This is a genomic window from Blastococcus sp. SYSU DS0669 (assembly GCF_054050895.1).
Genome location: NZ_JBJHAE010000011.1, coordinates 57,672 through 115,206, shown reverse-complemented (window position 1 = coordinate 115,206; position 57,535 = coordinate 57,672). Strand labels below are relative to the sequence as shown.

Annotated in this window: 50 protein-coding genes and 3 tRNA genes (2 of these 53 only partly in view); 16 read left to right on the top strand and 37 right to left on the bottom strand. The window is 73.6% G+C overall.

Features of this window, described 5'->3' with window-relative positions:
• The 3 genes from ACI792_RS13005 to ACI792_RS12995 form a co-directional block, all read right to left on the bottom strand.
• Positions 1-6: the 5' portion of a hypothetical protein gene (locus ACI792_RS13005; protein WP_456602951.1), read on the bottom strand. Its footprint begins 348 nt before the window's first position; only the first 6 of its 354 coding nucleotides appear in the window; the start codon lies at positions 4-6; its stop codon lies beyond the left edge, outside the window.
• A 164-nt stretch (positions 7-170) separates the two neighbouring features.
• Complete coding sequence (locus ACI792_RS13000) at positions 171-1,772, bottom strand: hypothetical protein (RefSeq protein WP_456602950.1); 1,602 nt, start codon at positions 1,770-1,772, stop codon at positions 171-173.
• Positions 1,769-4,042, bottom strand: coding sequence for a hypothetical protein (locus tag ACI792_RS12995; protein ID WP_456602949.1), 2,274 nt, complete (start codon positions 4,040-4,042; stop codon positions 1,769-1,771). The genes ACI792_RS13000 and ACI792_RS12995 overlap by 4 nt, the downstream gene beginning before the upstream one ends.
• Here ACI792_RS12995 and ACI792_RS12990 point away from each other — a divergent pair.
• The gene (locus ACI792_RS12990; RefSeq protein WP_456602948.1) at positions 4,001-5,254 is read left to right on the top strand and encodes a hypothetical protein; all 1,254 of its coding nucleotides are present in this window, start codon (positions 4,001-4,003) and stop codon (positions 5,252-5,254) included. The genes ACI792_RS12995 and ACI792_RS12990 overlap by 42 nt on opposite strands.
• 27 nt (positions 5,255-5,281) lie before the next feature.
• Here the strand turns inward: ACI792_RS12990 and ACI792_RS12985 are convergent, their stop codons facing one another.
• Positions 5,282-5,671 carry a hypothetical protein gene (locus ACI792_RS12985; protein WP_456602947.1) on the bottom strand — a complete coding sequence of 130 codons (390 nt, stop codon included), beginning with the start codon at positions 5,669-5,671 and terminating at the stop codon, positions 5,282-5,284.
• Positions 5,672-5,811: 140 nt separating this feature from the next.
• Between ACI792_RS12985 and ACI792_RS12980 the strand changes: the two genes are divergently transcribed.
• Positions 5,812-6,093 (top strand): hypothetical protein, encoded by a 282-nt coding sequence (locus ACI792_RS12980; RefSeq protein WP_456602946.1) that lies wholly within the window; start codon positions 5,812-5,814, stop codon positions 6,091-6,093.
• 459 nt (positions 6,094-6,552) lie between these two features.
• Here the strand turns inward: ACI792_RS12980 and ACI792_RS12975 are convergent, their stop codons facing one another.
• The 9 genes from ACI792_RS12975 to ACI792_RS12935 all read right to left on the bottom strand — a co-directional run bounded on the left by ACI792_RS12975 (position 6,553) and on the right by ACI792_RS12935 (position 15,335).
• Entirely contained in the window at positions 6,553-7,974 is a 1,422-nt protein-coding gene (locus ACI792_RS12975) for a hypothetical protein (protein ID WP_456602945.1), read from the bottom strand.
• Between the two features lie 6 nt (positions 7,975-7,980).
• The gene (locus tag ACI792_RS12970; protein WP_456602944.1) at positions 7,981-10,155 is read right to left on the bottom strand and encodes a helicase HerA domain-containing protein; all 2,175 of its coding nucleotides are present in this window, start codon (positions 10,153-10,155) and stop codon (positions 7,981-7,983) included.
• Positions 10,152-11,102, bottom strand: a complete 951-nt coding sequence (locus ACI792_RS12965; protein ID WP_456602943.1) for a DNA adenine methylase — start codon at positions 11,100-11,102, stop codon at positions 10,152-10,154. Before ACI792_RS12965 ends, ACI792_RS12970 begins: the two co-directional genes overlap by 4 nt.
• A gap of 322 nt (positions 11,103-11,424) precedes the next feature.
• Entirely contained in the window at positions 11,425-12,726 is a 1,302-nt protein-coding gene (locus ACI792_RS12960) for a hypothetical protein (protein WP_456602942.1), read from the bottom strand.
• A 187-nt stretch (positions 12,727-12,913) separates the two neighbouring features.
• Positions 12,914-13,001 (bottom strand) — tRNA-Ser (locus ACI792_RS12955).
• Between the two features lie 10 nt (positions 13,002-13,011).
• Positions 13,012-13,482 carry a nucleoside deaminase gene (locus ACI792_RS12950; protein WP_456602941.1) on the bottom strand — a complete coding sequence of 157 codons (471 nt, stop codon included), beginning with the start codon at positions 13,480-13,482 and terminating at the stop codon, positions 13,012-13,014.
• A 34-nt stretch (positions 13,483-13,516) separates the two neighbouring features.
• Positions 13,517-14,176: an HAD-IA family hydrolase gene (locus tag ACI792_RS12945; protein ID WP_456602940.1), complete on the bottom strand. Its 660-nt coding sequence runs from the start codon at positions 14,174-14,176 to the stop codon at positions 13,517-13,519.
• Complete coding sequence (locus tag ACI792_RS12940) at positions 14,173-14,676, bottom strand: tRNA adenosine deaminase-associated protein (protein WP_456602939.1); 504 nt, start codon at positions 14,674-14,676, stop codon at positions 14,173-14,175. The genes ACI792_RS12945 and ACI792_RS12940 overlap by 4 nt, the downstream gene beginning before the upstream one ends.
• Positions 14,673-15,335 (bottom strand): O-methyltransferase, encoded by a 663-nt coding sequence (locus ACI792_RS12935; RefSeq protein WP_456602938.1) that lies wholly within the window; start codon positions 15,333-15,335, stop codon positions 14,673-14,675. The genes ACI792_RS12940 and ACI792_RS12935 overlap by 4 nt, the downstream gene beginning before the upstream one ends.
• Positions 15,336-15,384: 49 nt before the next feature.
• On the opposite strand from ACI792_RS12935, the gene ACI792_RS12930 reads away from it, so the two are divergent.
• Together ACI792_RS12930 and ACI792_RS12925 are read left to right on the top strand one after the other, a co-directional pair.
• On the top strand, positions 15,385-16,344 hold the full coding sequence (locus tag ACI792_RS12930) for a prephenate dehydrogenase (protein WP_456602937.1): 960 nt from the start codon (positions 15,385-15,387) through the stop codon (positions 16,342-16,344).
• A gap of 58 nt (positions 16,345-16,402) precedes the next feature.
• On the top strand, positions 16,403-16,636 hold the full coding sequence (locus tag ACI792_RS12925) for a DUF2630 family protein (protein WP_456580157.1): 234 nt from the start codon (positions 16,403-16,405) through the stop codon (positions 16,634-16,636).
• 274 nt (positions 16,637-16,910) lie between these two features.
• Here the strand turns inward: ACI792_RS12925 and ACI792_RS12920 are convergent, their stop codons facing one another.
• A complete protein-coding gene (locus ACI792_RS12920; RefSeq protein ID WP_456602936.1) occupies positions 16,911-18,131 on the bottom strand; it encodes a PucR family transcriptional regulator in 1,221 nt (406 codons plus the stop codon).
• Between the two features lie 381 nt (positions 18,132-18,512).
• Between ACI792_RS12920 and ACI792_RS12915 the strand changes: the two genes are divergently transcribed.
• The 7 genes from ACI792_RS12915 (at position 18,513) to ACI792_RS12885 (ending at position 26,698) form a co-directional block, all read left to right on the top strand.
• The gene (locus tag ACI792_RS12915) at positions 18,513-19,337 is read left to right on the top strand and encodes an ABC transporter ATP-binding protein (protein ID WP_456580155.1); all 825 of its coding nucleotides are present in this window, start codon (positions 18,513-18,515) and stop codon (positions 19,335-19,337) included.
• Positions 19,330-20,094 carry an ABC transporter ATP-binding protein gene (locus ACI792_RS12910; RefSeq protein ID WP_456580154.1) on the top strand — a complete coding sequence of 255 codons (765 nt, stop codon included), beginning with the start codon at positions 19,330-19,332 and terminating at the stop codon, positions 20,092-20,094. Before ACI792_RS12915 ends, ACI792_RS12910 begins: the two co-directional genes overlap by 8 nt.
• A 34-nt stretch (positions 20,095-20,128) precedes the next feature.
• Positions 20,129-21,013, top strand: coding sequence for a branched-chain amino acid ABC transporter permease (locus ACI792_RS12905; protein ID WP_456602935.1), 885 nt, complete (start codon positions 20,129-20,131; stop codon positions 21,011-21,013).
• Between the two features lie 2 nt (positions 21,014-21,015).
• A complete protein-coding gene (locus ACI792_RS12900) occupies positions 21,016-22,200 on the top strand; it encodes a branched-chain amino acid ABC transporter permease (protein ID WP_456580152.1) in 1,185 nt (394 codons plus the stop codon).
• A gap of 101 nt (positions 22,201-22,301) precedes the next feature.
• Complete coding sequence (locus tag ACI792_RS12895) at positions 22,302-23,657, top strand: ABC transporter substrate-binding protein (protein ID WP_456602934.1); 1,356 nt, start codon at positions 22,302-22,304, stop codon at positions 23,655-23,657.
• Between the two features lie 299 nt (positions 23,658-23,956).
• Positions 23,957-24,943 (top strand): UDP-glucuronic acid decarboxylase family protein, encoded by a 987-nt coding sequence (locus ACI792_RS12890; protein WP_456602933.1) that lies wholly within the window; start codon positions 23,957-23,959, stop codon positions 24,941-24,943.
• A 156-nt stretch (positions 24,944-25,099) separates the two neighbouring features.
• On the top strand, positions 25,100-26,698 hold the full coding sequence (locus ACI792_RS12885) for a VWA domain-containing protein (protein ID WP_456602932.1): 1,599 nt from the start codon (positions 25,100-25,102) through the stop codon (positions 26,696-26,698).
• A 66-nt stretch (positions 26,699-26,764) separates the two neighbouring features.
• Here the strand turns inward: ACI792_RS12885 and ACI792_RS12880 are convergent, their stop codons facing one another.
• From ACI792_RS12880 to ACI792_RS12805, 16 genes are all read right to left on the bottom strand, one after another.
• Positions 26,765-27,703 carry a glycosyltransferase family 9 protein gene (locus ACI792_RS12880; RefSeq protein ID WP_456602931.1) on the bottom strand — a complete coding sequence of 313 codons (939 nt, stop codon included), beginning with the start codon at positions 27,701-27,703 and terminating at the stop codon, positions 26,765-26,767.
• A complete protein-coding gene (gene rfaE2, locus ACI792_RS12875) occupies positions 27,700-29,064 on the bottom strand; it encodes a D-glycero-beta-D-manno-heptose 1-phosphate adenylyltransferase (RefSeq protein ID WP_456602930.1) in 1,365 nt (454 codons plus the stop codon). Before rfaE2 ends, ACI792_RS12880 begins: the two co-directional genes overlap by 4 nt.
• The gene (locus ACI792_RS12870) at positions 29,061-29,759 is read right to left on the bottom strand and encodes a D-sedoheptulose-7-phosphate isomerase (RefSeq protein ID WP_456602929.1); all 699 of its coding nucleotides are present in this window, start codon (positions 29,757-29,759) and stop codon (positions 29,061-29,063) included. The genes rfaE2 and ACI792_RS12870 overlap by 4 nt, the downstream gene beginning before the upstream one ends.
• Complete coding sequence (locus ACI792_RS12865) at positions 29,756-30,970, bottom strand: glycosyltransferase (protein ID WP_456602928.1); 1,215 nt, start codon at positions 30,968-30,970, stop codon at positions 29,756-29,758. Before ACI792_RS12865 ends, ACI792_RS12870 begins: the two co-directional genes overlap by 4 nt.
• A gap of 52 nt (positions 30,971-31,022) precedes the next feature.
• Positions 31,023-32,003, bottom strand: a complete 981-nt coding sequence (locus ACI792_RS12860; RefSeq protein ID WP_456602927.1) for a glycosyltransferase — start codon at positions 32,001-32,003, stop codon at positions 31,023-31,025.
• Positions 32,000-33,109 (bottom strand): glycosyltransferase family 9 protein, encoded by a 1,110-nt coding sequence (locus ACI792_RS12855; RefSeq protein WP_456602926.1) that lies wholly within the window; start codon positions 33,107-33,109, stop codon positions 32,000-32,002. The genes ACI792_RS12860 and ACI792_RS12855 overlap by 4 nt, the downstream gene beginning before the upstream one ends.
• Positions 33,106-34,632, bottom strand: coding sequence for an HAD-IIIA family hydrolase (locus ACI792_RS12850; RefSeq protein ID WP_456602925.1), 1,527 nt, complete (start codon positions 34,630-34,632; stop codon positions 33,106-33,108). The genes ACI792_RS12855 and ACI792_RS12850 overlap by 4 nt, the downstream gene beginning before the upstream one ends.
• A gap of 185 nt (positions 34,633-34,817) precedes the next feature.
• On the bottom strand, positions 34,818-35,495 hold the full coding sequence (locus ACI792_RS12845) for a 3-oxoacid CoA-transferase subunit B (RefSeq protein WP_456602924.1): 678 nt from the start codon (positions 35,493-35,495) through the stop codon (positions 34,818-34,820).
• On the bottom strand, positions 35,492-36,157 hold the full coding sequence (locus ACI792_RS12840; RefSeq protein WP_456602923.1) for a 3-oxoacid CoA-transferase subunit A: 666 nt from the start codon (positions 36,155-36,157) through the stop codon (positions 35,492-35,494). Before ACI792_RS12840 ends, ACI792_RS12845 begins: the two co-directional genes overlap by 4 nt.
• Positions 36,158-36,223: 66 nt before the next feature.
• Entirely contained in the window at positions 36,224-37,903 is a 1,680-nt protein-coding gene (locus tag ACI792_RS12835) for a tripartite tricarboxylate transporter permease (protein ID WP_456602922.1), read from the bottom strand.
• Between the two features lie 3 nt (positions 37,904-37,906).
• On the bottom strand, positions 37,907-38,359 hold the full coding sequence (locus ACI792_RS12830; RefSeq protein ID WP_456580138.1) for a tripartite tricarboxylate transporter TctB family protein: 453 nt from the start codon (positions 38,357-38,359) through the stop codon (positions 37,907-37,909).
• Between the two features lie 84 nt (positions 38,360-38,443).
• Complete coding sequence (locus ACI792_RS12825; RefSeq protein ID WP_456602921.1) at positions 38,444-39,451, bottom strand: Bug family tripartite tricarboxylate transporter substrate binding protein; 1,008 nt, start codon at positions 39,449-39,451, stop codon at positions 38,444-38,446.
• A gap of 42 nt (positions 39,452-39,493) precedes the next feature.
• Positions 39,494-40,495: a tripartite tricarboxylate transporter substrate binding protein gene (locus ACI792_RS12820; RefSeq protein WP_456602920.1), complete on the bottom strand. Its 1,002-nt coding sequence runs from the start codon at positions 40,493-40,495 to the stop codon at positions 39,494-39,496.
• Positions 40,496-40,626: 131 nt separating this feature from the next.
• A complete protein-coding gene (locus ACI792_RS12815) occupies positions 40,627-42,177 on the bottom strand; it encodes an acetolactate synthase large subunit (protein WP_456602919.1) in 1,551 nt (516 codons plus the stop codon).
• Between the two features lie 100 nt (positions 42,178-42,277).
• The gene (locus ACI792_RS12810) at positions 42,278-42,778 is read right to left on the bottom strand and encodes a MarR family winged helix-turn-helix transcriptional regulator (protein ID WP_456580134.1); all 501 of its coding nucleotides are present in this window, start codon (positions 42,776-42,778) and stop codon (positions 42,278-42,280) included.
• Positions 42,779-42,817: 39 nt separating this feature from the next.
• Positions 42,818-43,801, bottom strand: a complete 984-nt coding sequence (locus ACI792_RS12805; protein ID WP_456602918.1) for a hypothetical protein — start codon at positions 43,799-43,801, stop codon at positions 42,818-42,820.
• 333 nt (positions 43,802-44,134) lie between these two features.
• Between ACI792_RS12805 and ACI792_RS12800 the strand changes: the two genes are divergently transcribed.
• Positions 44,135-45,415 carry an alpha-hydroxy-acid oxidizing protein gene (locus ACI792_RS12800; RefSeq protein WP_456602917.1) on the top strand — a complete coding sequence of 427 codons (1,281 nt, stop codon included), beginning with the start codon at positions 44,135-44,137 and terminating at the stop codon, positions 45,413-45,415.
• 172 nt (positions 45,416-45,587) lie between these two features.
• Here ACI792_RS12800 and ACI792_RS12795 read toward each other — a convergent pair whose 3' ends face one another.
• From ACI792_RS12795 to ACI792_RS12770, 6 genes are all read right to left on the bottom strand, one after another.
• Complete coding sequence (locus ACI792_RS12795) at positions 45,588-48,173, bottom strand: transglycosylase domain-containing protein (protein WP_456602916.1); 2,586 nt, start codon at positions 48,171-48,173, stop codon at positions 45,588-45,590.
• A 208-nt stretch (positions 48,174-48,381) separates the two neighbouring features.
• Positions 48,382-50,619: an MMPL family transporter gene (locus ACI792_RS12790; protein WP_456602915.1), complete on the bottom strand. Its 2,238-nt coding sequence runs from the start codon at positions 50,617-50,619 to the stop codon at positions 48,382-48,384.
• Positions 50,620-51,046: 427 nt separating this feature from the next.
• Positions 51,047-52,351, bottom strand: a complete 1,305-nt coding sequence (locus ACI792_RS12785; protein ID WP_456602914.1) for a heparin lyase I family protein — start codon at positions 52,349-52,351, stop codon at positions 51,047-51,049.
• A gap of 418 nt (positions 52,352-52,769) precedes the next feature.
• Positions 52,770-52,842, bottom strand: a tRNA-Arg gene (locus ACI792_RS12780).
• A gap of 20 nt (positions 52,843-52,862) precedes the next feature.
• Positions 52,863-52,951: transfer RNA gene (locus ACI792_RS12775), tRNA-Ser, on the bottom strand.
• 125 nt (positions 52,952-53,076) lie between these two features.
• Entirely contained in the window at positions 53,077-54,276 is a 1,200-nt protein-coding gene (locus ACI792_RS12770) for an MFS transporter (protein ID WP_456602913.1), read from the bottom strand.
• Between the two features lie 104 nt (positions 54,277-54,380).
• Between ACI792_RS12770 and ACI792_RS12765 the strand changes: the two genes are divergently transcribed.
• Positions 54,381-54,911 (top strand): CGNR zinc finger domain-containing protein, encoded by a 531-nt coding sequence (locus ACI792_RS12765; RefSeq protein WP_456580128.1) that lies wholly within the window; start codon positions 54,381-54,383, stop codon positions 54,909-54,911.
• A 115-nt stretch (positions 54,912-55,026) separates the two neighbouring features.
• Entirely contained in the window at positions 55,027-55,557 is a 531-nt protein-coding gene (locus tag ACI792_RS12760; protein WP_456602912.1) for a phosphatase PAP2 family protein, read from the top strand.
• On the opposite strand, the gene ACI792_RS12755 is transcribed toward ACI792_RS12760, so the two are convergent.
• Positions 55,544-55,999, bottom strand: a complete 456-nt coding sequence (locus tag ACI792_RS12755; protein WP_456602911.1) for a hypothetical protein — start codon at positions 55,997-55,999, stop codon at positions 55,544-55,546. The two genes, ACI792_RS12760 and ACI792_RS12755, sit on opposite strands and share 14 nt — an antisense overlap.
• A 152-nt stretch (positions 56,000-56,151) precedes the next feature.
• Here ACI792_RS12755 and ACI792_RS12750 point away from each other — a divergent pair, with 152 nt between their 5' ends.
• Positions 56,152-56,736 carry a DoxX family protein gene (locus ACI792_RS12750; protein WP_456580124.1) on the top strand — a complete coding sequence of 195 codons (585 nt, stop codon included), beginning with the start codon at positions 56,152-56,154 and terminating at the stop codon, positions 56,734-56,736.
• Positions 56,733-57,535 carry the 5' portion of a PHP domain-containing protein gene (locus ACI792_RS12745; protein ID WP_456602959.1) on the top strand. The gene runs 247 nt beyond the window's last position, so only the first 803 of its 1,050 coding nucleotides appear in the window; it begins with the start codon at positions 56,733-56,735; the stop codon falls past the right edge of the window. Before ACI792_RS12750 ends, ACI792_RS12745 begins: the two co-directional genes overlap by 4 nt.

Genomic DNA, 57,535 nt, shown 5'->3' with positions numbered 1-57,535 from the left:
GGACATTCCGGCACCTCCAACGATGGCGACCCTTCCGGGCCGCGGCGGGCGATCCGCACGACCATCAGTGCCGGCGCAGCTCGCTGCGACATTCGCCCAGCGGACAACGCTCGTGCAGCAAGAAGCGCCCCCGACCATGAGGGGTCGGGGGCGCTCCTTGCTGCACGGAGCTACGCGGCCTCGGTGCCGTCGTCCAGGTACTCGTCGAAGTGGCTGAAGTCGATCTCGCGCCAGCCGTAGAACTCGGGGTCGGGCTGCAGCAGCGGGTCCTTGCTGCTGCCGGCTTCGGCGTTCCACTTGCGGGCCACACGCAGGTTGTACGCAGCGGTCACGATGGCCAGCATCAGTGCGGTGCGAGCGTGGCCAGCAACCTGGATCCACCCGCGGGTCACGTTCTCTGTGTTGCGGTTCTTGAGGTTCCCGAACACGCCCTCGATGTGGGTGCGGCGGGCGAAGGACCGGATCCACTCCACGCTTCCCCAGTAGTACCGCTGCCGGACCTTCGGTGTGACGGATCCGGGCAGGGTGACGGTGCGCTGCGTGCAGATCTGCGGCGCGCCGTCCGGGTCCGGCGGGTTCTCGATGGTGGGTACCTGACCTGCGGGCAGGTGCATGCTCAGGTCCTTGAGCGGGCAGCGCACCTGCCCTGCGGCGGCCGGGCACTCGTACCGCTCCTTGCCCTTGCGGTCGGGGCCGGCGACACGGCGGCAGGCGTACGCGCGGCGCGCCTCGATCCGGGTGACGAACTCGCGTGTCTGTCGCTCGGTCTCGGATTCCGGCTTGTCGTCATCCGCAGAGGGCAGGGTGTCGAGGTCCGTTCCGTCGGGGAGCTTGAGGTGCTGCGGCCGGGTGATGTCGACCAGTTCGTCAGGCAGACACGGGCAGTGCGGCGAACCGGCGACGACGCGCATGCCGTTGTAGTCGCGGACGCCGTGGTCGTTCTTGTGCAGATCGACGACCTGCTCGATGCCCAGCTCGCGGATGGGGAATGCCCACCGCTCGGGCAGCTTGTAGGACCAGGCGCGGTCGACGATCAACGTGTTGATCGGGTAGCCCTCGGCCAGCATGCACTTGATGAGCGGCAGGGTGCTGTCCGGCTCGTCGCTGGACGCGGGCCAGAGGACGCAGCGCTCGACGACGTGGGGATAGGGGGCGGTATCGCCGACCTTCTGCACGCGCGCGAACGCGTAGAGGTCGTAGCCGAAGAACATCTCCTTCTCGCCGTTCTTGGCCGTCTTGTACCCCCACTGGGCGTCCCGGTCGAGGCTGTCGTCGCCGGAGCGAGCCCAGGACCACAGGCCGGTGGCGTCCAGGGCATAGTCGCCGGTGGGGGCCAGGTCGATGGGCTTGGAGGCGTCGACCAGGCGGTCGATCACCGACTGCAGAAGCTGCCCGCGCTGCAGACGGAGACCTTCCTCCAGGTCCGGGTGTGACCCCGGCAGGAAGCCGAGCCGGTCGCCGATCTGGTTGAACATGTTCTCGATCGGACGACGTGTGATCGTGCGCTCGGTGCCGTGCTTGTCGCGGTAGCGGACGCCGAGTTCCCGCTGCATCTCCACGCTGATCCGCTGGGTCAGGACGCGGTGGATGTTCTCGTAGGTCATCGCCGGCGCGTGCCAGCAGGCGAGCAGCGTTCCGGTCAGCGCCGTCTCCACGGACAAGCGACTCGGTGTGCCCCGTCCGTCAGGGCTGAGCACGTTCGCCAGGTCCTGGCTGACATCGGCGCGACGAGCCCACTGGCGAGCGCGTCGGACTTCGCTGTTGCGGATCATCGAGTACCTCCTACGAGCTGGATGAGAGCGCCCGGCTGCGCCTGAAGCAGCCGGGTGGCGGTGTCGTCGTCGGGCAGGGGGGCGTACGGCAGCAGGTCGACCAGCGGCCGCGCGGAGCGCAGACCGGCGGCCTGCAGCAGCACCGCGAGGGGCACCGGGGCGGACAGCAGCGCCGCCAGCCAGGTGGTACGCAGCCGAGCCACCTCAATGGCGACCTCGCTGCCGTCGGCGGTGACGGCGTTCTCGAAGGCGACGGTGCTGACGTTGCTGCGCGTCGGCTTCTGACCGAGCAGAAGGCCGGTCTTGCCGCGCCGTTCGGCCAGGTGCAGCTGGACGGCCTCGTGCAGCAGGGGGGCGTACTCGGCGCGGATCACGACGGTGCGCGGCCGTGCACCACGCACCCGCACGCAGGTGGCATCAGTGCCGTCGGGCAGCTTCCGTACGAAGACGTCGCAGCCGCGGACCCAGCGCAGGTCGTGGCCGTCGAGGCCGCCGCCGTAGCCCAGCGCGACTACTGCCGACAGGGCACGGCGGCGTCCCCGGGTCGGCTGGTTGCGCGCCAGCCTCACATGCTGGGCCTGCTCGGCCCGCGTGTACGGCGGCCGCACCGGCCGGTAGGGCAGCTTGGCGGGAGCGGGGCCGGGGCGGGCGGCGACGAGGGCGGGTCGGATCTCCGACCGGCGAGTGGCACGGGTTCCCGGCCGCGCGTCCTGCTGCCCCTCATGCTCGTACTGCCGGAACGTGACCTCGTCCAGGACGAGTTCAGCGAGGGAGAGCGGGTCGCCACCGAACTGCGACGCCGTCCACGTCAGGTAGTGGGCGAGGTGGCTGCCGAGGACCTTCGCCTTGCTGGGCGTCTTGGGTGCTGCGGCGATCATGATCCTGCGCGCGAGGTCTTCTACCTGTCGCCACAGCCCGGCGTCGACGTGCTTGGGCGTGTAGTCGGCGATGGCGCCCTTCACGTCTGGGGACAGCTGCCGCCAGCCCTGGAGCTCGGTCAAGGGGGTGGCCAGCAGGAGCGGGTCCGCGGCCGCCTGCTGCTGCTGGTGAGCGGCCTTCGCGGCGCGCAGCAGAGCGGCTCGGCTCAGCCGCTGCGGCATCGTGCCCGCGGCGGGGGTCGTGGGTGTGCCGGGAGTGAGCATCGACAGCGCCTCCGGAGCCGCCGACGCGGGCACGTCCCGTAGCGCCCTGACGACGTCAGCCGACTCGGCGGCGACGGTGCTGCGGCCCCGCCTGATGGCATTCGCCGCGAGGACGGGTGACTCGGGCAGCAACGGCAGCAATGCGTCCAGTCGGATCCCGATCAGCGGCCGGAACGGCGTCACCGCCGCGCCGACCACGGACAGCGGGGTGTACGCGCGCTGGTGCGCGAGGAGCCACGCAGAGAGGGCCACCTCGTCGTCCAAACGGTCCCCGACGTCCGGCAGCAGCGGTTCGTGCCGGGCCAAGCCCTCGACGGCTCGCCGCAGCAGGGGGACCGCGTCGGTCAGCACGGCGACGGCGCGGTCACCGACCCGGACCACGCCGGCGGCCGCGTTGACGTCTGCGACGATCACCTGGCCGGCAACCACCCCGGGAAGCGGGATGCCGAGCTGCAGCGCAACCGCCGCTGCGGCCCGCCTGCCGGCCTCCCCCGGCGCCAGGCAGGAGGCCATAACCGCGGCCACGGGCCACAGGTCGACGGGCTTCTTCGCCGGCGGCCGATGGGCGTCGACCTCCCGGCTGTGCTCCGGCGGCCGTCCCGCAAGTCCGCGCATCATCCTTCGCAGGCAGGCCCCGCGGGTGGCGCGAGTCGACACGGACTTGCCCTCCCGCGCCAACTGCTCGCAGTGAGCTTTGATGGCCTCGTCGGTCAGCAGCGCGCGCAGATCCGGCGGCCTGGTGCGGTCCCAGTCGGTGGATCGCCGGAGGAACTGGCACAGGTAGGAGGCGAAGCCCTTGACCGACTCCGAACTGACGGGATTCGCCTTGAAGACGGCCTCTTCCACCCCCTGCCGGGCAAGGAGCCACTCGCGTCCGCTGAGGCAACTCGGGGTGTAGCTGGCAAACCGATCCCGCTTGGCGATCTCGGATCGACGCGGGTCTGCGCCGTCGCGGCCCGGAGTGGGTCTCGGGCGTTCGCCGGGGTTCTGACGTGGTGACATGCCGACCCCGACGCGCGCCCAACCGACCCACCAACCGATCCGTTCATCGCGCAGCGGCACGATGAACAGGGGGAAATAAGCGGGATGGTTGCCGGTGCCGGGTTCGCGTCCCGTCGGGGGCGCCACAGACGGCGTCCCCGACGGCTGCAGGCCAGAGGACAGCTCGTCCTACGAGGTATCCGCATTGCCGGCCGCCCGGACGCGTACCTGGCGCAGCCGCAACGGTTCGGGCAGAGAAGGAACCAGGCCTCCTGGGCACTGCCCGCGGACGAGATCTCGCGCCTTGCCTCGCCACGCTCCAAGCGCGCGAAAGAGCGGCTGGACGACCTCCTGTCCGACCTGCTGGCAGCAGCCACCCAGGACGGCTTCGCCTGGGGCGTCCTGACCGGCTTGAAGGACGCCGGCCTGACCCTTGAACGGGGGTGCGACCGCTTCGAACTGCCGTACACGTCCATGCAGCGTGTGGTGCACGGCGAATCGTGGATGACCGCGGACGACCACGCCGAACTGATGCAGCTGGGCCCCAACGACCAGACGACGAATGTGACATTCAAGCGCGTCACGGCAGTCCGCAATCGGTTCCTCGAAACACGCCGCAGGGCTAGATCAAGACGGCGAGACGACGGTCATCACTTCGAGCCGGGAAGGTTGCGTGTCGCCGGCGGCCGCGGGTGGCGCTTCTCGGACCAGGTGACCGTCCCCCGTGACGATGTCCTGGGTCGACCCCATGTCGTCCGCGCCGGCGGTGCTGTTGATCACCGCCTGCCGCCTCTACACCCCCGAATCGAGCGGGACCTGCACGGCTACGCGCAGCGTCACCCTCGACAGCTGTACGAGTCGTTGCTGCTTCGGCCTTCCGAGAACTCAGCAGCCCGCCAGGTAGCTGGCGACCGTGCCCGGCGCGATCTGCTTCGCCTCTACCGGGAGGCGCGTGAAGGGCTTCCCGCATCAGAAGAACCGGTCGTGAGTCTCCGGATCTGGTTGGGGGTCCCCTCTTCGTGGACCACCGTGCGAGCGGACGAAGACGGGGACTTGACGTGGGAGGCGGAGCCCAGCCGCCTGGTTGGTGTGGCCGTCGACGGCGTGTTCGGTCCGGAGGGGCTGGAGGCGAACGTGCAGTTGGAGACGGCCTGGCTCGCAACCGTGTTCGCCGAAGGTCTGGCGGACGTTGACGGTCGGCTCGTCCTCGGCGTGACCAGAAGGGAGGCCCCGAGCCGGCCGACGCACGTCGCGGTGCTGGGCATCGGGCGAGGCATCACCGACGACCTCGTTCCACAAGCGGTCGAGGTGGAGCTCCGCTGGGACGAACACGGCGTACCGCACCTGGCCCCGCGGTAGGGCTCAGTGCGGGAGTCGGCCCGGTCGCTACCGCGCGTGGCGCGCTGGGCCCCGGGAGCGCCGGCTCGTGACTCCTAGCCCGGTCGCCGGTTGTGCAGCGGGCTGCTGCACGGTCGCGCGGCCGGCGAGCTCGGCCAGCAGCGCCTCGAGGCTGCCGTGGTAGCCCGGCGCCCGGCAGCGGAACGCCGGCACGTCGACCGCGGCGAGGTCACCGGCGGCGAGCAGCACCGGCACCGCGACGTCGAGCAGGTGCGCGTCGCTGACCTCGTGAACCGATGGCCCACCCGCGACGAGCACCTGCCGCCAGCCGCAGGCCGGGCAGCACACCTGATCGGCCCCGGAGTCGTCGACGTCCCAGGTGTCGGTGTGCCCGCCGTAGGCGTCAGCGATGACCACGATGGCGTGGATGGCCGGCATCTGCGCGACCTCGGTCGCTCCGAGTACCGGATGCCGGCGCCACGTTGACGGCTCGCCCACACCCGCCAGCCAAGCAGCCGCCGACCCGCCCCAACAGGTCCACCGTCCCCGCGCGCGGCGCGGTTCGGGATGATGTGGACATGCCCGCAGCCGAAGGCAGTGCGGACCGTGCGCGCCAGGCCTTCGAGCACGCTGTGGCCCGCGAACACGACGCGATCGCCGTCCACGAACGGGCCGCGCACCTGCACGAGGAGCTCGCCGCGCAGCTGGACGAGGCGGCCACCGCCGAAGCAGAGCCGGAGCGCGCGGCGGACCTGACGGCGCGGGCCGCGGCAGAGCGCACGCGGGCCCAGGAGGCCCGCCAGCGGGCCGCCGGAGCACGCGACCGGCTGGCCGCGGAGGGGGTGTCGGAGGTCCCGTAGCGTGCCGTGCGGGCTTGGCCAGTCGTCCAACGGGCCGCTGGACAACTGCGGCTCGCCCGGCGTCGGAGGAGGGCGAGTTCCCAGCCCGTTGGGGAACTCGTCCCACAGGCTGCGGGACGATCACGCAACAAGCCGTTGCGTGATCGAGCGAGGCCGCGGCTACAGCACGCCGATGGAGATGCGCGCGGCCCGCGAGACCCACATCAAGGTGTCCACGCGCGGCCACAGCTCCCCATTGAGCGCGCCACAGCGTCGCCTGCCCGACGCCGGCCCGCCGGGGTGTGCACATCGGGCTGCGGCACGAGACCCTCGAACGCATCGCCGCGCAGAAGCCCCTCGCGGCCACCGGGGCGCCCGGCATGTCCAAACGACACCCCGGTGATCTGCTGACCACACACGGCGACCGAGGGCCCGGGTGCTGGCCGGGCCCCACGCGCGGTCGTGCCGGCCGCCAGAGCGTCAGCGAGGCGGCCAGCGGGGCGGCTCCGGTGGCATCGCCGAGGGCCGGATCCCGAGGGCCAACTGCGCGTGCGTGCGCAGCACCTCGCTGCCAATGCCGACCGGCAGGCTGGCGTAGTTGTGGGCCAGGGCCACCGGGATGACGGCGTCCTGGTAGAGGCGCGTCCCGACCGCGTCCAGGAAGTCCAGGGTCGACCGGAGGGTGGGGTAGGCCGACAGGTCCACCACGCCGCGGTCGTCGGTCACGGTGCCGCCCGAGAGCCGCGGCGCGGAGAGGACGTGAACCCGCCCGTCGCCGGTGCGGTACACGAACCGACGGCCGAAGTCGGTGTCCTTGCCGTAGGCGCTGGCCGGTCCCGGGACGACCCAGCGTCGCAAGTACCCATCGGGCAGCGAGAGCAGGGTGCCGGGCGGCAGCAGACCGAGGGTCGCCAGCTGCCGGGCGTGGTCGACGAGCGGGCCGGTCTTCTGCAGGCCGAGGATCGGAGGGCTCACCCAGCCCTTGCGCACCACAGAGGCGTGCACCGCCTGCAGGAACCTCTCCGCGTGCCGCTTCAGGTCAGCGGCCTCGCCGTTCACCGACAGCGGCCCGTCGAGGACGAAGGCCGTGTGCTGGTACTCGGTGCCCCCGGCGAAGCACCGGACGAACCACAGGAAGACGAGCACCTCGACGACGCCCATGAGTCGGCCCAGGGCGAGCAGGTTGCTGCCCTCGAGCGCCACCTCGTTGTGCAACTGCAGGACGTCGATCGGGTAGATCGGCTTCCGGCAGCCCGGGCAGGGCAGGGGATCGACGCCGACCATGTGCGGGCCACGGAGATCGCAGGACGGGCACTTCGGCACCGACAGCTCCGGGGCCGGCCTGTCGGGCGTGCCGGTCCAGACATGACGCAGCACGTCCAGCAGTGAGGCGAGGTCGTTCTCGCTGTCCCCCATGCGCGGGACCCGGAAGGTCGTGTCCACGGCTTCCCGGAAGGCCGACTTCTGGTCCTGCCCGTCCCGGTAGTTGATCACCGAGGTGGGAATGACGTTCTTCAGCACGTACCCCACCGAGGCCCGGCCGATCTCGCGGGGGTCCACGAACCGGTCGGCCGGTGGCGCGAGCATCCGGCGGAGATCGACGTGCGCGACGGCGACCTGCAGGTAGCCGACGCGGGCCGCGGGGAAGTCTGGGAGCACCTCGACCTCGGCCGGGCTGCCGTCCACAGCAACGGCCCGTGTTGTGGACCGGCCCCTGTCCGGCAGTTCGGCGCCGGTCGTGCGCAGGCCGATGACGTCGTCCTCGATGGCCTCGCGCGAGGCGGCGCGGTCGGGCATGTTCATGCCGCGCAGCGCAGCGGTGACGGCCGGATCGGCGACCAGCCCACGCATGTTCAGGCGGTCGGCGCGCTCCTGCCCGCCGGAGGGGGTGTCGTACGACACGTCGGTCTACCGCCAGCCGTCGAGGTCGCCGCCGAACAGGTCGTCGCGGTGCACCGGCGCTGCGGGGCCCAGCGCGTCGCCGGAGGGCAGCCCGGCCGGGACCACCTGCGCGGCCTCGGCCGTGGTACGGGCGGCGTCGATCATGGCCGCATCGAACTTGGCGATCTGCACCGGGACGATGTACCGGCCGCTCATCGTCTTCAGCCGGATAAAGCCGCGGTCCTCGCTCCCCCGGATGGCGTCGCCGAAGGACTCGAAGTCGTAGTACTTCGACAGCTCGTTGACCTCGTGCTTGCTGTTGAGGTGCGCGACGATCCAGTTGTAGGTGTTGCTCAGGACCTCGTCGGCCACGGAGCGCACCTCCTGGGTGGCGTACATGAGGCCGATCTTGAGCTTGCTCGCGGTCCGCGCGAGCAGCACGTACGGGTCCCGGTCCTGGCTGTTGAACTTCGACTTCTCGAAGAGGGTGTGGGCCTCCTCGATGACGATCTGCATCTTCGGGGGCGCCTCGTTGCGTCGGAACGCCTCACCCCCACGGTCGAGCACGTGAAGGATGATCCGCTCCGAAATCGCCTGGAGCACCGACTGCGTACCCCGGGACAGCTCAACGATGATGATCTTGCCCTCGACGAGCTCGTCGTAGATGTCGATGGCGAAGTTGCCCCGGGCGTTCGGGTTGTGGAACGGTGCGACCTCGCGCATTCGGGCGATGCCGGCCCGGTTGGTGCCCGACTCGAACACACCCATGACCGCCTGGGTGGCCTCGGCCCGCAGCCAGTACGCGATCGTGCCGTCCTGGGCAGAGGAGCCCTCGTCCTTGTGCTCCACCAGCCACTGGCAGACCTTGATGAGATCCTGGCTCGTTGGAATGCGGACCAGGCCCTTCACCTGCGTGCTCGAGATGATGCGGGCCCCGGTGTCGGCGACGATGCGTTCGGCGATGGGCGCCTTCATCTTCAGGTCGAAGGAGAAGCCCCGCGGGACGGCGAAACCGGCCTTAGCCAGCAGCGCGTAGAAGAACATGCGCGCGCGGTAGATGTGCTGCTTGGCGCTGTCGAACTCTCGCTCGTTCGCGTAGTCGCCCTGGTCGGGGTCGGCCAGCTCGGCGCTGACGAAGCGGGTGATGTACCGGACGTTGGTCGCGCCGGCGAGGAGGACATCCGCGATGAGCTGCCGGGCCGGCTCGAGCATCTCCGGGTCGAAGAAGTTTAGCTGCAGCGCCCGGCCGGACTCACCGGCCCGCAGGCCGTAGCGGTAGATGCTGACGTACTCGGCACCCAGGTCGGCCAGAGCGGTGCCGTCCTGCTGGTTGACGTTGGCGTACTCGCCCTGTGGGTCGAACAACAGTTGTCCGATGCGCTCCCCGTTCTCGCTCGCATGCCGGAACACCGCCGTGGTCAGGGTCTTCACGGTGTTGGACTTCCCGGTGCGCGTCATGCCGAAGATGGCGGTCTTCTGCTCGATGAAGTCGCCCACGCGGACGGCGACCGGCACCTCGTGCTCGTGGCGCAGCTTCGCGCGCCGGCGGGTGCTCGCGTACCGGACGTGGCCGATCGGCAGCAACTGCGGGGCGGAACTCCTCTCCGCCTCCGCTTCGGTGACCGACGGGTAAGAGGCGATGATCTCCAGGGCCGCCGCGGAGGGCTTGAACACGCGGTAGGACGTGGCGGCGTAGAGGTTGTCCAGGTCACTGCCGAAGGCGAGGTACTCGACGCCGTTTCCGGTGACGTCGGCGTAGAAGGTGCCCAGGATGCGGCACCGCAGGCCGCTGTACTGCATCCGGTCCCGGGTGAGGTTGTCGATCGGCACCGCGGACGACTCGAGAGTCACGGCTGCGGGGTCCGGCGCGGCGTCGCCCCAGACGGCCTCGTGGCGAGCCGCCGCCTCGCGGATCTCGGTGAGCTCGGTCTGGCGCGGGATCGGCGCGGTGCCCTCGACGCGCAGGAGCAGGACCTCGTCGTCGTCATCATCACCGGCCGGCACCCCGGCCTGCCGGACGGTCGCGAGCAGGAAGCAGAACTCGGGGATGCCGCCGGCCGCCCGCTTCCAGGCGTCGTTGGTGACGACGGTGGCGCCGCGGAAGTCGATGTCGAAGATGCGGCCGACGTCGACCCCGTCGAGCAGGTCGTTGAGGGGACTCGCTTCCGCCTGGGCCCGCGCGGATCCGATCGGCATGGTCATCGAGTTCGGGTTCCTCTCAGGTACCCGTCGGGGGCGACGGGGAGGTTCGTGACGACCAGCTCCTGGGTGCCCCGGCGGCTGCTGTGGGCGTTGTAGCGCAGGTCGATCAGGTGGACGCGGGCACCGTAGGCACCGGTACCGACAGAACCTGTTCCGCGCGTCACACGAGCTCCCGCCGCGGACGACAGCGCGAGCGGAGGCAGCGGGGTGAAGGCTGAGCGGTACAGCTGCTCGACCGCCGGGTGTGCGTCGTACGAGAGCAACCACGTGTCCGGCGAGTCGACGAGGTAGTCGCACAGCTTGAGGTGGTCCTTGTTCACGAAGGACCGGCGGTACAGCGTCGCGGCCTTGTCCCAGAACGGCGGGTCGAGGTACACGAGCGTGTTCTCGCGCCCGTACCGGGCGGTCGCCCAGGCGATCGTCTTCTCGTAGCTTCCGCGGCGCACGGCGGCGATGCGGCCGGACTTCGCGAGCGCACCGACCGCCTTCAGCCGCCGGATGATGGTCGGCTTCGTGAAACGGCAGTCGATCGGGTTCGGTCCGGTCTGGGCGCGGCCGCCGATGGGCCCGGACCTGCGATGCAAGATCCCGCTGAAGCTCGTGCGGTTGAGGAACAGCGCAGCGAGCGCCTTGTCCTTCTGCCGAGTTCCCGGGTTCGCCTTGAACCGGTCCCACGTCTCCAGGGTCACCGGGACCTGCTCGACCGCGTCGATCAACCAGGCCGTGTTGTCGCAGGCCACCTTCCAGAAGCTGTAGAGCAGGTCGTCACGCTCGCCGAGCACCACCCGCTCGACCAGGCCTGCGGCGGCGAGGTGCAGGCTCACCGACGCGCCGCCGGCGAACGGCTCGACGAAGGTCTCGATGGGCTCCGGCTGCGCGCGCAGCAGATCGGCGAAGAACGGCACCAGTTGCCGCTTCGCCCCGGGGTAGCGGAGCGGGCTGGACAACGTGACCCGGTGCAGCGGATCTCTGCGGACCCTGGGCGGTGCCCCGTCGGCCCGTGCCAGGCCGGCGGTCGCCGCGGCGCCGGTAGGGCCAGGGGCGGCGACGGTCGCCGGTCCATCCGCTGCCGATTCCCTGACCGTCGCCGGCTCACGGGAACTGATCGGGGCTGATGGCACAGGGGCAGTATCAGGGCCGGTGCCGACGAGACGAACGCGGAGCGGTGGTGTGTCGTCTCGCACGGGGAAACCGGCCGGGGCGGGGCGGCTGCTGGCGCCGGCGCTCATGCACGCCCGAAGCCGCCGGTCGGGGGGAGGATCCCGTGCGCTAGGCGGTGATCCGCGGCTCGGCGAACCCCGACCGCGAGTAGTGCACCAGCCACCCGGCAGAGGTGACGACCGTGGTCCTTCGACGCCGGTCCGACTCGTCGATGCTGCTGTCCACCAGGTTGGCCTGCTCCAGGTTGCGCACGTGCGGTCGCAGCGCTTGAGACGAGTCGTACCCGAAGAGCGTGAAGTCGCTGGGACTGGACTCACCGCCCAGCTCGATCAGCTTGTCGAACACCCGCCAGGCCACCGGGGTCAGGCTTCGTGCGGCCTCCTGCTGCTTCTCGGCCTGGCCCTTGAGCCAGGCCTCCAGGAGCGCGAGCTTCTCTTCCGGCTCGACCGGGAGCTCCCCCTCCTCCAGCAACCAGACGGCGAAGTCCTGGCACAGCTTCAGGGTGTTGCGCAGGTTGCCGTTCATGACCCGGTAGATCCGGTCGAAGCCGGTGCCGTCGACCGGCGGGTTGGCGCCCCGGCGCACCGCGTAGGCGTCGATGCGCGCCTGGATCAGCGAGGGCATCAGGCCGGAGGGCAGGGGGCTGAGCTCGATGGGCTCGGTCAGAACGCCCTGGAGCCTCTGCGACGAGACGGTGCTCCGCACGATCCCGCGCGCTCCGCAGAGGATCCAGCGCAGTCCGGGCATCCGGAACACCGTGTCGCGCACGGCCTCCAGCAGCTGCCGCGCCTTCACGCTCGTCTCCAGGAGCTCCAGGTTGTCGAGGACGCAGACGAAGCCGCCGCTCCTGGCGTCGGGGAAGGCGCCGCGCAGCCAGCTCCGGACTAGCTCGTAGACGCCCTGCTCGTTGAAGCCGGTGGACTCGTTCGGTGAGCGAGCCCCTCCGAGGGTGAACCCGGCGACCCCGCCCTGGCCCTCCCGGTACTCGGGCGCCGAGAGCCAGCGCCGCACGGCGCCGAGGTCGGGCAGCCGGCGGTCGGCGTACTCGAGCATGTCCTTGTTGTCGATGAAGGCCTGCAGCACCCGCAGAATGACCTGCCGCTCGAAGGTCTGCTGGCTGTCGTTCGGCGCGAGCTGCAGGGGGTCACGGAGCGGGATCAGCAGCTGCGTGGTCTCACGGCGCTTCCAGGACTCCAGCATCCGGTAGCCCGCGACGGCCGCCAGGCTGGTCTTCCCGACACCGTTGTCGCCCTCGACGGTCGGGTGGGTGTCGGTGTTCGCCACGCGGAGCATGAGCTGACGCAGCTCCCTGGTCCGGCCGACCAGCAGCTTCTCGCCCTCCTCGGTCGGCGGCACCGGCGTGGTCGCGTACGGGTTCTGGCGGAACCCGTACTCCATCCAGAGGTCCACGCGACTCCCCCGTTCCGGTCCTGGTTGGCGCCACACGAGGGTACGGGACCGCTCCTCCCGGGCCGGTCCGCCGCGGGAGGCGGGGACGCAGAGCCCGCCACGCTAGGTGCCCGGGACGAGAAAGGCCGGCTCCGGAAGGAGCCGGCCTTTCTGTCGATCGTTCGGGCTTCTTTCTGTCGAAGCCCCCTGGCGGTGGCGGTGGGATTTGAACCCACGGAGGCTTGCACCTCACACGCTTTCGAGGCGTGCTCCTTCGGCCGCTCGGACACGCCACCGCCGAAGAGACTACAGGCCCCGCTGACGGCGGAAGAAGGCACGTAGCAGCGCGCCGCACTCCTCGGCCCGCACCCCGCCGGTGACCTCGGGCCGGTGGTTGAGCCTGCGGTCGCGGACCACGTCCCACAGGGATCCGGCCGCCCCCGCCTTCGGGTCGTCGGCCCCGTAGACCACCCGCGCGACCCGCGACAGCACGCTGGCGCCGGCGCACATCGTGCACGGCTCCAGCGTGACCACCAGCGTGCAGCCCGCCAGCCGCCAGCCGTCGCCGTGCGCCCGCGCCGCCGCGCGCAGGGCGAGCACCTCCGCGTGGGCGGTCGGGTCGCCGAGCTTCTCCCGCTCGTTCGCCGCCTCGGCGAGGACCGCCCCGTCCGGCCCGAGGACGACGGCGCCGATCGGGGTGTCCCCCCACTCCTCCGCGGCGGCCGCGAGCTCCAGCGCCCGCCCCATCGCCGCGTCGAGCTCCTCCCCCGCGATCATGGCGCGGGAACCACTCGAACGGCCCCGTGCGTGGTCACGGCGCCATGGTCGCGGGGCCGTCCAGCGGGAAGCCGACGAGCTCGGAGAGCTCGGCCAGCGCGACGGCGGGGTCGACCACCTTGATCGTCGAGAAGCCGAGGGCGCGGGCGGGCTTGAGGTTGATGCCCAGGTCGTCGAGGTAGGCGCAGTCGGCCGCCTCCACGCGGCGCCCGACCGCCTCGGAGAGCCGGTCCAGCGCCCTCCGGTAGATCTCCGGCTCGGGCTTGCGGACACCCTCGACCGACGACTCGACGATCGCGTCGAACAGGCCGAGCAGGTCGCCCAGCCGGCCGGTGCGCTCCATCGGCGCGACGTTGTTCGACAGCAGTGCCAGGGGCAGCCCGGCCTCGCGCAGCCGGCGCACCGCCGCGACCATCGCGGGACGCAGCTCCCCCTGCAGGGCGGCGAGCACCCGCGCGGCCTCGACCCGGTGCCCCAGCGCCGCGGCCTCGGCCTCGAAGGCGGCGGAGAACCCGGCGACGTCGAGCTCGTTGCGCTCGTACCGCGCCCACGCGTTGGTGTCGGGGTCGGTCGAGTTGAGCTGCCGGATCAGCCCCTCGGGCAGCCCCGCTTCCCGCTCGTACGCGGCGAAGGCGGTCATCGGGCTCTCGGTGAGCACGCCGCCGAGGTCGAAGACCACCGCGGTGACGGTCACGGGGTCACCGCCGCGGCCAGCTCGTCGGCGAACCCCAGGCGGGCGGCGATCCGGGCGACCATCTCGTCGGCCCACAGGTCGTCAGCGGTCACGATCGGTCGCAGCTCCTCGGCCGGAAGCCCGTCGTCGGCGAAGAGGTCCAGGTCGCCGCCGGGCCAGCCGGTCTCGTCGTCGTCGAAGGCGCCGTCGGTGTCGACGCCGATGCCGTACCGCTCGACCACCTCGGCGGCGAGCACCCACTCCAGCATCGTCGCGTCGGAGATCAGCGCCCGCACCATGCCGCCGGGGCCGTGCCGCAGCGCGACGAAGTACAGCCGCGAGTCGACGACGAGCACGAACGGCGGGGGCCAGCCCGCGGTGCCCGGATCCCCGAGCGCCCGCTCCAGCACCGGCAGCTCGTCGCCGGCGTCGGCGGCCAGCAGCTCCACCCGCCAGCGGGAATCGGCCCGGCTCACCCGGACCGCGTAGCTGGCCGGCCCCTCCCCGGTGCCCGCGCTCATCGCTTGCGCAGCAGGGTCAGCCCGTCGGCGAGCGGCAGCAGGGCCGTCTCCCAGCGCGGGTCGGCGGCGAGCGCGGCGTTGAGCTCCGCCACCGCGCGGTCGGACTCGTCCGCGGGGTCGAGCACCCGACCCGACCGGAGCGTGTTGTCCAGCAGCACCACACCGTCGCCCCGCAGGCGTGGGTGCAGCTCCTCGACGTAGGCGGCGTAGCCGGTCTTGTCGGCGTCGACGAACGCCAGGTCGAAGGCCTCCTCGGCCGGCAGCGAGCGCAGCGTCGGCAGGGCGTCCCCCAGGCGCAGCTCGACCCGGTCGGCGACCCCGGCCCGCGCCCAGTACCGCCGCGCCACCGCCGTCCACTCCTCGTTGTTGTCCAGGCACAGCAGCGAGCCGTCCGCCGGCAACGCCCGGGCGATGCAGAGCGCGGAGAAGCCGGTGAACGTGCCGATCTCGATCGCCGTCCGGACGCCGAGGGCCGCGGTGAGCAGCCGCATCAGCACGCCCTGCTCCGGGGCGATCTGCAGGGTGGCCGGGGCCTCGCCCCGCGCGGCCATCTCCGCGGTCTCCCGGATCAGGTCGGCCATCACCTCGTCCACGGCGTCGGACGAGGCGCGGACGTAGTCGGCGAGCTCGGGGGTGAGCAGGAACGACCGGGGCGTCACGGCGCGTGGGGTGGCCGGAGCGGATGGATCGTCGTCATAGCCTCTGATCATGGCCGATACCGCCCGCCCCGGGGCCGTCCCCACCGGCGGGGCGCCGTCCTTCCCGGTCCCGACCATGCCCGCTCCCCCGGTCGGCGTGGTCGGGCTCGGCCAGCTGGGCGGGTCGCTGGCCGCCGCGCTGGCCGCCACCGGGCGCCCGGTCTCCGGCTGGGACGTCGACCCGGCGGCCCGGGACGCCGCGGCCGCGCGCGGGGTGCGGATCACCCGCGAGCTCTCCGGCGTCGTCGTCCTGGCCGTACCGCTGCCGGCGATGGCGACCGCGCTGGACGGGCTGGTGGTCGACCCCGACGCCACGGTGACCGACCTGGGCTCGGTGAAGGTGCCGGTGCTCGACGCGCTGGGCCCCGCACTCGGCCGGCGCTTCGTCGGCGGGCACCCCATGTGCGGCACGGAGCGGTCCGGCCACGGGGCGACGGACCCGGCGCTGTTCGCCGGGGCCCGCTGGGCCCTCTGCCTGGAGCCGGGCACCGAGCTGCCGCGGTGGCTGCGCGTCGCCGAGGTGGCGCTGGCCGTCGGCGCCGAGGTCGTACCGGTCACCGCCGCCGAGCACGACGACGCCGTGGCGGCGATCAGCCACGTTCCGCACCTGCTCGCCGCCGCCCTGGCCGCCGCGGCGGCCGAGGCCGGCCCCCTGGCGCTCGCGCTCGCCGCGGGGAGTTTCCGCGACGGCACGAGGGTCATCGGCAGCGACCCGGCGTTCGTGACCGCGATGGTGGAGGGCAACGCCGCCCCCACGTCCGCGGCGCTGGAGCGGGTTCGCGGGCAGCTGTCGCGCCCGTGGCCCGAACTGGTCGCCGCAGGTCACGCCGTCACCACCCGGGCGGCCGACCGGCGCACCGTCCGGGTTCCGCTGGACCGCGCCGCGCTGCTGGCCCTCGGCCGCGCCGGCGGCGCGGTGCACCGCCGGCTGGCCGCCTTCGTGGAGGGCTGGATCCCGGGGCAGGGCTGAGCGCCCCGGGGCACGCGGATCCCGTTTCGCGCCCGCCTCCCCGGGCACCGACCCGGTCATGGACGAGCAGGACATCTTGAAGCGCATCCACGCCCTCGTGGACGAGGAGCACTCGCTGCGCGAGAGCAGCGAGCACACCGACGAGACGCGGGCCCGCATGGGCAAGATCGAGGCCGACCTCGACCAGTGCTGGGACCTGCTGCGGCAGCGCCGCGCCAAGCGGCAGTACGACGAGGACCCCGACGAGGCACAGGTGCGCCCCGAGCAGCAGGTCGAGAGCTACCTCCAGTAGGGAGCCCCTTCCTCCACCGCCGAGCCGCTCGCGCCGGGTGGGCCGCGAGCCGGGACCGGGCGCTGCCCGAGGTCGCGCTCTGCCCCGCCGGAGTGGGCAGAGGGCGACTGCCCGCAGGTGGTCCCCCGTCCCTTGCTCCCTCCACCGCGGGCGATCGAGGCGCCGCTCAGCACAGGCCGACTGCGCCGGTCCCCACGGGACCAGCTGCGGTCGGTCGTTCGGGTGGGGGTGCGCCGGGGCCGCGGTGTCCGCCGCCCACCTCCGGCGGCGGCTGCTACGCGGAGCGGAGTGCCGGCTCGCCGTGCTCGGTGCTCAGCAGCGCCAGCTGCCAGAGCAGCCGCGACCGCGGGTCGGTCACCTTCCGGCCCGTCACCGACTCGATCCGCCGCAGCCGGTGCATCACGGTGTTCCGGTGGCAGTACAGGGCGTCCGCGGCCCGCGTCGGCGAGCCGTCGCTGGCGAGGAACGCCGCGAGCGTGTCCAGCAGCACCGCGCGCTCGTCCCCGGGCAGCTCCAGCAACCCGCCGAGGGACTGGCCCACCAGCCGGGACCTGATCTCGGGCGAGTTGCTCAGCAGCGCCTCGGGGAGCCGGTCGTCGATGCTCACCACGCGGCTCACCCCCGCCGGCAGCGTGCGGACCGCGGTCTCGGCCAGCCGGTACGCGGTGCCCACCGCGGGCGCACCCTCCACGACGTCGGACACCCCCACCGGGCCGTGCGCCGTTCCGCGCAGCAGCGCCAGCAGGTCGGCGGGGCGGGTGCCGCCGAGACCGACCAGCCCCACCTGCGCGTCACCGCGCACACCCCAGACCGAGCGCACGCCGCGCTTGAGCAGCGCCTCCCCCGGGGACCGCAGCGCCGGAACACCCTCGGGCCCCGGCAGCGCCACGACCGCCATGAGCCGGCCGTCCAGCGGTACGCCCAGGACCTCCGTGGCGGTGCGCACGAACGCCGGGTCGCTGCCCCGGCCGTCGAGCAGCCCGTCGATCGCCTGCTGGCGCGCCCGCTCGTCGACGCCCTCGAGGCGCCGCTGCTCTGTCCGGTAGCCCTCGGCCAGGGCGGCGCACTCGGCGTCGTTGGTCCGCCAGACCGACCCGGCGACCTCGAGCAGGAGGGTGTCGTGATGCGCGGTGCCATCGCGGGAGACCGCCAGCAGCGTCTCCCAGGTGACCTGGCCGCCCAACCGGTAGGCCCGGAGCACCGCCTCCAGCGGAAAGCCCTGGGCGGCCCGCCGCCGGCCCACCGCCCGGGCCGAGGCCAGGTGCGGGGTCCCGGTGCCCGACGCCGCAGCCATCAGGGAGTGCAGCCCGCCCTCCAGGTTCGACCGGGTGGAGTGCCGCAGGTCCTCCTCGGACTCCTCGACGAGCTGCCGGTAGGCGGGTTCGGTGCGGACGAGGACGTCGACCATGCGATCGGTCATCGCGTCGAGCTGCTCCAGCAGGCGGGGCGCCAGCTCCGCGAGCCTCGTCGCCACCTCCGGGCGGAACGGCTGCACGCGCTCACCCCCTCCTGACGCACCGCTGACAGCACAACCGGGCGCGCACGCGACTGTGCGCCGCGCCCATTGTGCGGGCGGGCGCAGGGCGACACGCGCCGCGGGGGCCAGTCGTGACCCAATCGAGGCCGGGATCGGCCGCCCTCGACGGGCTCGTCCAGGGGCTCCGATATCGACGTGGCAACGGGACGACTCACAGCACAACACGTTCTTGTGATCGCTGTGCGGTGCGCCCATTGTGACGGGTGACACGGCCGGGCAGGCTCAGCGGGACGTACTCGCGACCCGACCGTCACCACCCATGTCCGGGTGGTGCCGCACCGATGCAGAGGAGCAGTGGGCCCCTTGGCGCAGCCGACCGGCAGCCACCGAACACAGGAAATGACGCCCACCGCACGGCTCGAGATGACCGGGATCAACGTCGCCTTCGGCGGCGTGCTCGCCCTCACCGACGTCTCCGTGACCGTCGAGCCCGGGCAGGTGCACGGACTCATCGGCCCCAACGGCGCCGGCAAGACCACCCTGTTCAACGTCGCCTGCGGCCTCGTGCGCCCCACCTCGGGCCGCATCGTCTGGCGCGGCGAGGAGATGCGGCGGCTCAAGCCCAGCAAGCTCACCTCGCTCGGCATCGCCCGCACCCTGCAGGGCGTCGGCCTGTTCCCCGGCATGACGGTGCTGGAGAACGTCATGGTCGGGGCCCACCGCCACGCCCGGGCCGGTTTCGCCTCGGCACTCTTCGCCCTGCCGACGTCGGACAAGGACGAGCGGCTGCTGCGCGAGCGGGCCACCCGCGCGCTGGCCGAGCTCAACGCCGTCGAGTACGCCGGCCGCTACCCCGGCTCGCTGCCGTACCCGGTGCAGAAGCGGGTCGCGCTGGCGCGGGCCCTGGTCTCGGAGCCGGAGCTCCTGCTGCTCGACGAGCCCGCCAGCGGTCTGTCCGAGGACGAGATGAACGAGCTCGGCGAGCTGATCCGCTCCCTGGTCGGCCGGATGAGCGTGCTCCTGGTCGAGCACCACATGGACCTGGTCATGCGGGTCTGCGACCGGATCACCGTGCTCGACTCGGGCAAGCAGATCGCCGCCGGCACCCCGGCCGAGGTCCAGGCCGACCCCGCCGTCACCGAGGCCTACCTCGGTGACGCGGTCGACGCCGAGGCCGACGCCGCCGAGCTCACCCACGCCGAGGGAGGACGCCCCCATGCCTGAGACCCACGGCAGCACCGCCCTGTCGGCCACCGGCGGCACCGGCACCGCCACCCGCCTGCTCGAGGTCGAGGCCCTCACCTCCGCCTACGGCCCGGTCCGCGCCCTGGACGGCGTCAGCCTGGCCGCCGAGACCGGGCGGATCACCGCCGTCCTCGGTGCGAACGGCGCCGGCAAGACCACCCTGCTGCGCACCATCAGCGGCCTGGTCCGCCCCGTCTCCGGCCGGGTCGTCCTCGACGGCGAGGACATCACCAAGGCGCCGGTCGAGTCGATGGTCGCCAAGGGCATGGCGCACGTCCCCGAGGGCCGCGGCGTCATCGCCGAGCTGACCGTGGACGAGAACCTCCGCGTCGGCTCCCTGTTCCGCGGCAAGGTCGACAAGAGCGAGTTCGACCGCGTCTACGACCTCTTCCCGCGCATCGCCGAGCGCCGGAACAACGCCGCGCACACGCTCTCCGGCGGTGAGCGGCAGATGCTGGTCATCGGCCGCGCGCTGCTGGCCAAGCCCCGCATCCTCCTGCTCGACGAGCCCTCGCTGGGCCTGGCCCCGCGGATCGTCGCCCAGATCTTCGGGCTGCTCCGCCAGCTGGTCGACTCCGAAGGGCTCTCGGTGCTGCTCGTCGAGCAGAACGCCCGCAGCGCCCTGTCGGTGGCCGATGTCGGCGTCGTCCTCAACCTCGGCAAGGTGGTCGTCACCGACTCCGCCCGCACGCTGATGGCCGACGAGGACCTCCGGCACGCCTACCTCGGTTTCTGACCCTCCCCGCACAGCCAGGAAGGCTTCCTCCTCCGTGGACTACTTCGTCAACGTGACCCTGACCGGGTTGACCCAGGGCATGATCTACTCCGCCTTCGCCCTGGCCCTGGTCCTCATCTGGCGATCGACCCGCATCGTCAACTTCGCGCAGGGCTCGATGGCCGCGGCCACCACGTTCATCGCCCTCGCCCTGATCCAGGCCGGCCAGTCCTACTGGGTCGCCCTGATCGTCGCCCTCGCCTCCGGCTTCGTGCTCGGCGCGATCGTGGAGCGGGTCATCATCCGCCCGGTCGAGGGCGGCCCCGAGCTCAACGCCGTGATCGTGACCCTGGGTCTCTTCGTCGCCATCCAGGCCTCGATCGCGATCATCTTCGGCTCGTCGTTCCAGTCGTTCCCCACGCCGTTCGGCGTCCGGGGCCTGGAGATCGGCGACTCGACCATCCCGCTGACCCCCACGAGCCTCTACGTCATCGGCTCGGTGCTGGTGGTCATGGGCCTGCTGGTCGCGCTGTTCCGCTTCACCCGCATCGGCCTGGCCATGCGCGCCTCGGCGTTCAGCCAGGAGGTGGCCCGGCTCCTCGGCGTGAAGGTGGGCAGCATGCTCACCCTCGGCTGGGGTCTGGCCGCCGTCGTCGGCTCGCTGTCCGGGCTGCTCATCGCCGGTGGCACGTTCGTCTGGCCCGCCTACATGGACGCCCTGATCGTGTTCGGCTTCGTCGCCGCCATCATCGGCGGGCTCGACTCGCCGGTCGGCGCGATCGTCGGCGGGCTGATCCTCGGCCTGGCGCTGAGCTACGTGAGCGGCTACGCCCCGCGCGGCAGCGCCCTTGTCAACATCTCCGCACTGGTCATCCTCATCGTCGTCCTGCTCGTGCGACCCGGTGGCCTGTTCAGCAGCGCGACGGCTCGGAGGGCATGACGATGAGCGACCTGCAGAGCCCCGCTTCCACCGGCACCGCGGGCAAGGCGAGCAGCGACGCCCCGGTCAAGGCGACCGCCGGCGGGGACGCCCCCTCGGCGCCCGCGAAGGCCGGCCGTTCCTTCCTGCCGCAGTCCACGCTGCTGCGCCACCTGCTGGTGCTGGCGGGCTGCGCCGTGCTGGCGGTGGTGATCCTGGAGATCACCAGCCCGTTCCAGAACTCGCAGCTGGCGACGTTGACCTACTACGCCATCGCCGCCGGCGGCCTGACCGTGCTCACCGGCATGAACGGCCAGATCTCGCTCGGGCACGGTGCGCTCATGGCGGCCGGCGCCTACACGACGGCGTTGTTCCTCGACGCCGACGAGCCGCTGCCCCTGCCGGTGATCCTGCTGGCGTCCGTCGTCGTCGCCACGGCGATCGGCGCCCTCGTCGGGGTGGCCGCAGCCCGGCTGCACGGCCCGTACCTCGCCGGTGCGACGCTCGCCCTCGCGGTCGGGCTCCCCGGTCTGGCGATCTACTTCCACGACACCTTCGGCGGCGAGCAGGGCATGCGGGTGCGCGCCCCGCAGGCGCCGGAGTGGTTCGACGGCTTCATCGACGCCGTCTCGGGCAACTCGGCCTCGAGCACCAAGTGGCTCGCCTACGTCGGCGCCATCTGCCTGCTGATCACGTACTTCTTCCTGGCCAACCTGGTCCGCAGCCGCATCGGCCGCACCTGGCGGGCGGTGCGTGACCAGGAGGTCGCCGCCGAGCTGGCCGGCATCAACCTCGGCGCCTGGCGCGTGCTGGCCTTCGTCGTCAGCGCCGCGGCGGCCGGTCTCGCCGGTGGCGTGCTGGCCATCGTCGTCCGCCTCGCGGCCCCCAGCGGCTTCACCATCGTGCTCTCGCTGGCGCTGCTGACCGCGATCGTCATCGGTGGCCTGGGCAGCCTGCTCGGCGCCCTCCTCGGCTCGGCCCTGCTGGTCTTCCTGCCGCCGTTCGTCACGAACCTCGGTGGCGACCTCGGGCTCAGCCAGACCGAGGCCGCCCAGCTGGCCCCGTTCGTCTACGGCGTCGTGCTGATCGTCGTGATGATCTTCGTCCCGGCCGGCTTCGTGGGGACCATCCGCCTCCGCTGGATGACCCGCAAGGCCAAGCGGGCCATGGCCCGGGCCGGTGCCGACGGCGCGAGCAGCAGGGGGTGAGGGCGACCCCCTCCATCCGCCGCACGCGACACCTCCACCCGCACCACCAGCCCACACCGACTCCCGGGCACCGATGCCCGGGCCGCACCAGAGGAGCACTGTTGTCCAGATCCTCCCGACGTCTCATGACCACGATCGCCGCGGCGACCGTCCTGTCCACGCTCGCCGCCTGCGGCGGCAGTGACGACAGCGCCGGTGGCTCCGGTGGTGGCGGGGGCGGGGGCGAGAACGAGGCCTCCGACATCGGCGTCACCGAGACCTCGATCAAGCTCGGCGCCCACTACCCGCTGACCGGCGTGGCCGCCCCCGGCTACAGCGAGATCCCGACCGGCGTGCAGGCCTACTTCGAGTGCCTGAACCAGGAGGGCGGGATCTACGACCGGGAGATCGAGTTCATCTTCCGGGACGACGCCTACAACCCGACCCAGACCAGCCAGGTCACGAACGAGCTCGTCCTCGAGGACGAGATCTTCGCGATGATGAGCGGGCTCGGCACCCCCACCCACAGCGCGGTGATCGACTTCCTCAACGACGAGGGCGTCCCCGACCTGTTCGTCTCCTCCGGCTCACTCCTCTGGGGCGAGAACCCCGAGGAGTACCCGATGTCGTTCGGGTGGCAGACCGACTACATGAGCGAGGGCAAGATCATCGGTGAGTACATCGCCGAGAACTTCCCCGACGCGCAGGTCGGGCTCTTCCTCCAGGACGACGACTTCGGCGAGGACGGCGAGGCCGGCATCCGCCAGTACATCGACGACCAGATCGTCGCGGCCGAGCGCTACACCCCGGGCAACACCAACGTCGGCCCGCAGATCGCGGCGCTGCAGGCGGCCGGCGCCGACTTCGTCGTCGGCTTCAACGTGCCCAGCTACACCGCGCTGTCGCAGCTGACCGCGCTGCAGCTCGGCTACGACCCGCAGTGGTTCTACTCCAACGTGGGTTCGGACCCGACGCTGGTCGGCGGCCTGCTCAACCGCTTCAGCGAGGGCGCCGTCAGCGACGCCGCCCTGCTCGACGGCGCGCTGACCACCGGTTACCTGCCGACGGTCGACCAGGCCGACAACCCGTGGATCCAGGAGTTCCAGCGGATCTGGGACGAGTGCGGTGGCGAGGGCGAGCTGACCAACTACCGCGTCTACGGCATGGCGCAGGCCTACACCATGGCCCAGGCCCTGCAGGCCGCCGGCCAGAACCCGACGCGCGAGGGCCTGGTCGAGGCCGTCGAGACCGCCGGTGGCGAGTGGGAGGGGCCCGTGTTCGCGCCCTTCCGCTACTCCGAGGAGAGCCACATGGGCACCAGCGGCATGTCCATCGAGCGCATCGTGGGCAACGGCTCGGAGGTCGTCCAGGAGGTCCGCGTGACCGACATCGGTGACGCCCCGATCGAGGAGTTCGACGGCGAACCGGCCACCCCGCCGACGAACGCCATCCCCGACGAGGAGTCCGTGGTCGACTGACGAAGGACCACCCTTCCCCCGACGCCTCGCTAGCGCGGCGCGGGACCCTGGAGGGTGGCCGTTCCAGCACCTCACCGGCGGGCCGCCGGTCTCCTCCGGGAGACCGGCGGCCCGTCCGCTTCCGGGGGCCGTGCAGGCGCGCTGCCCGGCACCGGGAGGGCGTGTGAACGGTCCCGCAGAGCGGGGCGACGGGGGACACTTCGCCCTTGAAGTGTGTGCCGAGTTGATCTCGGGGTAGGACGCCCGCCGAGGTGCGTCCGCAGGTGTGCGCACCGGATGGAGCGCAGGAGGGCAGCGGCATGGTCGACGCACCGTCGTTCGAGGCACGGACCATCCAGCGGGCGGTGGTCACCGGAGGCGCCGGGTTCCTCGGCTCGCACCTGTGCGAGCAGCTGCTGGAGCGCGGGGTCGAGGTCGTCTGCCTGGACAACTTCCTCACCGGCGCCCCGGAGAACGTCTCCCACCTGATGGAGCACCCGGGCTTCCGGCTGGTCCGCTGCGACGTCACCGACTACGTCCACGTGCCCGGCCCGGTCGACCTCGTCCTGCACTTCGCCTCGCCGGCCAGCCCGATCGACTACCTGAAGATGCCGATCGAGACCCTCAAGGTCGGCAGCCTCGGCACCCTGCACACCCTCGGCCTGGCCCAGGAGAAGGGCGCGCGCTACGTGCTGGCGTCCACCTCGGAGGTCTACGGCGACCCGCTGCAGCACCCGCAGACCGAGGAGTACTGGGGCAACGTCAACCCGGTGGGCCCGCGCGGGGTCTACGACGAGGCGAAACGGTTCAGCGAGGCGCTGACCACCGCCTACCGGACGTCGAAGGGCACCGACACCGGCATCGTGCGCATCTTCAACACCTACGGGCCCCGCATGCGCGCCGACGACGGCCGCGCGATCCCCGCGTTCGTCAACCAGGCGCTGGACGGGCGGCCGCTCACCGTCGCCGGAACGGGCTCGCAGACCCGCTCCATCTGCTACGTCGACGACACCGTCGCCGGCATCCTGGCCCTCTCCTTCTCCCACCACCCCGGGCCGGTGAACATCGGCAACCCCGACGAGCTGTCGATGCTCGCGCTGGCGCGGTGGATCGTGGAGCTCACCGGTTCGGACTCCCCCATCGACCACATCCCGCTGCCGGTCGACGACCCCAAGGTCCGCCGCCCCGACACCACGCGCGCCGAGCAGCTGCTGGGCTGGCGGCCCCGGGTGACCTCCGAGGAGGGCCTCCGGCGCACCGTCGACTGGTTCGCCGCCCAGCGGACGGTCGCTGCCCCCGCTCTCTGACGGTCCGTCACGGATCGTGCGACGAGGGTCACCCCTTAGCGACGCGGGACACATCTAATCTGGAACGGCGCGCTCGGGGGAGCCGCATCCACCCCGAGTCGATCTCAGAGAGCGAGCATGGGCCGTCACGCAGATCCAGCAGCCACGCGCCGTTCGGTGCCTCCGGTTCTCGTCGCCGCGGGCCTGGCGATCGTCCTGGTCCTCGGTGGGCTGGTCTGGTGGCTGGCGGGGACCGGCGGTGGGTGCGACGAGACGGTCACGGTCGACGTCGCCGTGGCCCCGGAGCTCGGCGCGCTGACCGAGGAGCTGCTCGCCGACGTCGAGTCGCCCGACGAGGCGCTCTGCGTCGACGCCGAGGTCACCGCCCAGCAGCCGCTGCAGACCGCAGGTGACCTCAGCGCCCTCGACGAGGACGCGCTGCCCGACGTGTGGGTGCCCGACTCGTCGCTCTGGCCGGCCCGCGTCACCGGCGCCCAGCTGGAGCAGGTCGGCTCCATGGCGATCTCCCCCGTCGTGCTGGCCACCAGCGAGGGCGTCGTCGAGGAGCTGGGCTGGGCCGGGCAGGGGCCGGGCTGGGCCGAGGCGCTCGGCACCGGGCGGCCGCTGGCCGTGCCCGACCTGGCCGCGAGCGCCGAGGCGCTCTCCGCGCTGGCCGCGGTGCGCACCGCTCTCGGTGGCGACACCGACGCCGACAACGCCGTGGTGGCCGCGGTGCTCGCCGCCGCGCGCAGCACCGAGCTCACCGCAGGGGAGGCGCTGACCGCCGGCAGCGAGGGTGGCGCCGACGCCCCGCTGGTGCCGGTGAGCGAGCAGGAGGTCTACGCGATCAACCAGGAGGCCGAGGGCTCGTCCCTGGTCGCGGTCTACCCCGCCGAGGGCTCCCCGGCGCTGGACTACCCCGTCCTCACCGTGAGCGGGCCCACCGGGGCCCAGCAGCGCGCCGTCGAGATCGTCACCGATCGCCTCCTCTCGGAGGACGCGCAGGTCGCCGTCCGGGACGCGGGCTTCCGCGGGCCGGAGGGCGCCGCCCCGCCCGGCGCCGGTGCCGACACCGGGATCGCCGAGGCGGCCCCCGAGCTGCTGCCCCTGGACGCCCCGCAGGTGCAGGCGCTGCTGACCCGGCTCTCCAGCCTCGCCGCACCGTCGCGCGTCCTGACCGTCTTCGACGTCTCCACGTCCATGGAGGCCCCGGTGAACGGTGGCACGCGGGCCACCCTGGCCCGGGACGCTGCCCGGAGCACGCTCGCCCTCGTCCCCGACGACTACGCCCTCGGCCTCTGGGCCTTCGCCTACGAGCTGAACGGCGAGCAGGACTGGACCGAGCTGGTGCCCACCCGCGAGCTCGACGCCGACGTCGGCGGCCAGACGCAGCGCGCCGTCCTCGACGAGCAGCTGCAGACCATCCCCGACCGGCTGACCCCCGGTGGGACGGGGCTCTACGACACCACGCTGGCCGCCGTGCGGGCCGCGCGGGAGAACTACGACCCGACGGCGGTGAACAGCGTCCTGGTCGTCACGGACGGCACCAACGAGGACGACGCCGAGGGCACCAGCCTGGAGAACCTGCTCAGCACGCTGGAGTCCGAGGCCGACCCCGACCGGCCGGTCAAGGTCATCGGTGTCGCCCTGGGCCCGGACGCCGACCTCAGCGCCCTCGAGGAGATCGCCGAGGCCACCGGCGGCGCGGCGTACTCGGCCGTCGAGGAGGAGGACCTGCAGATGGTCCTCTTCGACGCCCTGCGCCAGCGCGGGTAGCCGCCGTCCTCCCTCGTCGTGGAGCGTCCTCCCCCACCGCGCACCGCGAGGGAGGACGCTCCGGGATCAGGTGACCTGATCCCGGCAGCTGGGCAGGGTGGCGAGGGCCTCCAGGACCTCGTCGACGGTGATCCCCTCCAGCGCGGGGTCCAGCTCGGTGCCCCACGGGTCACCCGTGCCGTCACCGTGCCAGACCACGACGTGCTGCGGGCGCGGCGGCGGCCCCCACAGCGCCGGCGACACCGGGCCGAAGAGCACCACGGAGGGTCGCCGGTAGGCGGTCGCCAGGTGCGCGACGCCGGTGTCGCCGCACACGACCAGCCCGGCGGCGGCCACCACCGCGGCGAGCTCCGTCGACGTCGTCCGTCCGGCGAGCACGGCCGTCTCCGGGAGCCCCGCGGCCGCGGCCACCGACCGGGCCAGCTCGACCTCGGCCGGGCCGCCGGTGATCCGCACGTCGTGACCGCCGTCGGCGAGGTGCCGGGCGACGGCGGCGAAGCGCTCGGCCGGCCAGCGCCGGCCGGGGAACGCCGCCCCGGGGTGCACGACGGCGGCTCCCCGGACCGGCGGGGGCACGGCCGGCACCGCGATGTCGAGGGCGTCGGGGTCGGCGTCCACGCCCAGCCCCTCGGAGACCAGCCGGCACCAGCGCCGGACCTCGTGCTCGTCGGGGTACCACGCCGGCCCGGGGTAGCCCGGGCTGGCGAAGGTGAGCAGCCGCCGCGGGCGCAGGTCGGCGACGACCACGTGCGACGCCGGGCCCTTGCCGTGCAGGTCGACGGCGAGCTCCGGGGGCGGGCCGGCCCAGTCCAGGGGCTCCAGCTCGCGGGCGGGCAGGACCTCGTCGACCGCGTCGATCAGCTCGGCCAGCGGCTGCAGCGCCGTCGTCGTCGCCAGCACGAGCCGGTGGCCGGGCACGGCCGCCCGCACCGCCCGGATGGCGGGCACGCCGGTGAGCAGGTCACCCAGCCCCAGCGGCCGGAGGACCACGGCCGTCGGCCTCATACGCGGGAGCGCTCGACCAGGGCCGTGGTCGAGTGGCCGTCGAGGTAGGGCAGGACGACGGCCTGACCACCCCAGCTGCGCAGCACCTCGGCCTCGGGCAGGTCGGCACCGGCGTAGTCGCCGCCCTTGGCCCACACGTCGGGGCGCAACCGGTCGAGCACCCGGGTGGGGGTGTCCTCCTCGAAGACCACCACGGCGTCGACGAACTCCAGGGCCTCCAGCACGCGGGCCCGGTCGGGTGCGGTGACCAGCGGCCGCGAGGGGCCCTTGAGCCGGCGCACCGAGTCGTCGGAGTTGATGCACACGACGAGGCAGTCCCCCAGGCCGCGGGCGGCGCGCAGCGTGGCGACGTGCCCCGGGTGCAGCAGGTCGAAGCAGCCGCCGGTGGCGACGACGGTGCCCCCGGCCGCGCGCACCCGCGCGATGACGCCGTCCGCCCCGGGATCGGGAGCCGCCCCCTCGACCCGCTCGTCGGCGTCCCACGCGGTCGCCCCGCCGCGGGCGACGAACGCCGAGGCGAAGGCCACCGCGGCGGCGACCGCCTCACCGGTGACCGCGCCGTCGGCGAGGGCCAGCGCTGCGGCCGCCGCGAAGGAGTCGCCGGCGCCGCAGGGGTCGCCACCGGTCACCGCGACCGCGGGCACCACCATCGGCGCGCCGGTGCCGTAGGAGAGGAGCGCGCCGCGGGCGCCCATCGTCACCGCGACCGCGCCCACGCCCCAGTGGCGGATGAGCGCCTCCGCTCGCGCACCGACGGCCGCCAGGCCCTCGCCGTCCACGGCCGGGACCACGCGGGCGGCCTCCGCCCCGTTGGGCGTGACCAGGCGGGCGCTGGGTACCGGGTCGGCGCCCCGCGGGTGCGGGTCCCAGACCACGGGGCCGCGGGCCTCGGCGAGGGCGGCGCGCACGGCGGGATCGGCCGTCGTCCCCCGGCCGTAGTCGGCGACGAGGACGGCGGCGGCGTCCCGGATCGCCTCGGCGGCCGCGGCCGGGAGCTCCCCGAGCACCGCGGTGGGCGCCCCGCTGTCCAGCCGGGCGACGGAGTGGTCGCCGACCCGCACCCGCTGCTTCACGGCGGTGCCGCCGGTGGCCGGGATCTCGACCAGGCGGACCCGGCCGGCGAGCAGGGCGCGCAGCCGGTCGGCGTCCTCGTCGGAGTCGAGCGGCGCGACCAGCACCACCTCGCGCGAGCCCGCCGAGGCAGCGATGACCGCCGCCAGCGCGGCGCCGCCGGGGCGTTCCCGCCGCTCGATGTCCTCCACCACCGGCACCGGGGCGTCGGGGGTCAGCCGCGACGCCGTGCCGACGAGGTCGACGTCGAGCAGCGCGTCGCCGACGACGACCAGCGGCCGGGCGCTCACTGCGCCGCCTCGAACGACGGCCCCGTCGGCACCCGGGGCGGGTCGGCGAGCACGGCCGCGTCGAAGGCGGCGCAGACCAGGTGCAGGGCGGCCAGGTGGCACTCCTGCACGGTGGCGGTCCACGGGGAGTCGATGCAGACCGCCTCGTCGGCGGCGGCGGCCAGCGGGTTGGGCGCCGGCCCGGTGATCGCCAGCGTGGTGATCCCGCAGTCGCGGGCCCGCCGGGCGGCGGCGACCGCGTTCGGTGACCGGCCCGACGTCGAGAGCAGGACGAGCACGTCGCCCTCCCGGCCGTGGGCCTCGACCTGCCGGGCGAAGAGCTCGTCGGCCGGGTAGTCGTTGGCGATCGCGGTCAGCGAGGAGGTCTCCGCGGTGAGGCAGATGGCGGAGAAGGGCGGCCGGTCGGCGCGGTAGCGGCCCACCAGCTCCGCGGTGAGGTGCTGGGCCTGGGCCGCGCTGCCGCCGTTGCCCGCGGCCAGCAGCCGCCCCCGGGACGGGCCGCACAGGACGTCGGCCAGCAGCCGCCCCCAGCGGTCGAGCACCGGCAGCTGCGCCTCCAGCGAGCGCAGGGCATTGCGCAGCGAGGCGACGTGGTCGGCCCCGGTCAGGTGGGTGCAGGTGTCCGGCGCCGGAACCTCGCGCGCCGGGTCCTGGGTCGCGACGTTCTCGAAGAACGAGTGCGGGGTGACGCTCATCGGGCGACCTCCACGGGGCTGCGCCGGGTCAGGACCTGGCGGTAGACGGTCTCGGTGTCGGCGACGACGCGGGACCAGCGGTAGCGGGTGCGGGCCCGCTTCACCCCCGCGGCTCCGTAGGCGGCGCGCCGCTCGTCGTCGGCGAGCAGCGCGGCGAGCACCGCGCCGAGGCGCTCGGGGTCGCGCGGTGGGACGAGGTCACCGGTGACCCCGTCGACGACGGTGTCCTGCAGCCCGCCGACGGCCGTCGCGACGACCGGGCGGGCGCAGGCCATGGCCTCCAGCGGGGTGATGCCGAAGGGCTCGTACCACGGGACGGCGAGGACGACGTCGGCCGAGCGGATCCAAGCCGGGACGTCGGCGCGGGCCACGGCGCCGGTGAAGACCAGCCGGTCGGCGACGCCGGCCGCAGCCGCGAGGGCGCGCAGCCGGGTCACCTCGGGGTCGGCGTCGAGCTCCCCCGCCGGCGGGCCGCCCACGACGACGAGCTCGGCGTCGGGCACCGCGCGCAGCGCTCGGACGGCGTCGTCCTGGCCCTTGCGCTCGACCAGCCGGCCGAGGACGAGCAGCCGCCTGCGCTCCCCTCGCGGGGCGACCGCGCCGCGGGGCGTGAACACCGAGGTGTCGACGCCGCAGGGCACGATCGAGACGCGGTCGGTGGTCAGCCCGAGGCGGCGCAGCTCGAACACCTCGTCGGAGCAGGTCGCCACCACGTGGGTCACGTCGCGGCAGAGCCCCCGCTCGAGGTCGATCCGCTCGGCGGGCGAGGTGTCGGCGTCCCCCTGGTGGCGGCGCTTGACCGAGCCCAGGGCGTGGAAGGTCTGCAGCACCGGGACCGGCGTGAGCAGGCTGGCCGAGGCCTCGACCGAGGCCAGGCCGCTCATCCAGAAGTGCGCGTGCACGACGTCGGGGGGCTGGACCGCCCAGCCGTGCCGCAGCACCCGCGCGAAGGCCGGCATGTGCTCGAGCAGCTCGTCCTTGGGCAGCGGCTCGGCCGGGCCGGCGGTGACGTGGACGACGTCGTAGCCGTCCGGCGTGACCACCCGCTCGGGCAGCGACGCGTCGTCGCGGCGGGTGTGCACGGTGACCTCGTGCCCGCGCTGCGCGAGCCCGGCGGCGAGGGCCGCGACGTGCACGTTCTGCCCACCGGCGTCCACGCCGCCGATCGCGGCGAGCGGGCTGGCGTGCTCGCTGACCAGGTGGATCCTCATCGACGCACCTCCGGTGTCGGAGCGGACCGGCTTCGCCGGACTGACAGGCACATCACCGGGTCACCTCCTCGAGCAGCGCGTCCCAGTCGCGCAGGAACCGCGCCAGGCCGTAGCGCTCCAGTGCCGCCGCACGGGCAGCCTTGCCGGCGAGACGGGCCGCGTCCGGGTCGTCGAGGAACTGGCGCACCCCGTCCCAGAGACGCTCGGGGCGGGTGGAGACGACGCCGGCGTCGGCGGGCACCGCCTCGACCACCTCGGTGGTGGCCAGCGCGACCACGGGCATGCCCAGGTGCATGGCCTCCAGCAGGGAGAGGCCCAGGGAGGTCCAGCGCACCGGGTGCACGTAGACCCGGCGGCGGGCGAGCTCGGCGTGCATCGCCGCCTGCGGCGGGTCGTCGAAGAGCGCCACGCGGTCGGGGTCCAGGCCGCAGGCCTCGTGCAGGCCGGTCAGGCCCATGCCGAAGACGTCGACCGGTGCGACCGCGGCGAGCCCGGGCAGCAGGTCCGCGCCCACGGTGCGCCCCCGGCGGACCGGCTCGTTGGTGACGACGGCGGCGCGGGCCAGCTCGCCGGTCCACCGCTCCCCCGGGTCGACGATGCCGTGCTCGATCACCGTCGTCGGCGCCCGGCCGTTGTCGTAGAACAGCTCGTTGAAGTGCGTGACGTGCACGATCGGGATGTCGTCGCGGCCGGCCATCGGGTGCCGGGTGTGCGGGACCGGCCCGTCACCGGGCTCCAGCCCGGGCGCGTTGTGCTCCAGGAAGACCGCGGGCAGGTCGCGGCCCGGCTCGCGCCCGAGCCACTCGCGGCAGAGCTCGAGGTCTCGCGGGCGCTGGAGCACGACGACGTCGGGCTGCTCCTCGCGCAGCTGCGCGGGGGTGACCTCCCGCGCCGACGCCGGCCAGTCCCAGGTGCGGGCGCGACCCAGCCCGTCGCCGTCGCGGCCCGGCGTCACCGGGAGCAGGTAGTCGTGGCGGCCCTGGACGAACGCCGTCGTCCAGGAGCCGTGCACGTGCCAGATCAGGATCTTCACGCTCTCACCTGGGTGCTCGTCGCCGCCTCTCGGGCTGCGGGGCGGATGCGGTGGACGGCCGGCTGCTGGACCGCGCGCAACTTCTGCACCGCGGCGACCACGTCCGACGCGGTCACCTCGGTGAGGCAGGGGTGGCCGGGCACGGGGCACTCGCGGGCCCGGGTGCCGGCGCAGGGGGCCGACTGGTCGCCCAGCAGCACGCTGGGCACGCCGTAGGGCGCCCAGCGGACGGCGGGGACCACCGGCGCGAACAGCGAGACGACGGGCGTGCCCACGGCGGCGGCGAGGTGCGCCGGGCCGGTGTTGCCGACGACCACGGCGTCCGCGCCGTCGAGCAGCGCGGCCATCTGGGCCAGCGAGGTCTCGCCGCCGAGGTCGACGCCGCGGTCCCCGGCGACGGAGGCGGTCAGCGCGCGCTCGGCCGGGCCGCCGGTGACCAGGACCCGGTGGCCGGCGTCGGCGAGCGCCTCGACCGCCTCCGCGCAGCGCCGGGCCGGCCACGCACGCGCGGGCACGGAGGCGCCCGGGTGCAGCACGATGTACCCGGGCGACAGATCATCGCCCCGCGGCCCGGCGGCGGAAGGGTGCGCGACCGGGGGCAGGGGCCGGCGCACCGCCAGCCGGCCGTCGTCGCCGGCCGGCAGCTCGAACCCGGCGGCCCGTGCGAGCGACAGCGCGCGCTCGGGCTCCGGGAGGTCGTCCTCGACCCGGTGGCGGACGTCGAGCAGCGCACCGGGGTAGTCCACGCTGATCGCCGAGATGCGCGGCACGCCCGCCGTCCGGAGCACCAGCGCCAGGGGCAGGGGCGACTGGTGGAACGACGTGGAGATGACCGCCTCGTCCGGCGCGAGCGCCCGCAGGCGGTCGGTGAGGGCGGCGAGGTCGTCGGCGTCGACCGGCGGCGCGTCGCCGAGGATCCAGGGGCAGGCCCACGTCCACACCTCGTCGACGCCGGGCAGCAGCTCCGCCGCGGCCGCACCCGACGGTCCGGCGAGGAAGACGACGCGGTCGGCGCCGTGCGCGACCGCGCGCACGAGCGGGCCTTGCAGGAGGACGTCGCCGGCATTGTCGAGCCGGGCGACCAGGACGGTCCGCGGGGCGCTCACCACAACCCGGCCAGGACGTCGTCGACGGCCGCGGGCAGACTCGTCGCGCGCTGTGGCGCCGCCGCCACCTCCTCGCGGCGGGTCACCGGGGTCGGCACCAGGATGCCCCGGGCGCCGGCCGCGGCCGCCGCCTCGACGTCGGCCCCGATGTCGCCCACGACGACGCAGCGGGCCGGGTCGACGCCGAGCTCGGCGCACGCGGCGAGGACCATCCCGGGCGCGGGCTTGCGGCAGTCGCAGCCGTCGTCCGGCCCGTGGGGGCAGACCTGGATCGTCTCGAAGGGGCCGAGCAGCTCGTCGAGCCGCTTCATGCAGGCGTCGACCTGGTCGGGGGTGATGAGCCCGCGGGCGACGCCCGACTGGTTGCTGACCACGCCGACCCGCACGCCCCGGGCGCGCAGCCGGTCGAGCGCCTCCAGCGCCCCGTCCACCGGGCGCACCCACTCGGGGTCGCCGTTGTAGGGGAAGTCGTGCACCAGCGTGCCGTCGCGGTCGAAGAGCACCAGCTCGGGTAGCCCGCGCCACCGCTGCACGCCCACGTGCCGCACGACCCCGCGCAGCCAGTGCCAGGTGGCGAGCGGCGGGATCAGCGCGCTGGTGGCGAGCATCGTCGCCACCTCGGCGCGGTCCCGCGGACCGGGGGCGATCCGCCGCCAGGCGAACTCCGCGGTGCCGACGGCCCAGGCGGACGCCGCGGCGAGGGCGGCCCGCGGCCGCCGGGCTGCGGCGAGGCCGAGCGCGGCGACCGCCGCGGCGGTGACGGCGGTGTGCTGCGGCCGGCGGCCGAGGGCGGCGTCGGCCCGCTCCCGCCAGCCGGCGCCGTGCAGCCGCCGCATGAGGACGTCGTCGGCGTTGCCGGCCTGGACCCGGACGCTGACCCAGCGGTCCGCCGGCCGGACGGGGTGGGTGATCCACCGCTGCCCGCGGACCAGCCGTGCGCCGGTGTCCATGACGCGCAGCGCGAGGTCGGAGTCCTCGCGGAAGGCCCGGGGGAAGCGTTCGTCGAAGCCACCGACGGCGGCCAGCGCGCTGCGGCGGTAGGCGAGGTCGGCGGTGATCCAGCTGGAGGTGGCGAGCCCGGCGGTGCCGCGCTCCCAGTCCGTGGGGCGGCGGCCCTCGGGCAGCGGCACCCGGACCCGCCCCTGGCTGCCGGCGACGTCGGCCGGCAGGTCGGCGAGGTCGGCCGCCAGGCGTTCGTACCAGTCGGGGTCGGTGACCACGTCGTCGTCGAGGAAGGCGACCCACTCCGTGCGGGCGGTGCGCCAGCCGAGGTTGCGGGCGCGGGCGGGGCCACCGCCCCCGGTGCGGACCACGCGGACCGGCGGCAGGCCGGGGCGGTCGGGGTCCAGCGGCTCCCCGGTGGGGCGGTCGTCGACCACGATCAGCTCGGCGGGGCGCGGGCCCGGGGCAGCGGCCAGCGCGTCGAGCAGGACGTCCAGCGAGGGACGTCCGATCGTCGGCACGACCACGGTGCACTGCGCGAGCATGATCGCGTCCTGCCCGTTCTCGTACGGGCGAAACACTACGGGCTTGAAGTGTTCGGGAGGGCCCGCCTCCGGAGGATCCGCCCGACCCTCGCGGCCGGCCGCTCCGGACCGCGAGGAAGGGTCCCCGACACGTCGGTCTCTGCCCACACTGCGTGGGCAGAGACCGACATCCCCCGGAACAGGTCGGCCGGGAGAGGAACCCGATCCCGGCGCCCGGCGGGTCAGCGGCCGGACGGCTCCAGGACGGCGACCTCGTCGGCGAACTCCAGCGGGGCGGCGGTGCGCCGCTGCAGCTCCTCGCGGGTGAGCCCGGTGACCATCTCGCGCACGAGCAGCCCGCTCGGGGTGACGTCGATGACGGCGAGCTCGGTGAAGACGCGGTCGACCACGCGCGCGGCGGTCAGCGGGTAGGTGCACTCCGGGAGCAGCTTGGGCCGGCCGTCGGGGGTCGTGTGCATCATCAGCACGAGCACCCGCTTGGCGCCGACCGCCAGGTCCATCGCGCCGCCGACCGCGGGGGGCAGGTGCGCGTCGTCGGTCGCCCAGTTGGCCAGGTCTCCCTGCGCGGAGACCTGGAAGGCGCCCAGCACGGTGACGTCGATGTGGCCGCCGCGCATCATCATGAACGAGTCGGTGTGGTGGAAGTACGAGCCGCCGGTGACCAGGGTGACCGGCACCTTGCCCGCGTTGATCAGCTCCCAGTCCTCCTCGCCGGGCGCCGGGGCGGGGCCCATGCCGAGGATGCCGTTCTCGCTGTGGAAGACGACCTCCTTGCCATCGGACACGACGTCGCCGACGAGTGTGGGCATGCCGATCCCCAGGTTCACGTAGGAGCCGTCGGGGATCTCCTGGGCCACGCGGGCGGCCATGTCGGTCTGCGACAGCGGGACGGTGGTCATGCACCCACCTCGACGACCCGGTCGACGAAGATGCCGGGGGTCACGACCGCCTCGGGGTCCAGTTCGCCGAGCTCGACGAACTCCCGCACCTGGACGACGGTCAGCTCTGCGGCGGTGGCCATGGTGGGCCCGAAGTTCCGCGCCGCCTTGTTGTAGACGAGGTTGCCCCACCGGTCCGCGCGCAGGGCCTTGACCAGGGCGACGTCCCCGCGCAGGGGCTCCTCGAAGACGTGCTGACGTCCACCGATCATGCGCAACTCCTTGCCGCGAGCCAGCAGTGAGTCGGCGCCGGCCGGCGTGAAGAAGCCGCCCAGCCCCGCCCCCGCGGCCCGCATCCGCTCGCTGAGGGTGCCCTGCGGCACCAGCTCGAGGTCGATGTCGCCGGCCCGGTAGAACTCCTCGAACCAGATCGACCCGGCCGACCGCGGGTACGAGCAGATGATCTTGCGCACCCGCCGTTCCCGGATGAGCGCGGCGACGTCGGTCTCCCCGCTGCCGGCGTTGTTGGTGACGATCGTGAGGTCCCGGGCCCCCTGCTCGAGGAGGGCGTGCACGAGCTCGACGGGCACGCCCGCCGCACCGAACCCGCCGACGAGGACGGTCGCGCCGTCCTGGACGCCCGCGACCGCGTCGGCGAGCGACGCCACCCGCTTGTCGATCACTTTCCCCCCGATGCGTAGGCCGGTGCGTGGTGAGCGGGTGCTGGCGGCACTACCCGCTGGGTTCGGTCAGGAACGGTCAGGCCCCGGCCCCCCGCCCTGTGCCGTCGAGCCGGTCGAACCCGTCGAGCCGGTGCCCTCCCGCGGGGCTCCGGTCGTGGCGCCCTCCGTGTCGTCGGTGTTCTCGAGGCCAGGCGTGCCCTCGGGCTCGGCGGTGGTCCCGGTCGCCGCCAGGTCCTCCTCGCCGGGGACGCTCGGCCGGCTGCGGTTCCGCCGACGACGGATGCCCTGGACGGTGCTCCAGATGATCACCAGGGCCATCACTGCGAAGAGCGTCCCGGACATGGGACGGGTGAAGAACGTGGAGAACTCGCCGCCCGAGATCAGCATCGACCGGCGGAAGTTCGACTCGAGGATCGCGCCCAGGACGAAGGCCAGGACCAGCGGGCCGGGCTCGAACCCGGTCTTCTTCATCAGCCAGCCGATGATCCCGAAGATCAGGACGATCCACATGTCGAAGGGGTCGTTGTTGACCGAGAAGACGCCGGCCATCGTCACCAGCAGGGCGAACGCGGCAAGGATGCCCGCGCGCACTCGCAGCAGCTGGACGAAGAAACCGACGAGCGGGACGTTGAGGATGAGCAGCATCAGGTTGCCGATGGCCATCGACGCGATGACGCCCCAGAAGATCTCGGGCTGCTGCTCGATCAGCTGCGGGCCCGGCGTGATGCCCTGGATCAGCAGCGCGCCGAAGATCAGCGCCAGCACCACGTTGGGCGGGATCCCGAGGGTGAGCAGGGGGATGAACGCCGAGGTGGAGGAGGCGTTGTTCGCCGTCTCCGGCCCGGCGACGCCTTCGATGGCGCCCTTGCCGAAGCGGGTCGGGTCCTTGGCCCTCCGCTTCTCCATCGCGTAGGAGGCGAGCGAGGAGATGACGCCACCACCGCCGGGCAGCACCCCGATGAAGAACCCGATGACCGAACCTCGCGCGATCGCGCCGGAGGAGTCCTTGAAGTCCTTGCGGGTCGGCCAGATGTTCTTGACCTTGCTCTTGATCGCCTGCGCCTTCTCGGTCTTCTCGACGTTGTAGAGGATCTCGCCGACGCCGAAGAGCCCCATCGCCACCGCGACGAAGTCGAACCCGTCGAACAGCGAGATCGACCCGAAGGTGAAGCGGCCGGTCCCGGTGATCAGGTCCTGCCCGACCGTGGCCAGCAGCAGGCCGAGGGCGGCCATGGACAGGCTCTTCACCGGGTGCCGGGTGCCCAGGTACGTGACGAGCAGGATGCCCAGCGCGGTGAGGGCCACGTACTCCTGGGACCCGAACTGGACCGCCAGGTCGGCCAGCGGCGGCGCGAGCAGGACCAGCCCGACCACGGAGATCGTGCCGCCGATCCAGGAGCCGACCGCGGCGATGCCCAGGGCCGGGCCGGCGCGGCCCTGCTTGGCCATCTGGTAGCCGTCGAAGGTGGTGACCACCGAGGCGGCCTCGCCCGGCAGCTGCAGCAGCACCGAGGTGATGGTGCCGCCGTACATCGACCCGTAGTAGATGCCCGCGAGCAGGATGACTGCGGTGACCGGCTCGATCTCGTAGGTGATCGGCAGCAGGAGCGCGATGGTCGCCGTCGGCCCGAGACCCGGCAGCACGCCGATGACCGTGCCGATGAGCACGCCGATGAAGACGTAGAGGAGGTTCGTCGGGTCCAGCGCGACCGAGAACCCCTGGCCGAGACCTTCGAGGATGCCCATGGCTCAGCTCCCGGCCGGTGCGAAGAGGATGCCGTCGGGGAACGGTACGGCCAGCGCCTCGACGAAGACGAGGTGGAACGCCAGCGCACCGAGGACGGCGAGGGGCACGGCCAGGCGCCACGGCTCTCGCGCGAAGATCCGCAGCCAGAACAGCAGCATCAGCACCGCCGAGACCAGGAAGCCGATCGTCTGGAAGAGGACGATGAAGACCGCGAGGCTCACCAGCCCCAAGGCGATCCCGAGGGTGCCGCGGGTCCACGGCTCGTAGTCCTCGGGGTCGTCGATGAAGAGCAGCACCACCCCCGTCGCGGTGAGCACGAGCGACACGATGAAGGGCCACAGGCCGGGACCGGGGGCGCCCAGCTCACCGAGACCCAGCCCACGGGCGCCCAGCATCGCGGCCACACCGAGGGCCACCAGGATCAGCGGCGCGAGCCGGTGCAACTGCTTCGTCATCAGATCTCCGGGGGAAACGGGCGGACGGCACCAGGCGTGCAGCCGCGGGGACCGGCGCAGTGCCGGTCCCCGCAGCTGCGGGGATCACTCCTGCAGGATGGGTCCGTAGGCCTCGACGATCTCGTCGATCCGCGTGGCGAAGTCGTCGCTGCCGATGAACTCGTCGGGAACGTACTGCTCGCCCAGCTGCTGCCGCACCTCGTCCTTCTGGAGGCAGGTGTCCACCGTCTCCTCGAGCGTGGTGACGACGTCGTCCGGGACCCCCGCCGGGGCGGCCAGGCCGAAGACCGAGACGCTGTTGGTCAGCTCCTCGAAGCCGGACTCGGCCAGGGTCGGCGCCTCGATGTAGTCGACCGGCTCCGGCGGGCTGACCGCGAGCGGGACGAAGCTGCCGGCCTCGATGTTCTCCAGCACGTCCTGCGAGCTGTTGATGAAGATGGCGTCGACGTTGCCGCCGAGGATCGCCGTCGTCATCTCGGCGTTGCCCGTGAACGGCACCGCGGTGACCTCGACGCCGTACTCCTCTGCCAGGCGGCGCAGCTCCATCGCCTGCGACGTCGTGGTGCCGGGGACGCCGACGTTGAGCTCGCCCGGGTTCTCCTCCGCGTAGGTGAAGAACTCCTCGGCGGTCGAGAACTGCGAGTCCGCCCCCACGATGAGCGCCGAGGGGATCTCGGTGACCGCGGCGATCGGGACGTAGTCCTCGTTGGTGTAGCCGACGTCGTCCTGCAGCGGGTTGGTGGCCGAGGCCGGCACGGCGATCAGGGACAGCGTGTACCCGTCGTTCCCGCCGGCGAGCATCGCCTGCATGCCGACCGAGCCGGAGGCGCCCTCGCGGTTCTCCACGATGACGGTCTGGCCCAGCTCCTCCTCGATGCAGCTGCCGATGGTGCGCGCCGCCAGGTCGGTCGGGCCACCCGCGGCGTAGGGGACGATCAGGTTGATGCTCTCGGTGGGGTAGTCCGAGGCCGCGGCATCGCCGCCACCGCCGCCGGTGGCGGCCTCCTCACCACCGTCGTCGCCGCCGCAGGCGGCGAGGGTGAGCACGGACGCGGCGATGAGCGCGGGGAAGGTCGAGCGGGTACGGCGCATGGGTTCCTCCGGTGGTCGGGGGCGGGTCGTACGGGGATCGGGTCAGCCGAGGATCGGTTCGTAGACCTCCTGGGTGCGGTCGAGGACCGCGGCGAGCTCCTCGGCGCCGGCGAACTCCTCGAGGACGTACTCCTCGCCGAGCGTCTGCTGCACCTCGGGCTTCTCCAGGCAGGTCTGCAGGGTGTCCTCCAGCGTCGAGACGACGTCGTCGGGCAGCCCCGCCGGGCCGGCGAGGCCGAAGGTCGACCCGGACAGGGTCAGGCCGTCGTAGCCGAGCTCGGTGAAGGTCGGGGTGTCGGGCAGCCAGGACAGCCGCTCCTCGGGCGAGGCCACGAGCGGGACGAACGCGCCGGACTCGATGTTCTGCACGACGTCGCTCGAGGCGTTGATGAGCACGGCGTCGACGTTCCCGCCGAGCAGGGCGGTGGTCATCTCGGCGTTGCCGTTGAAGGGCACCGCGGTCACCTGCACGCCGTGCTCCTCGGCCAGCCGCTGCAGCTCGATCGCCTGGGGCGTGGAGGCTCCGGGGGTGCCGACGGTGACGGTGCCCGGCTGGGCCTCGACGGCGGCGAAGAAGTCCTCCGCGGAGGCGTACGGCGAGTTCTCCCCCACGGCCAGGACCGACGGCACCTCGGTCATGACGCCGACCGGGGTGATGTCGTCCTTGGTGTAGCCCACCTCGTTGGCCAGCGGCGTCAGCACCATGGTGCCGGCGGTGACCAGCGACAGGGTGTACCCGTCGGGCTCGGCGGCGATGAGCTCGGTCGTCGCCAGGGCACCGGAGCCACCGGGCAGGTTCTCGACCACCACGGTCTGCCCGAGCTCCTCCTCGATGCAGGCGCCGACGGTGCGGGTGGTCAGGTCGGTCGGCCCGCCCGCGCCGTAGGGCACGATCATGCGGATCGACTCGGTCGGGTAGGACGAGGCGGCGTCACCGCCACCGGTGCCGCTGTCGGCCGCGGTGCCACCTCCGCCGTCGTCCCCGCCGCACGCGGAGACCAGTCCGATCAAGGCCACGCCTGCGAGGCCTGCCGAGATGCGCATGCTTCCTCCCCCATCGGTCGTCGTCGACCGCTCGCCACCGCCGGATGCCTCCGGTCGGTGGTGTGGATCACCTGGATACAAGCACAGGGTCCGCGCACGCACGGCCCCGGGAGGCAACGATCCGGACTCGGTCAGCCCACGGAGAGCACGACGTCGATCACGTGCGGTCCGGGTTCGGTGACCGCGCGCCGGAACTGCTCGACGAACTCCTCCGCGGTCGTCGCCCTGCTGCCGGGAACGCCCATCCCGGCAGCGAGCGCGACGAAGTCGAGGTCCGGCCGGTTCAGCTCCAGCAGGTCCCTGGACCGCGGCCCGGAGGCCTCCGCCCCGACGTTGCGGAGCTCGCCCTCGAGGATGCGGTAGGAGCGGTTGCTGAAGACGACCGTGGTGACGTCGAGCTGCTCGCGCGCCTGGGTCCACAGCGCCGAGATCGTGTACATGGCGCTGCCGTCGCCCTCCAGGTTGACCACCCGCCGCCCCGGGCAGGCGACCGCCGCGCCGGTGGCGACAGGGAGCCCCTGGCCGATCGCACCGCCGGTGAGGGTCAGCCAGTCGTGGCGTGGCGCGCCCGCGGTCGGGACGGGCATCTGCCGGGTGGAGGTGACCCCCTCGTCCACGACGACCGCCCCCTCGGGGAGCAGGGCGCCCAGCGCCGCGCCGACGGCGTCCGGGGTCAGCGCGCCGGTCGGCAGGTCGGGCCGCCGGAGGGGCTGGAGGTCGGGCTCGACGTCCGGGCCCACGAGGTCGGCGAGCCGGGCGAGCGCCCCGACGACGTCGTCCCCGCCGTCGCCGAGCAGGTGGACCTCGCAGCCCTCGGGGACCAGGCTGCTGGGCCGGTCGGGGTAGGCGAAGAACTCCACCGGCGGCCGTGCGCCGACGCAGACGAGGTGGCGGACGCCGGCCAGCCGGGCGGCGACCTGCTGGCCCGCCCGGGGCAGGCGCTCGACGGCCGGCAGGCCGGCCCCGCGCTCCAGCCGCGCCGGGAAGGTCTCGCAGAACAGCCGCGCCCCGGCCGCCTGTGCGACGCGGCTCGCCGCGAGCAGCCCGGGTTCCCTCGTCGCCGCGCCGCCCACGAGGAGCGCGCATGGCTCGCCGGAGGTCAGCAGCGCGGCGACCTGCGCGACCGCGTCGTCGGCCACGGTCGCCGGCCGGCCGGCCGGCCGGGGAGCCGCCGTCGCCGCTCCCTCGGACCAGGAGACGTCGGCGGGCAGGATCAGCGTGGCGATGCCGGTGGGCGCGGTGCAGGCCGCGGCGATCGCCTCGGCCGCGTCCCCCGCCACGTCGGCGGAGCTCCCCGAGCGGCGCACCCAGCGGGACACCGTGCCGGCGAGCGCGTCGATGTCGCTGTCCAGCGGGGAGTCGTACTGCTTGTGGTACCCGGCGTGGTCACCGACGACGGTCACCATCGGGGTCGCGGCGCGGCGGGCGTTGTGCAGGTTGGCCAGCCCGTTGGCCAGCCCCGGGCCGAGGTGCAGCAGGACGCCGGCCGGCCGGCCGGTCATCCGGCCGTAGCCGTCGGCGGCCCCGGTCGCCACCCCCTCGAACAGGCAGAGCACGCCGCGCATCTCGGGGACGGCGTCGAGCGCCGCGACGAAGTGCATCTCGGAGGTGCCCGGGTTGCCGAAGCAGACGTCGACGCCGCCGTCGACGAGCGTCCGGATGAGGGCCTGCGCGCCGTTCACGCCGCACCCCCCGCTCGCTCGGAGCCTGCGTGGCGGCGATCACCCTGGGCACCCATGGAGGGCACCGTACGCAGCACCCCCCGCACGCCGGCGGGTGGGTTCAGCGACGGGTGCGGGTGGCGGCCGAGACCCGGGCGAGAGCGTCGGTGACGACGTCGGCGTCGGTGCCGAGCAGCGTCAGCAGGTGGGCGACGAGCTCGTCGTGCGTGGTGCAGGCCGCCGTCACCCGCGCCCGGCCGGCGGGGGTCAGCCGGGCGTGCAGCAGGCGCCGGTCGCCGTCGACCCGCTCCCGCACGACCAGCCCCTGGGCGACCAGGCGGTTGATCGTGCTGGTGACGCCCGGCCGGGAGAGGCCGACGGCTTCGGCCACCTCTCCCATCGAGGCCCGTTCGCCCGGTGACTCCGCGATGCGCCGCAGCGCCTCGAAGCCGGTGAGGGAGAGGTCGTGGTGGCGGTGGAGCGCGGAGTCGACCCGCCGGGTGATGTGGTCGTGCACCTGCACGATCCGCAACCAGGTCTCGGCGGGGCGGGGGGCGGCTCCGGGAAGAGCGGCGGCGTCCCGGGGGACCCCGCGCGCGAGCGCGTCCTCGGACAGTGGCACGCGGTCAGGGTCCCCTGAACGGGTGACGGCGAAACCGACTCAGGCGGCGGAGGCGGATCCGACGGCGCGTCGGCCGGCGTGCTGCCGGCCGGCGACCGAGACGAGCCCGCCGGCGGTCGTGACGAGCGCCAGCGCGGCGATCGCCAGCGAGGCCAGCGAGACGACACCACGGGCGGGCGGCTCCTCCTCGACGGAGGCCGCCACCTGCAGCGCGACACCGGCGCTGACCGCGGAGTCGGCCCCGACCAGGTCGAGCGTGGCGGCACCCGCGGCGACCCCCTCGGGGATGCGGACGTCGACGCGGAAGGCCCCGCTGGGGTCCGCGGTCACGGTGGCCAGCACGGTCCCGCTGCCGTGGAGCAGCACGTCCACCCGCTCGCCGGGGATGAAGCCGGCGCCGCGCAGGACCACCGTGCCGCCCGGCTGCACGGGGGAACCCCCGCCCCGGGAGCCGGCCGGGACGAGCGCGCCCGCCTCCTCGGAGGTGCGGGGATGCCCGCCGGTCGTGGCCTCCGGGCTGGTCGGCGTCCCGGTGCCACCGGGGGTCGTCGGTGCGGGCGCCGTCGTGCCGGCGGAGGAGCCCGGGTCGGTGGGCTCCACCCCGGCGGTGGGCGGGGCCGGCGGAGGCGGCGGCGGGGACATGGCGACCTCGCAGTCCTCGACCGTGGGCCGGGTCAGCGTGTAGTCCGCCAGGTCGTCGACGAAGGTGTCCCCCGACCCGTCCTGGGCGGTGAACTCCAGCCGCGGGTCGATGGTCTCGCCCGGGGCGACGTCACCCGTCCGCAGCACCACGCTGCCGAGGGCCACGAGCACGGCCTCGTCCTCGCCCGAGGGCGTCCGCCCGGTGGCGAGCACGACGCTGTAGGGCACGGTGCCGGCGACGACCTCCACGACGATGCCGCCCGGTCGGCAGCTGGGGCCGTGGGTCACCCGCGCGTCGGGACGGGAGGGGTCGTCGAGGGCCTGCGCCGGGGCCGCACCGGCCACGGCGAGGCCGAGCAGGACGACGAGGAGGCCGGTCACCACACCGGCGGGGAGGGCACCGTGGCCCAACCGCGCCGACGTCGTCCACGTCGGCCCGGCGATCCGCCCGCAACCGCTGTTCAGCCCTGCTCCCCTTCCGATGCCCTCGAGTTCCAGGATGACGGAAGTGACGCTTCGTCGCTAGCCCGTTACGGGCGTGTCGCGCGTGTCGCGCGGTGTGTCGGCAGAAACCCGTCGATCACCCCACCAGGTGAACCCCCGGGGCCCCTGATGTCATCCCGCGCTACCCCGCATCCGGCGATCGCACGCGTGTCCTGGCCGGCCACCCGCCCCTGCCGCAGCACCCGTGAGCAGGGTCACTACGGTGGCCGGGTGACCGAAGCGGGCGCCGGCCGACGGCGGCAGAACGAGGTGTACCGGGCCGGCGTGTACGGCCGCTCCCCCCGGGTGCCGGTCGGCGTCCGGCGGCTGCAGGAGCGCGCCAAGCGGGCGCTCGACGCCCGGGCCTACGCCTACGTCGCGGGTGGAGCCGGCGACGAGGTGACCCAGCGCGCCAACCGCGCCGCCTTCGACCGCTGGGCCGTGGTCCCGCGGGTGCTGCGCGACGCCAGCGTGCGGGACACCTCCGTGGAGCTCTTCGGGCGCCGGCTGCCCGCCCCGCTGCTGCTGGGGCCGGTCGGGGCGCTGGAGCTGGTGCACCCGGAGGCCGACCTCGCCGTCGCCCGCGCCGCCGCGGCCACCGGCGTCCCGATGGTCTTCTCCAACCAGGGCTCGCGCCCCATGGAGGAGTGCGCCGCGGCGATGGACGGTTCCCCGCGGTGGTTCCAGCTGTACTGGTCGACCTCCGACGAGCTCGTGGAGAGCCTCGTCCACCGCGCAGAGAAGGCCGGCTGCGAGGCGCTGGTGGTCACCCTCGACACCACGATGCTGGGTTGGCGCCCGCGGGACCTGGACCTCGGCCACCTGCCGTTCGCCCTCGGCAAGGGGATCGCGCAGTACACCTCCGACCCGGTGTTCCGCCGCCTCGTCGAGGAGCGGGCCGCCGCGGCCGGCCCGCGGGAGCCCCAGCCGAGGCCCACCCCGGCCGCCGTGCGTGCGCTGGTCACGATGGCCCGCGCCTGGCCGGGGCCGTTCCGCGAGAACCTGCGCTCACCGCTCCCCCGCGCCGCCGTCGAGACGTTCCTGGCGATCTACTCGCGGCCCTCCATCAGCTGGGCCGACCTCGCGTGGCTGCGCGCCCGCACGGAGCTGCCCATCCTGCTCAAGGGGGTGCTGCACCCCGACGACGCGCGCCGCGCGCTGGACGAGGGCATGGACGGCGTCGTCGTCAGCACCCACGGCGGGCGGCAGGTCGACCGGTCGATCGCCGCGCTGGACGCGCTGCCCGACGTCGTCGCGGCCGTGGGCGACCGGGCGCCGGTGCTGCTCGACAGCGGCATCCGCAGCGGCGCCGACGTCTTCACCGCCGTCGCCCTGGGGGCCCGTGCGGTGCTGCTCGGCCGGCCCTTCGCCTGGGGGCTCGCGCTGGCGGGCGAGGCGGGGGTGCGCCAGGTCGTCGAGGACGTCGTCGGGGAGTTCGACCTGACGCTGGGCCTGACCGGGCACACCGCCGTCGACCAGCTCGGCCCGGAGGTCCTGCGCCGCGTCGGCTGACCGACCCGGACGGATCGGTACCGCGGGTTGACGACGCCTGTGGCCTGGGTCACAGTAGGGGCGGGCGGGGGAAGCCGGGAAACAGTGGCTACCCACTGCTGGGTAGACCGACCAACGCGGCCAGACCGCCAGGACCGGCCCCCCGCCCCTCACCCTCTCGCCCCACCCGCTCTCACTGCACCGCGTCCGGCGGCGTCGTCGGCTCGGCGGGCGGCTCTGCCGGTGGCCGGGGCGGCTCCGGCTCGCCCGGCGGGGGCGGCGGCGGTTCCGGCGCGGGCGGCGGCGGGGGCTCCGGCGCGGGCGGCGGCTCCGGCGCAGGCGGCGGCGGCTCCGGCGCGGGCGGAGGCGGCGGCTCCGGCGCGGGCGGAGGCGGCTCCGGCGCGGGCGGAGGCGGGGGCTCCGGCGCAGGCGGAGGCGGCGGAGGCGGGGGCGGGGGCGGCGGAGGCGGAGGCGGAGGCGGGGGCGGCGGCGGCGGCGGAGGCGGAGGCGGCGGCGGCGGAGGCGGAGGCGGGGGCGGCGGCGGCGGAGGCGGGGGCGGCGGCGGGTTCCAGCGGGCACCGTTGCTGACCAGGACCGTCACGGCCTGGGTCCGGTCCAGGATCGCCCCGGGCCCGGGGTCGACGCCGACGACGACGCCCGGCGGGCGGGCGCTGTCGACGGGCACGACGCTCGCCATCAGGTCCCGTGAGCCCAGCAGGCCGCGACAGCGGTCGGCGGACCGGCCGACGCACCCACCCGGCACCGTCTCCCGGGTGCCCTGCACGTAGAACGGGTCGGCCGGCGGGAACGGCACCGGTTCCCGCGCGCTGAGGATCGGCTGCATGGCGTCGTGCCAGATCTGCGCGGGGACACCCCCGCCGAAGCCGCCGACGTCCTCGTTCCGCACCGGGTTGTAGACCATCACGCTCGCCGCGACCTGCGGGGTGTAGCCGACGAAGGTGACGGAGAAGTTGTCCTGCGTGGTGCCGGTCTTGCCGGCGATCTGGTGGCCGGGGACGTAGGCCCGGCGGCCGGTCTGGCCGGGGAAACCCGGCTCGACGTCCTTGCGGAGGGCCTGGTTGAGCGTGTGCGCCAGTCCGGGGGCCACCACCTCCGCCTCGCACCGCGGGCCGCCGAGCGGCTGCCCGTCCTCGCCGAGCAGCGGCTGGCCGTCGCGGTCGAGCACCCGGCTGATCGGCGTCGGGGCGCAGCGGGTACCGCCGGCGGCCAGGGTCGCGTAGGCGTTCGCCAGGTGCAGCGGGCTGGTGGCCTCGGCGCCGAAGGTGAACGAGCCGCGGTTCTCGGCGATGACCTGGTCGGCGACCGGGTCGAGGGAGGCCAACCCCAGCCGCTGCGCCATGCGCACCGGCGCCTCGACGCTGCCCAGTTGGTCCTCCAGCGCGAGGAAGTAGGTGTTGGAGGACATGTACAGCGCCTGCTCCATGTCCAGCTGCTGCCGGTAGCGCCCGGCGTTCCGGACCTCGTAGGGTCCGTCGCCGTCGCGGTACACCGTCGAGACGTACGGGTCCGGCGTGGTGATGACGTGGTCCAGCCCGAAGCCCTGCTCGAGCGCGGCGGCCGCGGTGAACACCTTGTAGGTCGACCCGGTGCCCTGACCGGCCACCACGTTGAGGTTGACCGTCGTCTTCGCCGGGTCACCCTCGGCGGCGCCGAAGAGCCGGTTGACCGCCATGGCGAGGACCCGGCCGGTCCCCGGCTCCACCGCGGTGTAGATGCCGGCGCGCGAGTCCTCCCTCGCCAGGGCGTTCAGGACGGCGGCGTCGCCCGCCTGCTGCATCGCCGGGTCCAGGGTCGTCTCGACGGTGAGGCCGCCGGTCTCGATCCGCTCGCGCGAGATGCCGAGGACGCCGGTCAGGTAGTCCATGGCGTAGTCGCAGAAGAACGCCCCGAGCCGCACCTCGCGGCAGCCGCGCGGGTCCCCTGGTCCGGGTGTCAGGACGACGGGGCCGCTGCGGGCCTCGGCGACAGCGGCGGGATCCGCCAGGCCGAGCTCCTCCATCCGCGCGAGGACGACGTCGCGGCGCTCGGTGGCCCGCTCGGGGGCGACGAAGGGGTCGTACTGGGCGGGGCTCTGCACCAGGCCGGCGAGCGTGGCCGCCTGCGCGAGGGTCAGCGCGTCCGGCGTCACCCCGAAGTAGGTCTCGGCCGCGGCAGCGATGCCGTAGGCGCCGGCACCGAAGTAGACCCGGTTGAGGTAGCGGGTGAGGATCTCGTCCTTCGTGTACTCCTGCTCCAGCGCCAGGGCGAGCTGGGCCTCCCGCAGCTTGCGGCCGATGCTCTCGTCGGTCGCGGCCTGCCGGGCTTCGGGGTCGGTCGCCGTCTGGACCCGGATCTGCTTGACCAGCTGCTGGGTCAGGGTCGAACCGCCCTCGACCACCTCGCCGGCGCTGAGGTTCCGCAGCAGCGCGCGGGCCAGGCCCTTCCCGTCGACGCCGTTGTGCGAGTAGAACCGGCTGTCCTCGATCGCCACCAGCGCGTCCTTCATCACCGGGGCGATCGCCTCGCTGGGGACGACCGTGCGGTTGCGCCGGTAGAACTCGGCGATGAGGGAGCCGTCGGCGGCCAGCACCCGGGTGTTGCTCGGCGGCGTGCGGTCGAGGAGCTCGTCCCCGACCGGCCGCATCAGCTCGGCGCCCGCGCGCGTGGCCATGGTGGCGCCGCCCACCAACGGGAGGGCGAACCCGGCGAGCAGCGCCCCGGCCAGCACGACCGCCAGCGCGAGCTTCAGCAGTGCGCTCGACCGCCGGCGACGCCGCACCGGCGCCTCCTCCACCCCGGGCAGGGGCAAGCCGTCTTTGACGGGACGGGGCGACACGGAACTCCTCGGCGCAGGGGGCAGCGGCGGCTCCCACGCGGAGCGGGACCACGTCCCTCGGTACCCCGCGATCGGCGCGGTGCCAGCTGGCGGACCGATCTGTCACACGATCGCAAAGAGCCGCCGCCACGCGTCCGGGCACGGCTCCGGCTCAGTCGGTGGAGAGCACGAGGGGCTCGTCCACCACCTCGCGGCGGGGCACCGGCACCGCCGCGGGCACCACCCGCACCGGCTCACGGTGGCCCGACGGCAGCCAGCCCAGCCAGCGCGGCAGGTACCAGTTGCGCTCACCCAGCAACTGCATCACCGCGGGCAGCAGCAGCGCCCGGACGACGGTGGCGTCCAGCAGGACGGCGACCGCCAGCCCGAGCCCGATCTGCTTCATGCTCGTCATCGACAGCGTCACGAAGGTCAGGAAGACGAAGACCATGATCACCGCGGCGCTGGTGACCACCCCCGCCGACGAGGTGATCCCCTGCGCGACGGCGTCCCTGGTGGCCAGCCCGCGGTCCCGGGCCTCGCGGATCCGGCTGAGGATGAAGACGTGGTAGTCCATCGACAGGCCGAAGAGGATCACGAACAGGAACAGCGGGATCCAGTTCACGATCGCCCCGGTCCGGTCCAGGTCGACGAGGTCCGCGCCCACGCCCTCCTCGAACACCAGCACCATCACGCCGTAGGCGGCGGCCACGCTGAGCAGGTTGAGCACGATGGCGGTGATCGCGACGGTGACCGAGCGGAACGAGACCAGCAGCAGGAGGAAGGCCAGCACCAGGACGAAGCCGAACACCCACGGGGTGCGCTCGGCCATCAGCTCGTCGAACGCCACGGAGTAGGCCGTGCCGCCGGTGACCACCGCGGTGACGCCGTCCACCGCACCGACGGTCGCCGGCACGACCTCGTCGGCGAGGGTCGCGAGGGCCTCGCGCGAGGCCTGCTCCTCGCCGTCCCCGACCAGCGGCACCCCGACGACGGCGACGGTGCCCGCGTCGTTGGTCTCCACGTTGATCGGCTCGTTCATCTGCCCGCTGGCCAGGGCGCGCTCGCGCAGCTCGGCGATGGCGGCCTGCACCGGCGGGGCGGTGACGTCGGGCGCCTCGACCACCACCTCGGCGGGGGCGGGACCGCCGGGGAACGCCTCGGTGATCCGGTTGTAGGTCTGGATGACCGCGAGGTCCTGCGGCAGGTCCTGGACGCCCTCGGCGCGCAGGTCCATCGACAAGGCCGGGACGGCGAGGCCGATCAGCGCGCCGCCGGCCAGGAGCGCGGCGACCAGCGGACGGCGCAGCACCGCGCCGAGGACCACGGGCCAGAACCGCCCCGTCCGGTCGGCGGTGCGGCGGCGCACGAACGGCAGCCGACCCTTCTCGACCCGGTCGCCGAGCCAGGCCATCATCGCCGGCAGCACCGTCAGCGAGCCGAGCACCGAGCACGCGACGACCAGGATCGTGGCCGAGGCGACGCCGGTGAAGACCGAGAAGCCGGTGAGGAACATGCCGGCCATCGCCACCATGACGGTGATGCCGGAGATGAGCACCGAGTGCCCGGAGGTGGCGGCGGCGACGTCCAGGGCGTCGACGGGGCCCGCGCCCTTCGCCCGCTCCTCGCGCTCCCGCTTGAGGTAGAAGAGCGAGTAGTCGACGCCGACGGCCAGGCCGATGAGCAGCATGACGATGGACGCGGTCTGGTCGACGTGCCAGATCTGGCTGGTGAGGCTCAGCAGGCCGAGCGCGCCCACGAAGGCGGTCAGCGCGAAGACCAGCGGGAGGACGGCGGCGACGAGCGCGCCGAAGGTCAGCAGCAGCACGGCGAGCGTGATCGGGATGGAGAGCAGCTCGGCCCGCTGGAAGTCCGCGTCGAGGGTCTCGGACAGGGCGACGTCGGCGCTGGTGCCGCCGAACTGCTCCACTCGGACGCCGTCGTGCTCGGCCGCCACCGCGGCGACCGCGGCCTGCACGGGGGCGATCTGCACGGCGGCGTCGTCCGGGGTCCCGGCGAGGTCGAAGGTGACCAGCGCGGAGCGGCTGTCGGCGGAGACCAGCGGGGCGCCGTCGAGCGGGCTGACCAGGTTCGTCACCTCCGGGGTGGCGCGCAGCTCGTCGACGAGGTCGGTGAGCGCGGCGGTGGCGGCGGCCTCGGGCACGTCGGCGTCGCGCTGCACCAGCACCATCTCCGACGCCGGCTCCTCCCAGCCGTTGGCGTCGAGGATCTGCTGCGCCCGGGCGGGCGCGCCGATCGCCTGCTCGGCCGAGGTCAGCTGCGCCTGGGGCACGACCGCCCCGACGGCGACGGCGGCCAGCACGAAGGCCAGCCAGCCGAACACCGCCGTCTTCCGGTGGCGAGCGCTCCACCGGCCGACCCTGCCCGCGATGTTGCGGGATCCATCCATCGTCGTCTCCTGTCGCGTGCGGGTGCCCGCAGGTCGATCCGCCGGCGGGGGCGCGCGCGCCCATCCCGTCAGCTGGTCGGTCGGGGGTCGGGGCGGCCCGACCATGGGGGCGCGTCCCGTCGGCGGAGAGACTTCCGGAGGAGCCGTGGCCGAACATCAGGGAAACCCCTGAGCCCGTCCCTGATCTTGGTCGAGACCCGGCCAGGGTCTGCGCCGGGGGTCCGGCGTGACTCCTCACCCGTGGGCGGGCAGCCCGGCGATGCGGTCGGGAACCGCGGTCGCCGAACCATGCGCACTCGTGGGGCATCAGCGGCCGATGGCCCCGAGCCAGCAGCACTCGACCGAGCCGAGCGGTGGTGCGATCCCGCGGGTGGGTCGCTCAGCGGCGCAGCGCCGGACCGGTCGTCGTGTCAGTCGTGGTCGGCGATCAGCCGGCCGGCCGGTGGAGCTGGTTCAGCGATGCGACCGACTCCAGGGTGGGGCCGAACCCGATCGGCGCGTGCTGCAGGTAGTGCGTCCGCGCGGTGCCGGCCGCCGAGTAGATGCCCTGCTTGATGTAGACCGACTGGTCGACGTACAGGTTGGCGACCTTCTCCGACAGCACCTTCTCCCCCTGGTGCCAGACCTCGATCAGCCCCGTCGTGGGGTCCGGGGACCACACGAAGCGGACCGTGAGGTCGTTCCAGGCACCCTTGTCGATCGCGCCCAGGTCGAAGGTCTCGACGTACTGCGCGTCACCGGCGACCCGGCCGCCGGCACCGCCGCGGACGTCGACCATGAGGTGCTCGTCGACGTCGGACCAGAAGTGGACGTTCGGGTTGCCCGAGTTCACGGTCTGGTGCCACTGGGTGAAGATGAGGAACTGGCCGCGCTCGTCCCAGTCGTGGTCCGCCGGGAAGAACGTCGACCAGGCCCAGTACTGCTCGTCGCCGGGACGAACGTCGCCGGTGTCGGCGATCGAGTCGCGCACCTCGGATCGCAGGGTGCCGCTGGTGCCGTTCCAGCCGGTGTCCCCGGGGTGGACCGTGAAGAAGGCCGTCCGGGAGCTGCCGGGGTACGGGTTCTCCGTGGTGAGGCCCTGGGTGTCGGACCACAGGGAGTGGACCTCGTCCCACGGGTCCGGGAGCAGGCTCGTGGAGGCCTCGTAGCCCCAGACCCGGGTGGGCCGGGAGGGGGACTGCTCGGGCTCCGTCGCCGGCGGCGTCGGCGGCTCGGTGGGAGTCGGCTCGGTGGGAGTCGGCTCGGTGGGAGTCGGCTCGGTGGGAGTCGGCTCGGTGGGAGTCGTCGTCGGCTCCGTCGGCGGGGTCGTCGGCTCGGCGGGGAGCGTGGCCGGCGTCGACGGCTGGCCACCCGGGAAGACCTGCACCGGCTCGGTGCGAGCGCCCTGCGTCTTGGCGGAGTCGCGGGCCACGACGACGAACGAGTAGGCCGGGGTCGACAACGGCAGGCGCGGCGAGGTCCACGACGTGCCGGTCGTGGAGCCGACCAGGCGCCCGGCGTCGCTCCGTGTGACGTCGATGACGACGTAGTCGCGGGCTCCGGCCACGCCCGACCAGTCGAGCACCGCCCGCTGGGCGACGACGTCACCGGTGAGGTCGGCCGGCGCGGGGAGCACGGTGGCGACCTGGGTCTGCGATGCCGTGGGGCGCGGTGCCGCGAGAGCGGCGCCGGCGAACCCGGTGCCACCGATCACGGTCATGGCGGCCAGGACGGCCAGGGTGCGCTTGTTCACGACGTCGGTCCTCACATCCGGTCGAGCACGGCGGGTGCGACCCGCACCGGCCCGGCGCGGCGAGCCGGAGCGGGGGGGCGCCGTGACGATCCCACACGCACAGTAGTGGAGCAACTACTCAGTGCGGCGTCAGGTGTGTGGCGTCGCGTCGCACGGCCGGGTGCTCGTCGCCGCGGGCGTCCGCGCCCGCGAGCGCACGGTCGTGCGACCTCGTGACGATCAGCGCGCGATGGGCCCGAGCTCGCCCCAGCGGCCGAGGACGCAGCCGGAGCCGCCCCGGACCAGAGCCGGCGGGCCGGCCGCCGCGCGCCGCGCCTCGGAGCCGCGACCGCCCGCGGACGAGGCGGCAGGGCGTGGCATACGAAGCGGCCCCGCACTTCCGTCGAAGTGCGGGGCCGCTCGGTGTCTCAACCAGACGTGCACCCGAAGGGATTCGAACCCCTAACCTTCTGATCCGTAGTCAGATGCTCTATCCGTTGAGCTACGGGTGCGTGTGTTCAGTTGTCGTGCGCGGAGGCTCCGGGATTTGAACCCGGGATGGGGATTAACCCAAACCGCATTAGCAGTGCGGCGCCATAGACCGGACTAGGCGAAGCCTCCCGGGGCTCGAGTCGCCTCGGAACCACCGAGGAAAGAGACTACCAGCGCCCCGCGGCCGGTTGTCCCGGGGGTCGGGCGGCGTCCCGTCCGCCGACCGACGAGTGCAGCCACTCGGGCCGGCGCGATCAGGCGGCGACCGGCTCCCGACGGACGGCGGCGGCGCGCGGCCCACGCCCGGGCACGAGGGTGACGGCGACGGCCGCGGCCGCTCCCGCGCACGCCAGCACGAGCGCACCGGACACCCCGGCGGAGGTCTCGATCAGCGCACCACCGAGAGCCGCGCCCACGGCCGAGGCCCCGACGGTGATCGTGGACAGCCAGGTGAACGCCTCGGTGGTGGCGTGCACGGGGGCGAGCGAGCCGACCAGAGAGTTCTGCACGGTCAGGGTGGGCGCGATCGCCGTCCCCCCGAGGAACAGCAGCACGCCGAGCGCCCACGGGCTCGAGACCCAGGCCAGCGGGGCGAGGCCGATGGTCACACCGAAGAGCAGCCAGCGGTACTGCCGCGGCAAGGAGGCGCTCATCACCCGCGCACCGAACCAGAGGCCGCCGGCGACCGAGCCGAGCGCCCACACGGCCAGCAGCACCCCGGACATCCCGGGCGTGCCGATGGAGTCGGCGAAGGCAGGGATGGCGACCTCCAGCGCGCCGAAGCCGAGCATCAGGCCCGACCCGCTGGCGAGCACGCGCGGCATGCCCGGGGCGAGCACGGTGGAGAAGAGGCTCGCCGACGGCGCCACCTCCGGCACCCACGAGCGAGCGGCCCCGGCGACACCGACGGCTCCCACGACGGCGAGCGCGCCGGCCACCCCGACCGCCCAGGACGGCGCGGCCAGCACCGCCAGCGTGGCGACGAGGGCGGGGCCCACCACGAAGACCAGCTCGGTGGCGGTGGCGTCGAGGGCATACGCGGTGGACCGGCGCTGGGGGTCGGTGCGCGACCACAGGGCGCGGACGGTCCCCGACACCAGCGGCGTGGTGGCGCCGGCCAGGGCCGAGGCGGCGACCACGGCGAGGTCGGACGCGCCGCCGAGGGTCACCGCCACCAGCAGCGCGAGCAGCAGCGGGTAGAGCGCCGCCTGGGTCAGCAGGATCCGGCGCGGCCCCCGCCGGTCGGCCAGCCGGCCGAGGACCGGGGCCATGATCGCCGAGGCGATGCCGAGCGTGGCCGCCGCGAGGCCGGCGATCGCGTACGAGCCGGTCTGCTGCTGCACCATGAGCAGGAGCGCCAACGGCACCATGGCCGACGGCAGACGACCGGCGAAGCCGCCGAGGAGGAGCACCGGGGCGGAGGGAAGCCGCCAGACGGCGAGGTAGGCACGCACGCTTGCACTCGTTTCACACTGCAGGGAATCGGAACAGTAGGCGGTCAAAGACCGTTGACCGCCTACGCAGTCCCGAGACTAGGGACGAAACGGTAGGGAGTCAATTGGACTACGACACCTACGGGTCGACCGCGGTCGAGCTGGCCATCGATCTGGCCAACGCCGACCTCGAGCCCGACGACGGTGTGGCGCTGTTCCTGGCGTCCCACGGCGAGTGGTTCACGGCCGGGACGTCGCTGGACCTCAGCTCCTCCGACGTCGAGAAGGCCGCCGTCACCGCCCGGCTGGTGCGCGCCGTCGCGCTGGCCGAGTCGCAGGCCGACGTCCTCACCCGGCTCAACGAGCTGCTCGCGCTGGCCCGCCCCCGGCCCTACGCCACCGACCACGACGGCGAGCTGCACCTGCACTACGCCCGCCCCGACGCCCCCGCCCTCGAGCAGCTGACGACGACGGTCGCGATGGGGCTCTCGCAGGTGGTCGTGCAGCACGGCTGGCAGCGCCTGGGCGTGTGCTCGGCCGAAGGTTGCGACGACGTCTACGTCGACACCTCGCGGAACGCCAGCCGCCGCTACTGCTCCAACACCTGCGCGAGCCGGTCGACCGTCGCCGCCTACCGCGCCCGCCAGAAGAGCTGACCCCGCCATGATCAGGGAACCTGATCATGGCGTGTCCTCCCTCAGCGCCCACCGTGAGGGAGGACGCTCGACGATCAGGTGAGCTGATCGTGGCCGGGGTGGTTAGCGTCCGGGCGTGCGCTTCCCTCGCGACCTCGACGCGCGGCTGCACGCCTGGATCGGCGAGCTGCCCACCACCCCGGCCGACCGGTGGCTGCGCCGGCTCTCGACCGCCGCCGACCACGGGAAGCTCTGGCTGCTGATCGCGCTGGCCCTGGGCGGACGGCGTGGTCGGCTGCGCCGGGGCGCACTGCACGGCACCGCCGCGATGGCGCTCACCAGCGCGCTGGTCAACGCCGTCCTCAAACCGCTCTTCGGCCGGGTCCGCCCCGACCTGGAGAACCTGCGCACCGAGCGCCGGCTGCGCCGCGAGCCCGGGAGCCTGTCCTTCCCCAGCGGGCACTCGGGCTCGGCCGCCGCGTTCGTCACCGGCATGGCGCTGGAGTCGCCTGCCGCCGGCGCCGCGCTCGCCCCGCTGGCCTTGGGCATCGGCTACTCGCGGGTGCACGTCGGCGTGCACTACCCCGGCGACGTGCTGGCCGGGCTGGCGGTGGGCGGCGCGGTGGCCGCGTCGGCGCGGCGCCTCCGTGACCTCAGGCCGGAGTGAGGAACCGGTCGAACAGGAAGCCGGTGGCCTGCGCCTGCAGGTACTTCTCCCCGACGTCGATCGCCCAGTCCTGCGCCGTCCAGGTGCGGGGCGCGTAGACGCCGAGCGCGGTGGCCAGCGCGACGTCGGCGGGGTAGACCACCGCGAAGACGGCGTTGACGGCCTTCTGGCCACGGAGGCCGCACCGGGCGGCGACCGCGTGCGCGGTGCCCCACATGCCGCCGAGGGAGAAGTGGGAGGCGTAGTTGAGGGCGGTGCGCCCCGACTGCGTCGACGGGTGCACCGGCAGCACCCGCTCGGCCATCTGCGCGGGCGCGAAGCTTGCCGACCGCCCGGTGAGCGGCATCTCGACGAGCTTCTGGAACGCGGTCATCACGACGGTGCCGGCGACGCCGGCGAGGACGCCGCGGCCGAGCAGGGAGGAGAGACCGGAGGAGGACATCGCCCGGGCCTACCCGGCGCGCCGCGCGGGACACCTGACCCCCGGGCGCCCGCCGCCGGCCCCGCCCGTGCGACCCCGGTGATTGCCGGGTGGATCTTCGGGGCAGTGCACCGTGCGACTGCCCCCAGACCCTCCGAGGAAAGAGGTTCCCCATGCTGGTTCGCCGGATCGCGCGGCCCCTGCTCGCCACCCCCTTCATCTACGGAGGCATCAGCACCCTGCGCAAGCCGCAGGACCGCGTGGCGGGGGCGCGCCCGGTGGTCGAGAAGATCGCCGAGACCGCCGACAAGCAGCTGCCGGTGCAGCTGCCCCGGGACGTCGAGCAGTGGGTGAAGGCCGACGCGGCGATCAAGGTCGCCGCCGGCACGCTGTTCGCGCTGAACAAGTTCCCGCGGCTGACGGCCATCGTCCTGTCGGCCTCGATCGTGCCCACCACGCTGGCCGGGCACCGTTTCTGGGAGCACGACGACCCGACGGAGCAGTTCGGGCAGATCTCGAACTTCGTCAAGAACACCGGCCTCTTCGGTGGCCTGCTGCTGGCCGCCGTCGACACCGAGGGCAAGCCGTCGGTGGGCTACCGCACGCGCCGGGCCGCGAAGCGCGCCGCCGACGTCACGGAGAAGAACTACGAGAAGGCCACCAAGCGCGCGATGAAGGCGCAGAAGAAGGCCACCCGCACGGCGGGCAAGAAGGCCGGCAAGAAGACCGGCAAGGGAGCCCTGAAGGTGTTCAGCTGAGCACCCCGCTCCCACCCGCGGCCGCGCTCCGGAGGATCGCCTTCCTCCTGGAGCGCGGCCGCGAGGCCAGCTACCGCGTGGCCGCCTACCGGACGGCCGCGGCGATCGTCGACGCCCTGGACGACGCCGAGCTGGACCGCCGCATCCGCACGAACACGCTGAAGGACCTCAAGGGCATCGGCCCGAAGACGGCGACGGCGATCGCGCAGGCCCACCGCGGCCAGGTACCCGAGGCGCTGGCGTCGCTGGAGGAGGCGTACGCCGGTGAGCTGCCGGCCGCCGAGGAGGTCGCCGCCTTCCGCGCCGCGCTCCGGGGCGACCTGCATGCCCACTCCGACTGGTCCGACGGCGGCAGCCCGATCCGGGAGATGGCCGAGGCCGCGATGGCGCTGGGTCACGAGTACCTGGCGCTCACCGACCACTCCCCCCGCCTCACGGTGGCCAACGGCCTGAGCCCCGAGCGGCTGGAGCAGCAGCTCGACGTCGTCGCCGCGCTCAACGAGGAGCTGGCGCCGTTCCGGATCCTCACCGGCATCGAGTGCGACATCAACGTCGACGGCAGCCTGGACCAGACCGACGAGCTGCTGGGCCGGGTCGACGTCGTCGTCGCGAGCGTCCACTCCGACCTGCGCGCCGACGCCCGGTCCATGACGGCGCGGATGCTCGCCGCCGTCGCCAACCCGCACACCGACGTCCTGGGACACTGCACCGGGCGGCTGGTCATCGGGCGCCGGCAGCGCAACGGCACGCAGAAGCCGCGGCCGGAGAGCCGGTTCGACGCCGAGGCGGTGTTCTCGGC

Excerpts from the sequence above, each read along its gene's own strand:
- ACI792_RS12750 (WP_456580124.1), top strand. The coding sequence starts at position 56,152 with ATGCTGGTTCGCCGGATCGCGCGGCCCCTGCTCGCCACCCCCTTCATC.
- ACI792_RS12915 (WP_456580155.1), top strand. The coding sequence starts at position 18,513 with ATGACGCCCACCGCACGGCTCGAGATGACCGGGATCAACGTCGCCTTC.
- ACI792_RS12865 (WP_456602928.1), bottom strand. The coding sequence starts at position 30,970 with ATGAGGATCCACCTGGTCAGCGAGCACGCCAGCCCGCTCGCCGCGATC.
- ACI792_RS12790 (WP_456602915.1), bottom strand. The coding sequence starts at position 50,619 with ATGGATGGATCCCGCAACATCGCGGGCAGGGTCGGCCGGTGGAGCGCT.
- ACI792_RS12820 (WP_456602920.1), bottom strand. The coding sequence starts at position 40,495 with ATGCGCATCTCGGCAGGCCTCGCAGGCGTGGCCTTGATCGGACTGGTC.
- ACI792_RS13000 (WP_456602950.1), bottom strand. The coding sequence starts at position 1,772 with ATGATCCGCAACAGCGAAGTCCGACGCGCTCGCCAGTGGGCTCGTCGC.
- ACI792_RS12830 (WP_456580138.1), bottom strand. The coding sequence starts at position 38,359 with ATGACGAAGCAGTTGCACCGGCTCGCGCCGCTGATCCTGGTGGCCCTC.
- ACI792_RS12950 (WP_456602941.1), bottom strand. The coding sequence starts at position 13,482 with ATGATCGCGGGGGAGGAGCTCGACGCGGCGATGGGGCGGGCGCTGGAG.
- ACI792_RS12900 (WP_456580152.1), top strand. The coding sequence starts at position 21,016 with ATGAGCGACCTGCAGAGCCCCGCTTCCACCGGCACCGCGGGCAAGGCG.
- ACI792_RS12980 (WP_456602946.1), top strand. The coding sequence starts at position 5,812 with ATGCCCGCAGCCGAAGGCAGTGCGGACCGTGCGCGCCAGGCCTTCGAG.
- ACI792_RS12925 (WP_456580157.1), top strand. The coding sequence starts at position 16,403 with ATGGACGAGCAGGACATCTTGAAGCGCATCCACGCCCTCGTGGACGAG.
- ACI792_RS12910 (WP_456580154.1), top strand. The coding sequence starts at position 19,330 with ATGCCTGAGACCCACGGCAGCACCGCCCTGTCGGCCACCGGCGGCACC.
- ACI792_RS12890 (WP_456602933.1), top strand. The coding sequence starts at position 23,957 with ATGGTCGACGCACCGTCGTTCGAGGCACGGACCATCCAGCGGGCGGTG.
- ACI792_RS12825 (WP_456602921.1), bottom strand. The coding sequence starts at position 39,451 with ATGCGCCGTACCCGCTCGACCTTCCCCGCGCTCATCGCCGCGTCCGTG.
- ACI792_RS12970 (WP_456602944.1), bottom strand. The coding sequence starts at position 10,155 with ATGACCATGCCGATCGGATCCGCGCGGGCCCAGGCGGAAGCGAGTCCC.
- ACI792_RS12835 (WP_456602922.1), bottom strand. The coding sequence starts at position 37,903 with ATGGGCATCCTCGAAGGTCTCGGCCAGGGGTTCTCGGTCGCGCTGGAC.
- ACI792_RS12755 (WP_456602911.1), bottom strand. The coding sequence starts at position 55,999 with ATGTCCTCCTCCGGTCTCTCCTCCCTGCTCGGCCGCGGCGTCCTCGCC.
- ACI792_RS12985 (WP_456602947.1), bottom strand. The coding sequence starts at position 5,671 with ATGCCGGCCATCCACGCCATCGTGGTCATCGCTGACGCCTACGGCGGG.
- ACI792_RS12845 (WP_456602924.1), bottom strand. The coding sequence starts at position 35,495 with ATGACCACCGTCCCGCTGTCGCAGACCGACATGGCCGCCCGCGTGGCC.
- ACI792_RS12930 (WP_456602937.1), top strand. The coding sequence starts at position 15,385 with ATGGCCGATACCGCCCGCCCCGGGGCCGTCCCCACCGGCGGGGCGCCG.
- ACI792_RS12990 (WP_456602948.1), top strand. The coding sequence starts at position 4,001 with ATGGTTGCCGGTGCCGGGTTCGCGTCCCGTCGGGGGCGCCACAGACGG.
- ACI792_RS12940 (WP_456602939.1), bottom strand. The coding sequence starts at position 14,676 with ATGAGCGCGGGCACCGGGGAGGGGCCGGCCAGCTACGCGGTCCGGGTG.
- ACI792_RS12880 (WP_456602931.1), bottom strand. The coding sequence starts at position 27,703 with ATGAGGCCGACGGCCGTGGTCCTCCGGCCGCTGGGGCTGGGTGACCTG.
- ACI792_RS12870 (WP_456602929.1), bottom strand. The coding sequence starts at position 29,759 with ATGAGCGTCACCCCGCACTCGTTCTTCGAGAACGTCGCGACCCAGGAC.